General features: G+C 71.0%; 58 protein-coding genes (2 of these 58 running past the window's edge). 30 read left to right on the forward strand and 28 right to left on the reverse strand.

Annotated elements, in window-relative coordinates; genetic code table 11:
* The 6 genes from RGI145_RS02960 to RGI145_RS02980 form a co-directional block, all read right to left on the reverse strand.
* On the reverse strand, positions 1–73 hold the start of the coding sequence (locus RGI145_RS02960) for an FkbM family methyltransferase (RefSeq protein ID WP_075797171.1). Its footprint begins 683 nt before the window's first position; the window shows 73 of its 756 coding nt (coding positions 1–73); its start codon is at positions 71–73; its stop codon lies beyond the left edge, outside the window.
* The gene (locus RGI145_RS02965) at positions 70–963 is read right to left on the reverse strand and encodes a VOC family protein (protein WP_075797172.1); all 894 of its coding nucleotides are present in this window, start codon (positions 961–963) and stop codon (positions 70–72) included. The genes RGI145_RS02960 and RGI145_RS02965 overlap by 4 nt, the downstream gene beginning before the upstream one ends.
* Complete coding sequence (locus tag RGI145_RS02970) at positions 960–1619, reverse strand: glutathione S-transferase (protein WP_075797173.1); 660 nt, start codon at positions 1617–1619, stop codon at positions 960–962. The genes RGI145_RS02965 and RGI145_RS02970 overlap by 4 nt, the downstream gene beginning before the upstream one ends.
* A 13-nt stretch (positions 1620–1632) precedes the next feature.
* Positions 1633–2658 (reverse strand): NAD(P)/FAD-dependent oxidoreductase, encoded by a 1026-nt coding sequence (locus tag RGI145_RS02975; protein WP_075797174.1) that lies wholly within the window; start codon positions 2656–2658, stop codon positions 1633–1635.
* 270 nt (positions 2659–2928) lie between these two features.
* Positions 2929–3090 (reverse strand): hypothetical protein, encoded by a 162-nt coding sequence (locus RGI145_RS24900; protein WP_156878411.1) that lies wholly within the window; start codon positions 3088–3090, stop codon positions 2929–2931.
* Between the two features lie 400 nt (positions 3091–3490).
* Positions 3491–3697 (reverse strand): cold-shock protein, encoded by a 207-nt coding sequence (locus RGI145_RS02980; RefSeq protein WP_019460229.1) that lies wholly within the window; start codon positions 3695–3697, stop codon positions 3491–3493.
* A gap of 386 nt (positions 3698–4083) precedes the next feature.
* Here RGI145_RS02980 and RGI145_RS02985 point away from each other — a divergent pair, with 386 nt between their 5' ends.
* From RGI145_RS02985 to cdd, 11 genes are all read left to right on the forward strand, one after another.
* Positions 4084–4527: a MarR family winged helix-turn-helix transcriptional regulator gene (locus RGI145_RS02985; protein ID WP_075797175.1), complete on the forward strand. Its 444-nt coding sequence runs from the start codon at positions 4084–4086 to the stop codon at positions 4525–4527.
* A 71-nt stretch (positions 4528–4598) separates the two neighbouring features.
* Complete coding sequence (locus RGI145_RS02990) at positions 4599–5024, forward strand: organic hydroperoxide resistance protein (RefSeq protein ID WP_075797176.1); 426 nt, start codon at positions 4599–4601, stop codon at positions 5022–5024.
* Between the two features lie 152 nt (positions 5025–5176).
* A complete protein-coding gene (gene tsaE / locus RGI145_RS02995; protein ID WP_075797177.1) occupies positions 5177–5647 on the forward strand; it encodes a tRNA (adenosine(37)-N6)-threonylcarbamoyltransferase complex ATPase subunit type 1 TsaE in 471 nt (156 codons plus the stop codon).
* Positions 5644–6726, forward strand: a complete 1083-nt coding sequence (locus RGI145_RS03000) for an aminoglycoside phosphotransferase family protein (RefSeq protein ID WP_083670333.1) — start codon at positions 5644–5646, stop codon at positions 6724–6726. The genes tsaE and RGI145_RS03000 overlap by 4 nt, the downstream gene beginning before the upstream one ends.
* A 13-nt stretch (positions 6727–6739) precedes the next feature.
* Entirely contained in the window at positions 6740–7558 is an 819-nt protein-coding gene (locus RGI145_RS03005; protein WP_237183186.1) for a nucleotidyltransferase family protein, read from the forward strand.
* 113 nt (positions 7559–7671) lie between these two features.
* Positions 7672–9660, forward strand: a complete 1989-nt coding sequence (locus tag RGI145_RS03010) for a bifunctional 2',3'-cyclic-nucleotide 2'-phosphodiesterase/3'-nucleotidase (RefSeq protein WP_075797179.1) — start codon at positions 7672–7674, stop codon at positions 9658–9660.
* Positions 9661–9785: 125 nt separating this feature from the next.
* Positions 9786–10796: a BMP family lipoprotein gene (locus RGI145_RS03015; RefSeq protein WP_075797180.1), complete on the forward strand. Its 1011-nt coding sequence runs from the start codon at positions 9786–9788 to the stop codon at positions 10794–10796.
* The gene (locus RGI145_RS03020) at positions 10784–12379 is read left to right on the forward strand and encodes an ABC transporter ATP-binding protein (RefSeq protein ID WP_237183187.1); all 1596 of its coding nucleotides are present in this window, start codon (positions 10784–10786) and stop codon (positions 12377–12379) included. The genes RGI145_RS03015 and RGI145_RS03020 overlap by 13 nt, the downstream gene beginning before the upstream one ends.
* Positions 12376–13467, forward strand: a complete 1092-nt coding sequence (locus tag RGI145_RS03025) for an ABC transporter permease (RefSeq protein ID WP_075797181.1) — start codon at positions 12376–12378, stop codon at positions 13465–13467. The genes RGI145_RS03020 and RGI145_RS03025 overlap by 4 nt, the downstream gene beginning before the upstream one ends.
* Positions 13467–14432: an ABC transporter permease gene (locus RGI145_RS03030; RefSeq protein ID WP_208863916.1), complete on the forward strand. Its 966-nt coding sequence runs from the start codon at positions 13467–13469 to the stop codon at positions 14430–14432. The genes RGI145_RS03025 and RGI145_RS03030 overlap by 1 nt, the downstream gene beginning before the upstream one ends.
* A gap of 2 nt (positions 14433–14434) precedes the next feature.
* Positions 14435–14842, forward strand: a complete 408-nt coding sequence (gene cdd / locus RGI145_RS03035; RefSeq protein WP_075797182.1) for a cytidine deaminase — start codon at positions 14435–14437, stop codon at positions 14840–14842.
* Here cdd and RGI145_RS03040 read toward each other — a convergent pair.
* Positions 14832–15476, reverse strand: a complete 645-nt coding sequence (locus RGI145_RS03040; RefSeq protein ID WP_075797183.1) for a nucleotidyltransferase family protein — start codon at positions 15474–15476, stop codon at positions 14832–14834. The two genes, cdd and RGI145_RS03040, sit on opposite strands and share 11 nt — an antisense overlap.
* 147 nt (positions 15477–15623) lie before the next feature.
* Here RGI145_RS03040 and RGI145_RS03045 point away from each other — a divergent pair, with 147 nt between their 5' ends.
* Positions 15624–17102, forward strand: a complete 1479-nt coding sequence (locus RGI145_RS03045; protein WP_075797184.1) for a M81 family metallopeptidase — start codon at positions 15624–15626, stop codon at positions 17100–17102.
* Positions 17103–17171: 69 nt separating this feature from the next.
* On the opposite strand, the gene RGI145_RS03050 is transcribed toward RGI145_RS03045, so the two are convergent.
* Positions 17172–18401 (reverse strand): polyhydroxyalkanoate depolymerase, encoded by a 1230-nt coding sequence (locus RGI145_RS03050; protein WP_075797185.1) that lies wholly within the window; start codon positions 18399–18401, stop codon positions 17172–17174.
* 302 nt (positions 18402–18703) lie between these two features.
* Between RGI145_RS03050 and RGI145_RS03055 the strand changes: the two genes are divergently transcribed.
* Complete coding sequence (locus RGI145_RS03055) at positions 18704–19351, forward strand: glutathione S-transferase (protein WP_237183188.1); 648 nt, start codon at positions 18704–18706, stop codon at positions 19349–19351.
* A gap of 27 nt (positions 19352–19378) precedes the next feature.
* Here RGI145_RS03055 and RGI145_RS03060 read toward each other — a convergent pair whose 3' ends face one another.
* Complete coding sequence (locus RGI145_RS03060; protein ID WP_156878412.1) at positions 19379–19966, reverse strand: hypothetical protein; 588 nt, start codon at positions 19964–19966, stop codon at positions 19379–19381.
* A gap of 177 nt (positions 19967–20143) precedes the next feature.
* Here RGI145_RS03060 and RGI145_RS03065 point away from each other — a divergent pair, with 177 nt between their 5' ends.
* Positions 20144–20695, forward strand: a complete 552-nt coding sequence (locus tag RGI145_RS03065; RefSeq protein WP_075797188.1) for a nucleoside 2-deoxyribosyltransferase — start codon at positions 20144–20146, stop codon at positions 20693–20695.
* 85 nt (positions 20696–20780) lie between these two features.
* Here the strand turns inward: RGI145_RS03065 and RGI145_RS03070 are convergent, their stop codons facing one another.
* The gene (locus RGI145_RS03070; RefSeq protein ID WP_075797189.1) at positions 20781–21059 is read right to left on the reverse strand and encodes a DUF3072 domain-containing protein; all 279 of its coding nucleotides are present in this window, start codon (positions 21057–21059) and stop codon (positions 20781–20783) included.
* A gap of 100 nt (positions 21060–21159) precedes the next feature.
* On the opposite strand from RGI145_RS03070, the gene RGI145_RS03075 reads away from it, so the two are divergent.
* Entirely contained in the window at positions 21160–22011 is an 852-nt protein-coding gene (locus RGI145_RS03075; protein ID WP_075797190.1) for a uroporphyrinogen-III synthase, read from the forward strand.
* A gap of 46 nt (positions 22012–22057) precedes the next feature.
* On the opposite strand, the gene RGI145_RS03080 is transcribed toward RGI145_RS03075, so the two are convergent.
* Positions 22058–23119 (reverse strand): SDR family oxidoreductase, encoded by a 1062-nt coding sequence (locus tag RGI145_RS03080; RefSeq protein ID WP_075797191.1) that lies wholly within the window; start codon positions 23117–23119, stop codon positions 22058–22060.
* A 104-nt stretch (positions 23120–23223) separates the two neighbouring features.
* On the opposite strand from RGI145_RS03080, the gene RGI145_RS03085 reads away from it, so the two are divergent.
* The 3 genes from RGI145_RS03085 (at position 23224) to RGI145_RS03095 (ending at position 25547) form a co-directional block, all read left to right on the forward strand.
* A complete protein-coding gene (locus tag RGI145_RS03085) occupies positions 23224–23604 on the forward strand; it encodes a winged helix-turn-helix transcriptional regulator (protein ID WP_075797192.1) in 381 nt (126 codons plus the stop codon).
* Between the two features lie 58 nt (positions 23605–23662).
* Positions 23663–25225 carry a D-aminopeptidase gene (locus RGI145_RS03090; protein ID WP_075799786.1) on the forward strand — a complete coding sequence of 521 codons (1563 nt, stop codon included), beginning with the start codon at positions 23663–23665 and terminating at the stop codon, positions 25223–25225.
* Between the two features lie 109 nt (positions 25226–25334).
* On the forward strand, positions 25335–25547 hold the full coding sequence (locus RGI145_RS03095) for a hypothetical protein (RefSeq protein WP_027282600.1): 213 nt from the start codon (positions 25335–25337) through the stop codon (positions 25545–25547).
* Positions 25548–25588: 41 nt separating this feature from the next.
* On the opposite strand, the gene RGI145_RS03100 is transcribed toward RGI145_RS03095, so the two are convergent.
* Entirely contained in the window at positions 25589–26140 is a 552-nt protein-coding gene (locus RGI145_RS03100) for a 3'-5' exonuclease (RefSeq protein WP_075797193.1), read from the reverse strand.
* 301 nt (positions 26141–26441) lie between these two features.
* On the opposite strand from RGI145_RS03100, the gene RGI145_RS03105 reads away from it, so the two are divergent.
* On the forward strand, positions 26442–28304 hold the full coding sequence (locus tag RGI145_RS03105; RefSeq protein WP_075797194.1) for a glycoside hydrolase family 15 protein: 1863 nt from the start codon (positions 26442–26444) through the stop codon (positions 28302–28304).
* Positions 28305–28374: 70 nt separating this feature from the next.
* Here the strand turns inward: RGI145_RS03105 and RGI145_RS03110 are convergent, their stop codons facing one another.
* On the reverse strand, positions 28375–29865 hold the full coding sequence (locus tag RGI145_RS03110) for a phospholipase D family protein (RefSeq protein WP_075797195.1): 1491 nt from the start codon (positions 29863–29865) through the stop codon (positions 28375–28377).
* Positions 29866–29873: 8 nt separating this feature from the next.
* Positions 29874–30737, reverse strand: coding sequence for an endonuclease/exonuclease/phosphatase family protein (locus RGI145_RS03115; protein ID WP_075797196.1), 864 nt, complete (start codon positions 30735–30737; stop codon positions 29874–29876).
* Positions 30738–31148: 411 nt separating this feature from the next.
* On the opposite strand from RGI145_RS03115, the gene RGI145_RS03120 reads away from it, so the two are divergent.
* Positions 31149–33758, forward strand: coding sequence for a cation:proton antiporter (locus RGI145_RS03120; RefSeq protein ID WP_075797197.1), 2610 nt, complete (start codon positions 31149–31151; stop codon positions 33756–33758).
* 31 nt (positions 33759–33789) lie between these two features.
* Here the strand turns inward: RGI145_RS03120 and RGI145_RS03125 are convergent, their stop codons facing one another.
* From RGI145_RS03125 to RGI145_RS03150, 6 genes are all read right to left on the reverse strand, one after another.
* Positions 33790–34464: an endonuclease/exonuclease/phosphatase family protein gene (locus tag RGI145_RS03125; RefSeq protein ID WP_075797198.1), complete on the reverse strand. Its 675-nt coding sequence runs from the start codon at positions 34462–34464 to the stop codon at positions 33790–33792.
* Between the two features lie 59 nt (positions 34465–34523).
* Complete coding sequence (locus RGI145_RS03130) at positions 34524–36665, reverse strand: VTT domain-containing protein (protein ID WP_075797199.1); 2142 nt, start codon at positions 36663–36665, stop codon at positions 34524–34526.
* 240 nt (positions 36666–36905) lie between these two features.
* Positions 36906–37361, reverse strand: a complete 456-nt coding sequence (locus RGI145_RS03135) for a hypothetical protein (RefSeq protein ID WP_075797200.1) — start codon at positions 37359–37361, stop codon at positions 36906–36908.
* Between the two features lie 185 nt (positions 37362–37546).
* A complete protein-coding gene (locus RGI145_RS03140; RefSeq protein ID WP_075797201.1) occupies positions 37547–39184 on the reverse strand; it encodes an NAD(P)/FAD-dependent oxidoreductase in 1638 nt (545 codons plus the stop codon).
* Positions 39185–39339: 155 nt separating this feature from the next.
* Positions 39340–40542 (reverse strand): 5-aminolevulinate synthase, encoded by a 1203-nt coding sequence (hemA, locus tag RGI145_RS03145; protein WP_075797202.1) that lies wholly within the window; start codon positions 40540–40542, stop codon positions 39340–39342.
* Between the two features lie 39 nt (positions 40543–40581).
* On the reverse strand, positions 40582–41238 hold the full coding sequence (locus tag RGI145_RS03150; protein ID WP_075799787.1) for a tyrosine-protein phosphatase: 657 nt from the start codon (positions 41236–41238) through the stop codon (positions 40582–40584).
* A gap of 174 nt (positions 41239–41412) precedes the next feature.
* Here RGI145_RS03150 and RGI145_RS03155 point away from each other — a divergent pair, with 174 nt between their 5' ends.
* The 3 genes from RGI145_RS03155 to RGI145_RS03165 all read left to right on the forward strand — a co-directional run bounded on the left by RGI145_RS03155 (position 41413) and on the right by RGI145_RS03165 (position 42492).
* Entirely contained in the window at positions 41413–41604 is a 192-nt protein-coding gene (locus RGI145_RS03155; protein WP_075797203.1) for a hypothetical protein, read from the forward strand.
* A 2-nt stretch (positions 41605–41606) separates the two neighbouring features.
* Positions 41607–41810, forward strand: a complete 204-nt coding sequence (locus RGI145_RS03160; protein ID WP_075797204.1) for a hypothetical protein — start codon at positions 41607–41609, stop codon at positions 41808–41810.
* Positions 41811–41937: 127 nt separating this feature from the next.
* Positions 41938–42492 (forward strand): NADPH-dependent FMN reductase, encoded by a 555-nt coding sequence (locus RGI145_RS03165; protein ID WP_075797205.1) that lies wholly within the window; start codon positions 41938–41940, stop codon positions 42490–42492.
* A gap of 30 nt (positions 42493–42522) precedes the next feature.
* On the opposite strand, the gene hemF is transcribed toward RGI145_RS03165, so the two are convergent.
* Positions 42523–43482, reverse strand: a complete 960-nt coding sequence (hemF, locus tag RGI145_RS03170) for an oxygen-dependent coproporphyrinogen oxidase (RefSeq protein ID WP_237183189.1) — start codon at positions 43480–43482, stop codon at positions 42523–42525.
* Positions 43483–43776: 294 nt separating this feature from the next.
* Between hemF and petA the strand changes: the two genes are divergently transcribed.
* The 5 genes from petA to RGI145_RS03195 all read left to right on the forward strand — a co-directional run bounded on the left by petA (position 43777) and on the right by RGI145_RS03195 (position 47947).
* Entirely contained in the window at positions 43777–44403 is a 627-nt protein-coding gene (gene petA / locus RGI145_RS03175) for a ubiquinol-cytochrome c reductase iron-sulfur subunit (RefSeq protein ID WP_237183190.1), read from the forward strand.
* A 59-nt stretch (positions 44404–44462) separates the two neighbouring features.
* The gene (locus tag RGI145_RS03180; RefSeq protein ID WP_075797206.1) at positions 44463–45740 is read left to right on the forward strand and encodes a cytochrome b; all 1278 of its coding nucleotides are present in this window, start codon (positions 44463–44465) and stop codon (positions 45738–45740) included.
* Positions 45740–46528 (forward strand): cytochrome c1, encoded by a 789-nt coding sequence (locus tag RGI145_RS03185; protein ID WP_075797207.1) that lies wholly within the window; start codon positions 45740–45742, stop codon positions 46526–46528. The genes RGI145_RS03180 and RGI145_RS03185 overlap by 1 nt, the downstream gene beginning before the upstream one ends.
* Before the next feature lie 109 nt (positions 46529–46637).
* Positions 46638–47528: an S-methyl-5'-thioadenosine phosphorylase gene (locus RGI145_RS03190; protein ID WP_075797208.1), complete on the forward strand. Its 891-nt coding sequence runs from the start codon at positions 46638–46640 to the stop codon at positions 47526–47528.
* Entirely contained in the window at positions 47525–47947 is a 423-nt protein-coding gene (locus RGI145_RS03195; RefSeq protein ID WP_083670335.1) for a GNAT family N-acetyltransferase, read from the forward strand. Before RGI145_RS03190 ends, RGI145_RS03195 begins: the two co-directional genes overlap by 4 nt.
* Positions 47948–48006: 59 nt before the next feature.
* On the opposite strand, the gene RGI145_RS24905 is transcribed toward RGI145_RS03195, so the two are convergent.
* Together RGI145_RS24905 and RGI145_RS03200 are read right to left on the reverse strand one after the other, a co-directional pair.
* The gene (locus tag RGI145_RS24905; protein ID WP_156878413.1) at positions 48007–48168 is read right to left on the reverse strand and encodes a hypothetical protein; all 162 of its coding nucleotides are present in this window, start codon (positions 48166–48168) and stop codon (positions 48007–48009) included.
* Positions 48165–48830, reverse strand: coding sequence for a dienelactone hydrolase family protein (locus tag RGI145_RS03200; protein WP_075797209.1), 666 nt, complete (start codon positions 48828–48830; stop codon positions 48165–48167). The genes RGI145_RS24905 and RGI145_RS03200 overlap by 4 nt, the downstream gene beginning before the upstream one ends.
* 166 nt (positions 48831–48996) lie before the next feature.
* On the opposite strand from RGI145_RS03200, the gene RGI145_RS03205 reads away from it, so the two are divergent.
* Positions 48997–49176 carry a DUF4169 family protein gene (locus RGI145_RS03205; RefSeq protein ID WP_237183191.1) on the forward strand — a complete coding sequence of 60 codons (180 nt, stop codon included), beginning with the start codon at positions 48997–48999 and terminating at the stop codon, positions 49174–49176.
* Positions 49177–49267: 91 nt separating this feature from the next.
* On the opposite strand, the gene RGI145_RS03210 is transcribed toward RGI145_RS03205, so the two are convergent.
* The 5 genes from RGI145_RS03210 to RGI145_RS03230 all read right to left on the reverse strand — a co-directional run bounded on the left by RGI145_RS03210 (position 49268) and on the right by RGI145_RS03230 (position 52632).
* Positions 49268–49711 (reverse strand): phasin family protein, encoded by a 444-nt coding sequence (locus RGI145_RS03210; RefSeq protein ID WP_027282579.1) that lies wholly within the window; start codon positions 49709–49711, stop codon positions 49268–49270.
* Between the two features lie 57 nt (positions 49712–49768).
* Positions 49769–50464, reverse strand: coding sequence for a TetR family transcriptional regulator (locus RGI145_RS03215; RefSeq protein ID WP_075797211.1), 696 nt, complete (start codon positions 50462–50464; stop codon positions 49769–49771).
* A 93-nt stretch (positions 50465–50557) separates the two neighbouring features.
* Positions 50558–51361: a pyrroline-5-carboxylate reductase gene (proC, locus tag RGI145_RS03220; protein ID WP_075797212.1), complete on the reverse strand. Its 804-nt coding sequence runs from the start codon at positions 51359–51361 to the stop codon at positions 50558–50560.
* A 19-nt stretch (positions 51362–51380) separates the two neighbouring features.
* Complete coding sequence (locus tag RGI145_RS03225; protein WP_027282576.1) at positions 51381–51887, reverse strand: type III secretion system chaperone family protein; 507 nt, start codon at positions 51885–51887, stop codon at positions 51381–51383.
* Positions 51888–52086: 199 nt separating this feature from the next.
* A complete protein-coding gene (locus RGI145_RS03230; protein WP_075797213.1) occupies positions 52087–52632 on the reverse strand; it encodes an accessory factor UbiK family protein in 546 nt (181 codons plus the stop codon).
* Positions 52633–52797: 165 nt separating this feature from the next.
* Here RGI145_RS03230 and rfaD point away from each other — a divergent pair, with 165 nt between their 5' ends.
* Positions 52798–53638: the 5' portion of an ADP-glyceromanno-heptose 6-epimerase gene (gene rfaD, locus RGI145_RS03235; protein WP_075797214.1), read on the forward strand. It continues 152 nt past the right edge of the window; only the first 841 of its 993 coding nucleotides appear in the window; its start codon is at positions 52798–52800; its stop codon lies beyond the right edge, outside the window.

Raw genomic sequence — 53638 nt, forward strand, 5'->3', positions numbered from 1 at the left:
CGTCCAGCGCCGCCGCCCGCCCCGGGGCGTAGTAGATCCGCAGCGAGCGGCCGATCGCGGCGGCCTGGATCATCCGCGCTGGCCCGCGGCGCGGAAAGCCACGGCGACGCCGCCGGCGCCCTCCGGCGGGACGGTGAGGCCGAGCGGGGTTTCCGTGGCGAGGCCGGCCAGCAGGCGCCGGGCGGCGGCGTTGCCGTCGCCGGTCAGCACGGTGATGGCGGCGTGGAAGGGCAGGGAGGGCGGTTCCACGCCGGGGAGCAGCGCCTCCAGCGCCGCCGCCGGCAGGATGCGGACCCGCGTCTCGGCCAGGGGCAGGACGTAGCCGCCCGCCGGGTCCGGCTCCAGCGGCATCCCGGCGAGGCGCGACAGGCGCGCGGCGCTCTCGGCGGGCCGTTCCGCGACCAGGATGCTCTCGGCCAGGGCCACGGCGTTGTTGGGATGGTCGAGCCAGCGCTCCTGCCAGAGAAGCTCCGGCGTCAGGTGCTCGATGAGCTGGACGCGGCCCTCCGGCGCATCCGGCAGCGGCACGCGGGCGAAGCGGGCGCGGGGCCCCTCCGGATCGTCCACCGGGCGTTCCAGCATCGCCACGTCGTGGATGTCGAGCCCGGCACGGCGCAGGCGCGGCAGGTTGGCACCGGCATCCTCGGTGGCGAGCGCCAGGATGTGCATCCCTGTGTAGCGGTCGAGGAAGCGGCCCAGCCCGTTATCCGGCAGGGCCGGGTCGAGGATCGCCAGGAGCTCCAGATAGCCCCGGCGCAGCATGGCGCAGCGGTTGCCGGTGGCCAGCGGCTCCGCCGGACCGCCGGGGATGCGCGGGGCGGATTGCCGGGCGATGGGGGTCAGGGCGAAGCCCAGCCGCTCCCACTGCGCCCAGAGGGTGGGGCCATCGCGGGTGCAGACACCGATATGATCGAGATCCGAGGCGGTGCCGTTGCCTTCCGCTCCGGCGGCGGGGACGTTCAAGCGAGGGTCTCGTATTTCGGTAGCAGCCATTCCCGCGGCTCGGCGGCGGCCTCGGCATACCAGCGCTCCATCAACGGATGGCGGCGCACCGCCTCCAGATAGGCGAGGGAGCGGGGGGAGAGTTCCGGCTGGTAGGTCAGGAAGCGGGCCACCACCGGGGCGTACATCGCATCCGCCGCGCCGAACTCCGCGCCGAACAGGAAGGGGCCGCCTTGTTCGATGAGGCAGTCCGCCCAGACCGCCTCGATGCGGGCGATGTCGGCCAGGCTTTCCGGGTTGCGTCCGAGCCCGGCATAGTCGTCGCGGCCCAGGTTCATCGGCATGGCGATACGCATGGCGCGGAAGCCGGCATGCATCTCCGCCGCCACGGATCGGGCCTGGGCCCGCGTCACGCGATCGGCGGGCCAGAGCCGGGGTTCCAGCTCGGCGCAGTATTCCAGGATGGCGAGGCTTTCCCAGATGCGGGCGCCGCGATGCTCCAGATAGGGGACGAGGCCGGCCGGGGTGACCTGCTTGATGGCCTCCGTGCCCCCGCCCCCGGCGAGGGGGATCAGCACCTCCTCCACCTCCAGCCCGGCGAGATGCACGCCGAGCCAGCCGCGCAGGCTCCAGGAGGAATAGCGCTTGGTGCCGATGACGAGGCGGCCTTCGGACATAGGACTGGCTCCCTTATTCCGCCGGGACGGCGGCGACGCCCTTGCTGGTGGAGTACTCGAAATGCAGCGCTTCGCCGGGGAAGACGCGGCCATGCGCGGCATGGGCGGCCACGGCGGCCTCGGCGAAGCCCTGCAGGATCAGCTTGAGCTTGCCGGGATAGGTGGCGATGTCGCCGATGGCATGGACGCCGGGGATGTTCGTTTCCATCGTCGCCGGGGTCACCGCGACATGGGTCTTCTCCAGCCCCAGGCCCCATTCGGCGATGGGACCGAGCTCCATGGCCAGGCCGAAGAAGGCCAGCAGGTGGTCGGCCTCCACGTCGCGCTCCTCCCCCTTCAGGGTGGCAAGGGTGACATGGGTGAGCGTCCGCCCGTCGCCCTTCAGCCCGTGGAGCTGGTAGGGGATGGCCATCTCGATCTCGCCCCGCGCGGCGGCGTCCTCCATCTGGGAAACGCTTTCCGGCGCGGCGCGGAACTTGGGGCGGCGGTGGACGAAGGTCACCTTGGCGGCCACCTGCTTCAGCGACAGGGCCCAGTCCACGGCGGAATCGCCGCCGCCGGCGATCACCACGCGCTTGCCGCGGAAATCCTCGCGCCGGGCAACGAAGTAGCGGACGGCGCCGCCTGCCTCATAGCCCTCCAGCCCGGCCAAGGGCGGGCGGTTGGGGCCGAAGGCGCCGGCCCCGGCGGCCAGGATCACCGCCTTGGCCACCACCGTGTCGCCGGCGCTGGTGCCGAGCACGAGGTTCTCGCCGTCCCGAACCAGGCTCTCCACCCGGCGGCCGAGGAGATAGGTGGGGGTGAAGGGGCGCGCCTGTTCCTCCAGCCGGTCGATCAGCTCGCCGGCCGGGATGCGTGGAAAGGCTGGGATGTCGAAGATCGGCTTCTCGGGGTAGAGCGCCGTGCACTGGCCGCCGATGGCATCCAGCGTATCGATCACCGTGCAGCGCATCTTCAGCATGCCGCATTCGAACACGGCGAACAGGCCGGCAGGCCCTGCCCCGATGACGGCGACGTCGGTCTCGATGCGCGCGGCCATCCCTGTCTCCCCATTCCCGGTGATACGGGCCAGTCATACGGGCCAGTCCGGGGCTGGGTGATACAGGCAAGCGCGCCGCGATCAAAGCCACCTGCCGGCGGGCGGCGGAAATTAGCGCCTGCCTGGGAGGGGCGGGCAGGGTGGTGTGTGGGATGGGAAGGCCGGGCTGGGCGCAAAGCCCGCCGGGCGGGCCCGGATCGCGGAAAAACCCCGGTCAGGGGAAGATCCGGCGGGAGCAGATCCGGGACAAGAGGGGAAACCCGTTGAGGGTCAGCCCATGATCTCGCGCACGATGCGGCGGATTTCCTCGCTGCTCAGGCCGGAGGTCTCCGGACGCGGCGGCAGGGCAGGGACGGAAGCCAGGGCCGCCGGGAAGGGCAGGCTGGCGGTGACGGCCAGATGGCCGGCATGGGTATGGGACGTCGTGTTCATGGTATTCCTTTTGCCGCGGCCTCCGGGATCGGAGCCGTTCGGGGCGGTTTTCGAAGTCTAGCGTGGAGAATGGCCCGAAGTCGGTGACTTCATGATGAAGATCGCCATCCGTCGTCGCGGGCGAAGCCGGCGGGAAAGGGGAGGCGATCGATCAGGCGGCCTTCGCCTGGAAGAGTGTCACCGGAACGATGTCGGCGGTGGGGACGTCGCCAGGACGATGGCCGCGTGACAGTCGTCACATGCGGCGATCGCGGCGGGCTCGCTCACGGCAGATTGCCGTTCCGGTTTTGCGGAGGGAGGCCGTGGCCCCCTCTGCTGTCGCGGCCACCATCCCCGCGGCCGGCATGGCCGGCGGATGCGGGGAGTGGCCGGCGGGACCTTGCGGTCCCGTCACGCCTGTTCAGGCGCGCTTCAGGTTGCCGGCCGAGACCTTGCCCTGATTGCCGCGCTGCATCTCGAACTCGAGCTTGTCGCCCTCGTTCAGGTTGCCGATTCCAGAGCGCTCAACGTCGGAGATGTGGACAAACACATCCTTGGAGCCATCATCCGGCTGGATGAAGCCATAGCCCTTGGTTGCGTTGAACCACTTAACAGTGCCGGTTGCCATGGTGTTTTCCGATCCTTGGCAGAAATCCCCGCCGCGCAGACATGCACGGCGGACCAAGCCTTTGGAAAGGATGCAGACACCAGGCTCGGCGCTCCGTCACGAGCTCGGAGAGCAGGCCGAACCAAACACTTGATGGGTCATAGGGTGGGGAAGTGCATCCCGGAAAACAAGAGGCGAATGAGGAGGTAAGGGCGACCGGGGAGTGATCCAGGGGCTGATTCAGTGCGCGAACAAGGGGTTGAGGACCATTAATCACGATTTCGTGAGTTTGATGAGGCTGCCGGATCGAAAGCGAACAGTAGATCGCGGCTCACGATTCATTGATCAAAATTTCATTGTGAGCAATTTGATCGTGCTCTAAATAATGCCAGCGATGGAGGTGCGGCATGTCGGACGGAACGCAGGACACCACCCTGCTGGATGACCAGCTCTGCTTCGCCCTCTATTCGGCGATGAACGCTTTGGGCCGCGCCTATGCCCCGCTGCTGGAGCCGCTCGGGCTCACCTACCCGCAGTATCTGGCCATGCTGGTGCTCTGGGAAAGGGACGACCTGATGGTGAAGGAGCTGGGGCAGCGGCTGTTCCTGGACTCCGGCACCCTCACGCCGCTGCTGAAGCGGCTGGAGGTGGCCGGGCTGGTGCGGCGGATGCGCGATCCGTCAGACGAGCGCCTGGTCCGCATCCGCCTGACCGAGGCGGGCCGGTCCCTGCGAGAGAAGGCGCAGGAGATCCCTGATCGCCTGGCCTGCGCGATGGACCGTTCCCCTGCCGAGATCGGGGGGCTGCGCGACAACCTGATCCGCCTGCGCGATGCCTTGCGGGCGGCCTGACCATCACCCTTGGCACACGGTTCCATGACCGCCCGCCCCGAGAAGGACGGCGCGGCGACGAGGAGAAGATCATGAGCGTCGACGTCAAGTACCGCACCACCGCCTCCGCCACCGGGGGCCGCGACGGCCGCGCCGCCACCGAGGACGGCTCGCTGGACGTGAAGCTGGCCACGCCCAAGGAACTGGGCGGGGCCGGCGGCGAGGGCAACAATCCGGAGCAGCTTTTCGCGGCGGGCTATTCCGCCTGCTTCCTGGGCGCCATGAAGGCGGTCAGCGGCAAGGTGGGCGTGCGCGTGCCCAACGATGCCAAGGTGACCGCCACGGTCGGCATCGGCCCGCGTTCCGAGGGCGGCTTCGGCATCACCGCCGACCTGCAGATCTCCCTGCCGGGCGTCGAGCGCGCCAAGGCGGAGGAACTGGTCCAGGCCGCGCACCAGATCTGCCCCTATTCCAACGCCACGCGCAACAACGTGGATGTCGGGCTGACGGTGGTCTGAACCATCCGGCGCGGGGAAGGGCCTGCGCGGGGAAGGGGTGGTGCATCGCGGCATCGCTTCCCCGCCATCGATGCCCGGCCAGGGCGATCCCGCCGTGAAACCGGCCCTGGCCGCTTGTCCCCCCGCGATGCGCCGGGGCATGGTGCGCGCCCATGGCGCCCGCTTCCCTCGACATCCTGTTGCCCGACCTCGCCGCCACCGAGGCGCTCGCGGCGCGGCTGGCCCGGCTGGCGCTGCCCGGCGATGCCATCCTGCTGGACGGGCCGCTGGGGGCGGGGAAATCCGCCCTGGCGCGGGCCTTCCTGCGAGCGGCCTCCGGCGATCCCGGCCTGGAAGTGCCTTCGCCCACCTTCACCCTGGTGCAGGGCTATGAGATGCCGCCCGCCGCGCCCTTCCGCATGGCCCACCACTTCGACCTTTACCGCCTCGGTGGGGCGGAGGAGGTGGAGGAACTGGGCTGGGAGGAGGCGCGCGACGGGGTGGTCCTGGTGGAATGGCCCGGGCGGCTGGCGGACCTGGCCCCGGAGGATGCGCTGCGCATCAGCCTGACGCCGCTGGAGGGCGAGGCGCGGCAAGCCGCGCTGCGGGGCTGGCCCGGACGAATCGAGAGGCTTTCCCCATGACCATGGATGCCGTGGGCGCCACTGCCCCGAACGCCGAAACCCCGGACACCGCAGCCTCGGACACCGATACGGCGACCGCCGCTGCCCCGGCCATCGAGGCCGTGACCGCCGATGCCTTCCTGGCCGCCCACGGCTTCGCCGGCGCGGCGCGCGAGCCTCTGCCCGGCGATGCCGGGCGGCGGCGCTACACCCGCCTGCGCGGCGGGCCGGCGCCTGCCCTGCTGATGGACTGCTCCGCCGAGCCGGAGGTGGACCTGCACCCCTTCCTCCGGATGCAGGGGCCGCTGGCCGCAGCCGGGCTGTCCGTGCCACGCATCCTGGCGCGCGACGACGGTGCCGGGCTGCTGCTGGTGGAGGAGCTGGGCGAGCGCACCCATGCCGACCTGCTGGATGCCGGCGCCGCTCCGGCGCCGCTTTATGCCGCGGCGGGCGAGGCGCTCGCCGCGCTGCACGCGGTGCCGCCCCTGCCGGACCTGCCGGCCTGGGACGGCGCGGCGATGGCCCGGGCGGCGGCCGGCACCTTCCTGGACTGGTGGTGGCCGGCAGCGCTGGGCGAGGCGCCCTCTGCGGCGCAGCGCGAGGCCTTCGCCCGGGCCGTGCACGACACGATCGCGCCCTTCGGCGGCACGCGCGGCCTCGTGCACCGCGACTACTTCCCGGCGAACCTGACCCTGGTGCCGGGGCGGGAGGGCGTGCGCGCCGTGGGCATCCTGGATTTCCAGGACGCCGCGCTGGGCCATCCGGCCTATGACCTGCTGAGCCTGGTGGAGGATGCCCGGCGCGACGTGGCGCCGGAGGCCCGGGTGGCCGCCATCGCCGCTTATCGCCGGGTGCGGGACATGCCGGATCTGGAGGCCGCCATGGCCGCCCATGGCGCGGTGCGGCACCTGCGGGTCGCCTCGCTCTGGGTGCGGCTGGCGCGCCGCGACGGCAAGCCGCGTTACCTCGTCCATGGGCCGCGCTGCTGGCGCCTGCTGGCGGCGTCGCTGGCGCATCCGGCGGCCCGGCCGCTCGCTTCCTTCCTGGATGCGCATGTGCCATTGGCGAGCCGGATGAACCCGCCCCCGAAGGGCTCGTGAAGGAATTGGCCGCGTGAGCGAACCGACCGACGCCTCCGCAACCCCTCTGGCCCCCCAGCCGCCACCCCAGCCACCCCCCCTGCCGGACCTTGCCCTGCCCGCGCCGGGCGTCAGCCCGGGCACGGGAATGGTGCTGGCCGCCGGCCTCGGCACGCGCATGCGCCCGCTGACGGAGACCACGCCGAAGCCGCTGCTGCGGCTGCAGGGGCGGAGCCTGCTGGACCATATCCTCGACCAGCTCGATGCCGCCGGGATCGGCCGCGTGGTGGTGAACGCGCATCACCTGGCTTCGCAGGTCGAGGCCGCCTGCGCCGCCCGGCGGAAGCCCGCCTGCGAGGCGATCGTGGAGCCGGAGCTGCTGGAGACCGGCGGTGGCATCCGCAACGCCCTGCCGAGGCTGGGGCCCGATCCCTTCGTGGCGGTGAACGGCGATTCCTTCTGGCTGAACGGGCCGGTACCGGCGTTGCGGCGGCTCTTCGCGGCCTTCGATCCGGAGGCCATGGACGTGCTGCTGCTGGTGGCCCGAGCCGCCGCGGTGGAGGGCGATGTCGGGCGCGGCGATTTCGCGCTGGACCCGCTGGGCCGCATCCGCCGGCCGAAGGAGCGGGAGGTGGTGCCCTATACCTATGCCGGGGTGCAGGTGCTGCACCCGCGCCTCTTCGACGGTGCGCCGGAAGGGGCGTGGTCGATGAACCGGCTCTACGACAAGGCCATCGCGGCGGGGCGCGCCTTCGCCCTGGTGCATGACGGGGTGTGGTTCCACCTTTCCACCCCCGCGGACCTGGATCAGGCGGAGCACCGCCTCGAACGCGGGCTGGTGCGCTTCTTCTGAGGGCACGCCTTCCGTCCGGGGCGATGGCCCGGTCAATGTGACCGGGAACGGGGATTGATCGCCGCGCGGGGGCGGTAGAAGACTATCGCCGCCGCACGGACCCCAAGGTGCCCATGAGCCTGCCTCCCTTCTCCCGCCGTTCCCTGCTGCTGGCGGGCGCCGCCACGGCGATCGTCCCAGCGGCACTGGCTCCCCGGGTCCTGGCCCAGACCAGCCCCGGCACCACCGGCACGGTGACGGAGCCGACGCGGATCCGGCTGCGGCTGCTGGAAACCACCGACCTGCATGTGAACGTCTATCCCTACGACTACTACCGGGACCGGGCGGACGACACGGTGGGGCTGGCCAAGACGGCGACGCTGATCGCAGCGGCGCGGGCCGAGGCGAAGAACAGCCTGCTCTTCGACAATGGCGACGTGATCCAGGGCAGCCCGATGGGCGACTACATGGCCTATAGCCATGGGTTGAAGCCGGGGCAGGTGCACCCGATCATCGCCGCGATGAACAGGCTGGACTATGTCTGCGGCACGCTGGGCAACCACGAGTTCAACTACGGGCTGGACTATCTGGGCACCTCGCTGGCGGGGCAGAACTTCCCCAGCGTCTGCGCCAACGTGTTCAAGGCCGACGGTTCGCCGCTCGTCGCCCCCACCCGCGTCTTCGAGCGCGAGATGGTGGACGAGAAGGGGGGCAGGCGCCTGCTCAGGATCGGCGTGATCGGCTTCGTGCCGCCTCAGATCACGCAATGGGACAAGGCCAACCTCGACGGCAAGGCCACCACCCTCGACATCGTGGACGCGGCGGTGCGCTACGTGCCGGAGCTGCGGCGGCAATGCGACCTGCTGGTGGCGCTCTGCCATTCCGGCATCGCGGGCGGGGAGCACCAGAAGGGCGACGAGAACGCCGCGCTGCACCTGGCGAAGGTGCCGGGCATCGACGTGATCTTCACCGGGCACCAGCACCTCGTCTTCCCGGGCAAGGACTTCGCCAACATCGACGGCGTGGATGCCGCGCGCGGCACGCTGCATGGCGTGCCGGCGGTGATGGCGGGCTTCTGGGGCAGCCATCTGGGCGTGATCGACCTCGATCTCGAAGGGCGGAACGGCGTCTGGAAGATGGCGGACTTCAAGGTCGAGGCGCGGCCGATCTACGAGCGCAAGCCCGACCGCAGCATCGTGGCGCTGGCCACGACAGCGCCGGCGGTGCTGGAGGCGGCGAAGCCCGAGCACGAGGCGACGCTCGCCTATGTGCGCCAGCCTGTGGGCGAGACGAAGGCGCCGATCAACAGCTACTGGGCGCTGGTGGCCGACGATCCTTCGGTGCAGATCGTGAGCAACGCGCAGACCTGGTACATCAGGAGCATCGCCACCGGCTCGGGGCTGGACAAGCTGCCGTTGCTCTCGGCGGCGGCGCCGTTCAAGGCGGGCGGGCGCTCGGGGCCGGACTACTACACCGACGTGAAGCCGGGGCCGCTCGCCATCAAGGACATGGCCGACATCTACCTCTATCCGAACACCGTGCGCGTGGTGAAGGTCACCGGCGCGCAGGTGCGGGAATGGCTGGAGCGGTCGGCGGGCATCTTCAACCGGATCGACCCGTCCTCCACCGCCGAGCAGGACCTGATCAACGGGAAGTTCCCGTCCTACAACTTCGACATCATCGACGGGGTGACCTACCGCATCGATGTGACGCAGGAATCCCGCTACGACAACGACGGCAAGCTGGTGGCGCCCGATGCGCACCGCATCGTGGACCTGCGCTTCGAGGGCCGGCCGGTGGACGAGACGGCCGAGTTCCTGGTCGCCACCAACAACTACCGCGCCGGAGGCGGCGGCAACTTCCCCGGTGCGGACGGCAAGACCATCGTGCTCGACGCGCCGGACCTGAACCGCGACGTCATCGTGCGCTACATCGTCGAACAGAAGAGCGTGGACCCGAAGGCCGACGGCAACTGGTCCATCGTGCCGCTGCCGGCGAATGCCGTGGTCTCCTACGTCACCTCCCCGGCGGCGGCCAAGGTCGCCCTGCCGGCGGGGCTGAAGGCGGAGCCGCTGGGCGATGCGCCGGGCGGCTTCGCGAAGTTCCGGGTCTCCTTCGGCTGAGCGCCCGAGGCCCGACCATGGCGGCCGGGAGGCCGCCTTCCCGGGGCCGGGCATCGCCCGGCTCCCGCGCCCCGATTGCCTGCACTTTTCCCGTGAACCAGCTCGAACGAGCGAGGACCCTGCCCATGCGACGCTTGCTGCTGAGCGCGCTCTGCGCCCTTCCCGTAATGGCCGCGCTTCCCCTCGCTGCGCCCGCCTCGGCCGAGGAGATCAAGCCCGCCGTCGTCTTCGATATGGGCGGCAAGTTCGACAAGAGCTTCAACGAGGCCGTCCACAACGGCGCCCAGACCTTCACCAAGGCGACCGGCATCGAGGTGCGGGAGTTCGAGCCGCAGAACGACACGCAGCGGGAACAGGCGCTGCGCAACCTGGCGCGGCGCGGCCAGACCCCGATCGTGGCGGTCGGCTTCAACCAGGCCAGCGCGCTCAAGGTGGTGGCGGCGGAATTCCCGAAGCTGCATTTCATCATCCTCGACACGGTGGTCGAGGCGCCGAACGTGCAGTCCGTGGTGTTCCGCGAGGAGCAGGGCTCCTACCTCGCCGGCATGCTGGCGGCGCTGCGTTCCGGCACCGGCAAGATCGGCTTCGTCGGCGGCATGGACATCCCGCTGATCCGCAAGTTCGCCTGCGGCTACGTGCAGGGCGCGAAGGCGGCGAAGCCGGGGATCGAGGTGCTGCAGAACATGACCGGCTCCACCCCCACCGCCTGGAACGATCCGGTGCGCGGGGCGGAGCTGACGCGCTCGCAGATCGAGCGCGGCGCCGACGTGATCTTCCAGGCCGCCGGCGCCACGGGGATCGGCGTGCTGCAGGCCGCGTCCGATGCAGGCAAGTACGGCATCGGCGTGGATTCCAACCAGAACCACCTGCATCCGGGCCATGTGCTGACCAGCATGGTCAAGCGTCTCGACGTCGCGGTGCAGAAGGCTTTCCAGGACGCGCGCGAGGGCAGGTTCGCCGCCGGCACGCATGTGCTGGGGCTGGAGGATGACGGTGTGTCCCTGGCCTTCGACGAGAACAACGCGAAGATCGTGACCGACGAGATGCGCGCGAAGGTGGACCAGGCGCGGCAGGACATCATCGCGGGCAAGGTCAAGGTGCATGACTACATGACCAGCAATTCGTGCCCGAACTGAGCGCGCCTTCGCCCGAAGCGCCGCCCGCCATCGAGCTGGTGGCGATCAGCAAGCGCTTCGGGACGGTGCAGGCGAACCGGGCGGTGGACCTCACCATCCGCCGCGGCGAGATCCACGGCATCATCGGCGAGAACGGGGCCGGGAAATCGACGCTGATGTCGATCCTGAACGGCTTCTACACGGCCGATTCCGGCCGCATCCTGGTCGGCGGGCGCGAGGTGCGGATCGCCACCAGCGCCGATGCCATCGCGCTGGGCATCGAGATGGTGCACCAGCACTTCATGCTGGTGGAGAGCTTCACCGTGCTGGAGAACGTCATGCTGGGCGCCGAGGGCGGCGCCCTGCTGGCGAAGGGGCGGACGCGGGCGCGGGCAGAGCTCGGGCGGCTCGCCGCGGAATACGGGCTCTCGGTCGATCCGGACGCGCTGGTCGGCGATCTGCCGGTGGGCGCGCAGCAGCGGGTGGAGATCCTCAAGGCGCTGTACCGGGGCGCCGAGGTGCTGATCCTCGACGAGCCGACCGGCGTGCTGACGCCGCAGGAGGCGGACGACCTGTTCCGCGTGCTCCACGCCCTGCGTGCGCAGGGCAAGACGGTGCTGCTGATCACGCACAAGCTGCGCGAGATCATGGCGGTCACCGACCGCGTCTCGGTGATGCGGGCGGGCGAGATGGTGGCGCACCGCGTCACGGCGCAGACCTCGGCGGAGGAGCTGGGCGAGCTGATGATCGGCCGCCGCCTGCGGCGCGACCATGCCAAGCCGCCGGCACGGCCGGGGCCGGTGCTGCTGGAGGTCGAGGATCTCCGCCTGCGCGACGCCGCCGGGGTGGAGCGGCTGTCCAGCGTGAGCTTCGCGCTGCGCGGCGGCGAGATCCTCGGCGTCGCGGGGGTGGCGGGCAACGGGCAGAGCGAGTTGCTGGAGGTGCTGGCCGGGATGCGGGCGCCGGGCTCGGGGCGCATCCGGCTGCGGGGGGAGGAGATCTTCCCGGGCGGGGCGGGGCGTGCGATGCCCGGCCCAGCGGAGATGCGGCGCCGGCGCGTGGCGCATGTGCCGGAGGACCGCCTGCGCACCGGGCTGGTGCGCGGCTTCCCGGCCATGGATTCCGCGATCCTGGGCTATGAGCACGACCCCGCCTGGCGGCGCGCGGGGCTGATGGACCCGGCGCGGATCGAGGCGCATGCGGAGCGGCTGATGCGCGAGCATGACGTGCGGCCGGTGGCGCCGCGCCTGCGCTCGGCGCTCTTTTCCGGCGGCAACCAGCAGAAGCTGATCATGGGGCGCGAGATCGAGCGCGACCCGGACCTGCTGCTGGTCGGGCAGCCGACGCGCGGCGTGGATATCGGCGGCATCGACGCGATCCACACGCGGCTGCTCGCGGCGCGGGCGGCGGGCAAGGCGGTGCTGGTGGTGTCGGTGGAGCTGGACGAGATCATGCGCCTGTCCGACCGCATCCTGGTGATGTGCGGCGGCCGGGTGATGGGCGAGCTGCCGGCGGAGGAAGCCGACGAGGCGCGGCTCGGCCTGATGATGGCGGGCGCCGGGATGGAGGGCCGGGAGGCCGGTTCGCGGGAGGTCCGGGCATGAGCGGAAGCAATGCGGCGGAGCTGCCGCGCTGGGCGGATCTGGTGCTGCTGCCGCTGGTGAACCTGTTCCTGGCGCTGCTGGTGACGGCGGGGGTGATCCTGGCCGTGGGCCAGCCGCCGCTGGAGGCGCTGAAGGCGCTGGTGCTGGGCAGCCTCGGCTCCTTCGACGCGCTGGGCTACACGCTCTACTACACGACCGACATGATCTTCGCCGGCCTCGCCGTGGCGCTCGCCTTCCAGTGCGGGCTGTTCAACATCGGGGGCGAGGGGCAGGCCTATATCGCCGGGCTCGGCGTGGCGCTGGTGGCGCTGAATCTGGAATTCCTTCCCGCGCCGCTGCTGATCCCGCTCGCCATCCTGGCGGGGGCCGCCTTCGGCGGGGCCTGGGGCGCCGTGCCGGGCTGGCTGCAGGCGCATCGCGGCAGCCACATCGTCATCACCACCATCATGTTCAATTTCCTGGCGGCCTCGCTGATGGTCTACCTGATCGTCAACGTGCTGATCGCGCCGGGCTCCATGGCGCCGGAAACGCGGGAATTCACCGGGGCGGCGCATCTGCCGGGGCTCGGCTTCCTCGGCTTCTCGCCCGACGTGCCGGTGAACCTCGCCCTGCCGCTGGCGCTGCTCTGCGCCGTCGCGGTCTGGCTGCTGGTCTGGCGTACGCCCTGGGGCTATGGCGTGCGGGTCTCGGGGGTGAGCCCGGCCGTGGCCGCCTATGCCGGCATCGACGCGAGGCGGCAGATCGTGCTGGTCATGGCGCTGTCCGGCGCGCTGGCTTCGGGCGTGGCGGTGAACGAGCTGCTGGGGGCGCAGCACAAGCTGCTGATCGGCTTCACCGGCGGCTATGGCTTCACCGGCATCGCCGTGGCGCTGATGGGGCGCAACCATCCCTTCGGTACGGTGTTGGCGGCGCTGCTCTTCGGCGCGCTGACCCAGGGCGGGGCGGAGCTGGCCTTCGAGATGCCGGACGTGCCGGCGCAGATGGTGATCATGATCCAGGGGCTGGTCATCCTCTTCACCGGGGCGCTGGGCAACCTGTTCCGTCCGGCGCTGGCGCGGCTGCTGGCGCCCCGGCGGGTGGCCGCCTGATGGAGGACCTCGTCCTTTCCATCCTGGCGGCGACGCTGCGCACCGCGGCGCCGCTGATCCTGGCGGCTCTGGCGGGGCTCTTCACCGAACGCTCGGGCATCGTGGATGTCGGGCTGGAGGGCAAGATGCTGGTCGGCGCCTTCGCCTCCGCCGCCACCGCGGCGGTGACGGGCGATGTGATGCTCGGCCTGCTGGCGGCCATGGCGGCGGCGCTGGCGCTGGGGCTGGTGCATGGCTGGGCCTGCATCACCCTGCGCGGCAACCAGGTCGTCTCCGGCATGGCGATCAACATCTTGGCCTCGGGGCTGACGGCGGTGCTGGCGCTCGCCTGGTTCCGCCAGGGCGGGCAGACGCCGCCCCTGCCGGCCTCCGGGCGCTTCCTGGGCATCGCCCTGCCGGGGGCGGCGGCGCTGGCGGAGGTGCCGGTGCTGGGGCGCTTCTATGCCGTGGTGGTCAGCGGCCAGACCCTGCCGGTCTATCTGGCGCTGCTGCTGGTGCCGCTGTCCGCCTGGGTGCTGGGGCGGACGCGCTTCGGACTGCGTTTGCGCGCGGCGGGGGAGAACCCGGCGGCGGTGGACACGGCGGGGATCTCGGTGTCCGGGCTGCGTTATGCCGGCGTCGTCATCGCGGCGCTGCTCTGCGGCATCGCGGGCGCGACGATCGCCACCGCGCAGGGGGCGGGCTTCGTGCGCGACATGGTGGCGGGGCGGGGCTTCATCGCGCTGGCGGCGATGATCCTGGGCAAGTGGCGGCCCTGGCCGATCCTGCTCACCTGCCTGGGCTTCGGCGTGCTGGACGCGGTGGCGATCCGCATGCAGGGCGTGCCCGTGCCGCTGATCGGGGATTTCCCCGTGCAGGCGGTGCAGGCGCTGCCCTATCTGCTGACGGTGATCCTGCTGGCCGGCTTCGTCGGGCGCTCCGTCCCGCCCAGGGCCAGCGGCATCCCCTATGTGAAGGAACGCTGAGCATGTCCGGGCCCGACGAGCTGGTATCGGCCGCGCTGAGGGCGCGGGAGCGGGCCTATGCGCCCTATTCCCGCTTCCAGGTCGGCGCCGCGCTGCGGACGGAGGACGGTGCCGTCTTCGCCGGCTGCAATGTGGAGAATGCCGCCTTTCCCGAGGGCACCTGCGCCGAGGCCGGGGCGATCGCCGCCATGGTGATGGGTGGCGGCGGCCGGCGCATCGCGGAGGTGGTGGTGGCCGCCGAGGCGAAGGAGCCCTGCACCCCCTGCGGCGGCTGCCGGCAGAAGCTGCGGGAATTCGGCACCGCGGCGACCACGGTGCGGATGGTGGATGCGGCGGGGGAGACCGTGCTGCTGCGCCGCCTGGGCGAGCTGCTGCCGGACAGTTTCGGGCCGGGGAGCTTTATGGACTGAGCCCGCATCCCACTCCGTCTGTTGCGACCGTCAGCCAGGGCCAGCGGGCGCGGTAGGATTCCGCCTTGCGCCGGAACAGGTCGGAACGGTCCCCGCTCAGCGGGTTCATGCGCAGGATTCCGGCCTCCAGGTCGCCGAAGCCGTCTGGGGCGTGGATCGCGCCGCTGGCCGCCTCGATGCCGATGCAGGTGCAGGAGACGAGGTAGCGGCCGATCCCGTCGCGGGCCGAGGTCAGCCTGGGATAGGGCGAGCCGAAGCGCCGCTCGTACCAGAGATGCACACGGGCCTGGTTCTTCACCTCGATCACCGCGCCCGTCTCCTCGGTCAGGTCGCGCGTGGCCTCGGCGACGCGCCGGATCACGGCATCCTCGGCCTCCCAGGACAGGTCCCGGTCATCGAAGTAGAAGACGTCGTAATCCTCGACGCCACGGCCGGCGGGCTGGCCGGAGCGGTGGTTCCACACCGCCTGGAACAGGCAGCCCGCCGTCAGGAAGCCCTGTGGCAGCCCCAGCGCCGGCAGGCGCTCCAGCAGGGCGGCATTGACCGGGTTGGCCGAGACTTGCGCCAGGAAGGATCCGGCGGACGTGCCCGTGGAGGGGGCGGCGGAAGATCCCGGGCGATACCGGTCCGGCATGAGGTGAATCTCTCCCTGGGGCGGGACTGGCGGCCGATCTGGCGGAAAAGGGTCGCGACAGCCAGGAACGACATCCCTGCACCATGGTATATCCGGCCGACGCCCTGGGATCATGGCGCGCCGTGTCTCTCCGCACGAGGATTCGCCATGCGCATTTTCTCCGCCTGTCTGGCCCTGGAGACCAATACCTTCTCGCCGATGCCGACGAGCTATCAGAGCTTCCTGGATCAGCAGGCCTGGCGGCCCGGCGAGCATCTGGCCGAGCCGACCATGCAGACGGCCGCCTTCTGGGTGACCCGCCGTCGCGCGGCGACCGATGGGTACGAATTCATCCCTGGCTCCTGCTTCTGGGCCATGCCGGGCGGGATGGCCAGCCGCGGCGCCTATGAGCGGATGCGTGACGAGATACTGGGGCAGCTCCGTGCGGCGCTGCCCGTCGATGCGGTGATGCTCGGCCTGCACGGCGCGATGGTGGCGCAGGGCTATGACGACTGCGAAGCCGATCTGCTGGAACATGTCCGCCGCATGGTCGGGCCGGAGGCGGTGATCGGCGTCGAGCTCGACCCGCATTGCCACCTCACCGTCCGGCGCTGCGAACTCGCGGACATCATCGTCCTGTACAAGGAATACCCGCACACCGATTTCGTCGAGCGCGGCGAGGAACTGCTCGACCTGGTCCTGGCGACCCTGCGCGGGCGGATCCGCCCGGTGATGTCGCTCTGGGACTGCCGGCTGATCGCCTCCTTCCCCACCACCGCGCAGCCGATGCGCGGGCTGGTCGATCGCGCGATGGCGCTGGAAGGCCAGGCGGGCGTGCTCTCCATCTCGCTGGGCCATGGCTTCCCGTCGGGCGACGTGCCGGAGAGCGGCGCGCGGGTGCTGGTCGTCACGGACGATGCCAAGCCTGTGGGCGACCGTCTGGCCCGCGAGTTCGGCGAGGCCATGGCCGCGATCCATGCCCATCCCGCGAAGCACTTCCTGGAGCCGGCGGAGGCCCTCGCCGAAGGGCTGCGGCTTGCCGCGACGGCGGGAGCGCCCGTGACCATCGCCGATACCTCGGACAATGCCGGCGGCGGCGCTCCGTCGGACAACACCACATTCCTGCGCCTGCTGACCGAGGGTGGCATCGCCGGCGCCTCGGTCGGGCCGATCTGGGATCCGGTCGCGGTCCGCATGGCCTTCGACGCCGGGCCCGGTGCGAGGATGCGCCTGCGGATCGGGGGCAAGGCCTGCTGGGCCTCGGGGCAGCCGCTGGATGCGGAGGTGGAGATCCTGTCCTGCGTGCCCGAGGCGTATCAGAGCTTCGCCGGCGGGCCGGTCGATCTCGGGGATGCCGCCGGAATCCGCACCACGGAGGGGGTCGGCGCCGTGCTGGTGTCCCGGCGGCGCCAGGCCATGGGCCATGACCTTTTCTCGAACATGGGGATCGACCCGGCCGGCGAGAGGCTGCTGGTGGTGAAGTCCAACCAGCATTTCCATGCGTCCTTCGCGCCGATCTCGGCCGCGGTTCTCTATGCGACCGGCGACGGGCTCCTGGCCACGGATTACCGCCGCTATCCCTGGTCCAGGGTGGCGCGTCCGATCCGGCCGCTGGACACGGAGGCGGAGGGGCGGCTGCTCCTGTGAGCGTCGCGCCTCCTTCCGGCCCGCACCACCATCGCGCCACTCTCGCCGGAGCGCGGGTGGCGCCCGGCGTCAGCTCGTCGTCTGGATCATCTCCCGCACCACCGGATAGATCTCGTTCGCCCAGCGGCGGCCGTTGAAGACGCCGTAATGGCCGACGCCGGTCTGCAGGTGGTGGCGCTTCATCGTGACGGGGATGCCGCTGCACAGGTCCAGCGCCGCCATGGTCTGGCCGATGCCGCAGATGTCGTCGTTCTCGCCCTCCACGGTCAGCAGCGCGGTGCGGCGGATCGCATCCGGCCGCACCCGCTCGCCGCGCCAGTGCATGGTGCCGCGCGGCAACTCGTTCTCCTGGAAGGCGGAGCGGACGGTCTGGAGGTAGAATTCGGCGGTGAGGTCCATCACCGCGAAATACTCCCCGTAGAAGCGCTTGTGCGCTTCCGAGGCGGCCAGGGCGCCGGCGGCGATGTTCTCGTACTGCGTGGCGAAGGCGCGGCCATGCCGGTGCAGGTTCATCGACATGAAGGCGCTGAGCTGGGTCACGCCGGGATAGACGCGGCGCCCATGCCCGGCGAAGCGCCAGGGCACGGTGTCGATCAGCTCCCGCTCGAACCACTCGATGGGCTTCGACTGTGCGAGGCGGTTCACCTCGGTCGGGTTCAGCCGCGTGTCGATCGGCCCGGCCATCAGCGTCATGGAGCGCGGCTGGTGCCGGTTGCGGGTCTGCGCCATGACCGAGACGGCGGCCAGCACCGGCACCGCCGGCTGGCAGACGGCGAGGACATGGGTGGGCGCACGTTCCTCGCCGCCCATCTCCTCCAGGAAGCGGATGATGTGCCCGATGCAGTCGTCGAGGTCGAAGCGACCAGCCTCGGCCGGCACGTCGCGGGCATTGGCCCAGTCGGTGATATAGACGTCGTGGTCCTGCAGCAGCACCTGCACCGTGCCGCGCAGCAGGGTGGCGAAATGCCCCGACATCGGCGCCACCACCAGCACGCGCGGCTGCGGCAGGTCGCTGTCCTTGCGGAAGTGCAGGAGGCGGCCGAAGGGGGTGGCGAAGACCTCCTCCTCCCCGATTTCGGCCAGGGCATTGCCCATGCGGACGGGGGCGAGGTTGAAGGCCGGCCGCTTGTGGGTGACGCGGAGCTCGGACAGGACCTCCAGCGCCGCCGAGGCCCGGCGGAGCAGGGCGGCCCCCGGCTGCAACGGATGCAGCGGCCGCAGCAGCGGCGCCAGCCCGTGGGCGAAACCCTGCCAGGGAGCCAGAAGGTCGGTCCCGGATTGGTAAAGCGCGTAGTTCATGGGTCCGATCGGTCTCCGCGCAGGACCATGGGCCGGATCGGGACGTGTCGTGCCCGTCGGCCGGGTTTGCTGCGACGCAACATATAGCGTGCCACGGCGAAGGCCCAAGGCGAAATGCATCCGGCCCGGCCAGGGGAGCCGGCCATGCCGGCCCCGGACCGGCGATGCGGGTGCCGGCGGGCCGGCGGGTGGGCAGGACCGCCCGATGCCGGAAGCGCGCGATTCCCTGGCGGGACCGAAGCGCCTAAGCTGCCTCCTGTCGGATTCAGGGCCGGAGGCCAGGTGCCATGGCGGATGCCAGATTGCTGATCAGCAGTCGCAACTATTCCTCCTGGTCGCTGCGTGGCTGGCTACTCTGCCGCCTGACGGGGCTGGAGGTCGAGGTTTCCGTTGCGGCGGCGGACGATCCGGCGGCCCGGGCGGAGCTGCTGATGCGCTCCTCCTCCATTCTGCTGCCCTGCCTGATCCATGGGGAGGTCACGGTCTGGGACACGCTGGCCATCGCCGAATACCTGAACGAGACCTTCCCCAAAGCCGGCCTCCTGCCCGATGACCGGGCGGCGCGGGCGCGCAGCCGCTCGATCTCGGGGGAGATGCATTCCGGCTTCTCGGCGCTGCGTTCCTCGCTGCCGATGAACCTGCGGACACATGTGCCGGATTTCACGCTCTGGTCGGGGCCGAAGGCCGATATCGAGCGCATCCTGACGATCTGGAACGAGTGCCTGGGCAAATGGGGTGGGCCGTGGCTCTTCGGCGACAGGCCCGGCATCGCCGATGCCATGTACGCGCCGGTGGTGACGCGCTTCCTGACCTATGGCGTCCGCCTGGATGGCGCCGCGGCCCGCTATGCCGACACCATCATGTCCTGGCCCGACATGGCCGAATGGGTCGAGGCGGCGAAGGTCGAGCCGGAGCATGTCACGGAGCTGGACTTGGAGGCCGAGTTCTGAACCCGGCTCCAGCGAGAGAAAACGGGTTCAGGCCCCGGCGGCATCCATCCTGGCCAGCAGGGCCCGCACCCGGTCCGGCGGCAGAGAGGCCTCGACCGGCCGGGACCCGTTGAGCCGGAAGCGCAGCGGCTGGTTCGCCGCCGCCGCCGCGCGCAGCTCCATCTCCGGAAAGAAGCTCGCCACGGTTTCCGTGTAGAGGCAGTCCCGCCCCGAAGGCCCCTGGCCGCAGCGCAGCGTGTGGTCGATCTCCCGGATCGGGGCGGGGACGTGGTTGGCCATGCTGATGCTCACGAAGCGCTGCCGGCCCGGCCCGGCATAGGTCACCTCGATCGTGGCGCGGAAGATCCTCTCCCGCGCATCCTGCCGCGCCCGCCCGGCGCCCAGCGCGGTCAGGACGCGGGGCAGGGGCGGGCCGTCCGGGTATTCCTCGATCCTCGGGGTGACGCTGTAGACCAGGAAGGGCTGGTCCGGCTCGTCCTTGACCTGGACCGAGACCGGCTCCTGCGGCGGCAGGGGCTGGCCCGCCACGATCGGGGGCTGCGGCGTGGCACAGGCGGCCAGCAGCAGGGCGAGGCCCAGCGGCAAGAGGAACGGAGAAAGGTGGTCACGGGCCATCCGGTCTCAATGGCACCGGCGCGGGGCCCGCGGCAAGGCAGAGCGCGACCGGCGGACCACGGCAGGGCCGGCCGCCTTTCCGGCGAAGGGGGGCCGGGGCCGGCGGCGCCCCGATCCCCTGGACGCCGGGCCGCGCCCGCGCGACAGAGGGGCGGGACAGCCGAGGGAGACAGCGGGATGAGGGCCTATCTGGCCGGGCCGGACGTGTTCCTGCCGAAGGCGCGCGAGCATGCGCGCCGCAAGACCGGGATCTGCGCCCGCTATGGCATCACCGGGCGCCCGCCGCTGAACGAGGATGCGGAGGGGCTGGCGGCGGAGACCACCTGGCTCGGCATCTATCGCAAGGATGTGGCGATGATGGAGGAATGCGACATCGTGATCGCGAACCTCACGCCTTTCCGCGGTCCCTCCGCCGATTCGGGCACGCTGGTGGAGATCGGCTGGTTCCTCGGGCGTGGCAAGCCGATCTTCGGCTATTCCAACAGCGCCAGCCTCTTCGAGACGCGCAGCCGGGCGCAGGTGGCGGCGGTGCCGGACCCGCTGGAGGGCATCACCATCGAAGGATTCGGGGCGCCCGACAACCTGATGATCCCCGGCGCGGTGCTGGATGGCGGCGGGCTGCCCATGGTGCTGCCGCCGGATGGGCGGGACCGGGCCTTCGACGCGCTGGATGTGTTCGAACTCTGCGTGGCCCAGGCGGCGGTGAAGCTGGGCCTGCGGGGAGAATAGGCCCCAAGGGGCGCGCGGAGAGGCGGGGTTCACGGGTGGACCCTCGCCTCGCGCCGACAGGGCGGCGTCGCGCTCCTGTCCTGGCCTAATGGTCGCGGCCGCGACCGGTCTTGGCCTGCAGCGCGTCGATCCGCTTGGAGGCCTCCGCCTTGCTGAGCGACGGGTCGAACTCCTCGCCGGCCTCCTCGCTCAGCGTCTTCAGATAGCTGGCCTGGGCGCCGGTCATCGCCTCGTCGCCGGTGGTCCAGTTGTCCGGGTCCTTCACCGTGTTGGAGCCGGGATCGGGATCGGTCTTGGGATTCTCCGTCACGTCCTGGGTCGCCTTCTGGGCGGATTCGGCGTGCTGGCCGTGCTTCTGGGCCATGGATCTGGCATCCTCGTGTTGATCGTTCTCCAAACGTTCGCATCCGGCCGGGGTTTCGCGGTGCCTTCCCCGGCCGGAGCGGAAGACCAGGGAAGAGCCCATGAGCAGCTCCGTGGATGCCGAGACAGGGAATCAGGGCGCGGCCGGGCCGCTGGCCGGCCGCCGTGTCGTGGTGCCGGAAACGCGCGAGCTGGAAACCATGGCCCGGATGCTGGAGCGCCAGGGGGCCACGGTGCTGCGCTGCCCGCTGGTCGCCATCCTCGACCTGGAGGACCCGGCGCCCGCCGAGGCCTGGCTGCGGCGCTTCATCGACACGCCGCCGGACGACCTGATCCTGCTGACCGGGGAGGGGCTGTCGCGCCTGATGGGCGTGGCGGAACGGGCCGGGCTGGCGGAGGGCTTCCGCGCCGCGCTGTCCGGGGCGCGCCGCATCGTGCGCGGGCCCAAGCCGACGGCCCGGCTGCGGAGCCTGGGCCTGGGGCCCGACATCTCCGCGGCCACGCCGACCACGGCCGGGGTGATCGCCGCGCTGGAACCCCTGCCGCTGGAAGGGCGGCGCGTGGCGGTGCAGCTCTATCCCGACAATCCCAACGAGGCGCTGCTGGGCTTCCTGCGCGATCGCGGCGCCCGGCCCGATCCGGTGGTGCCCTATGCCTATGCCTCGAAGGAGGATGACGGACGGGTGCTGGCGGTGATCCGCGAGATGGCGGAGGGGGCGGTGGACCTGATCGCCTTCACCTCCTCTCCCCAGGTGCGGCGCCTGCGCGAGGTGGCGAAGGCCAGCGGCGAGGAAGCGCTGCTGGCCGAAGCCCTGGCCCGCACCCGCATCGCCGCCGTGGGACCGCTGGTGGCGCGGGCGGTGGAGGAGGCGGGCGGCCATGTCGCCATGCAGCCGGGCGAGAACTTCCACCTCAAGCCGATGGTGGGCGAGATCGTCGCGGCGATCGGCTGATCCGGCCGCGACGCCTCCGCCCACCGGGGGGGATGCTCCTGTGCCGTCAGGGGATCAGGCAGTCGGCGCGGAGCTGCGCGAAGAGATCGAAGAAGGCCTCGTCCGTCGGCTGATAGGCAGTGAAGCCCAGGCGCCGGCTCTTGCTCATGTCCGTCACCACCTCGATCGGGCGGCCGAGATCGGCATCGGTGTGCCAGGGGGAAGCGAGGCGGCGCAGATCGGCCTCCGCCAGCCCGTGCCGCGCGGCGATGGCGCGCCAGGCCTCGTCGTCGCCCGCCATCTGCCGCTCCAGCGGCTGCGGCGTGCCGTCGAACGGGGCGGGTTCCAGGCCGAACCAATTGGCGATCCGCCCCCACATCCAGCTCCAGCGGAAGATGTCGCCATCGACCACGTTGAAGGCCTCGTCGCGCGCCGCCGGGGTGGTGGCGGCCCAGAGCAGGTGCCGGGCCAGCAGCCGCGCATCCGTCATGTCGGTCAGCCCGTTCCACTGCGCGGCGGAACCGGGGAAGCGGAAGGGGCGCCCCAGCTCCCGGCACAGCGTGGCATAGGCGGCCAGGGTGGTGCCCATGTTCATCGCGTTGCCGACCGCCTTGCCGATCACCGTGTGCGGGCGATGGACGCTCCAGGAGAAGCCGTCGCGCGCGGCGGCGGCGAAGAGCTCGTCCTCCTGCGCGTAGTAGAAGTTCTCCACCTCCAGGCGCGGCTGGTCCTCGCGGAAGGGGGTCTGCGGCAGCACGCCCTTCCCGTAGGTCTCGAAGGGGCCGAGATAGTGCTTCAGCCCCGTGACCAGCGCGACATGCCGCACCCCGCCGCCCGGCCGCAACGCGTCGAGCAGGTTCCGCACCATGGCGGCGTTGACCCGGATATTGGCCGCCTCGCTGTCCTGGCGGAGCCAGGTGGCGATGAACACCGCCTCGGGCCGCAGCTCCGCCAGGGCCGCGGCGGTGCCGGCGGCGTCCTGCAGGTCGGCGCTGACCGGCTGTACGCCCGGCTGCGCCGGAGGGCGGCGGGCGAGGCCATGCACCGTCCATCCTTCCGCCGCCAGATGCGCTGCCGTCGCACCGCCGACGATGCCGCCCGCCCCCACCACCAGTGCCGTCTTCGTCATGGGCCTGCTCTCGCCTCCGCTGTTCGGGGGCGAAACTGGGCAGGGAGAGCGGGATGTTCTAGACGGCACCGGTTGGGGACATAGGCACCAGGAGGTGACCACCGATGCGGCCCGGTACGCCGGAGGAAGCCTGGGGCGAGGACTGCGCGCCGCGACGCGTGCTGGAACTCTTCGCGACCAAGTGGACCAGCATGATCCTGCACACGCTCCATGCCCTCCATGGCGGCGAGGCGCGGACCGGCGTTCTGCAGCGCAGCCTGCCCGGCATCTCCAAGAAGATGCTGACCCAGACGCTGCGCGAGATGGAGGCGAGCGGCCTGGTCTCCCGCCATGTCCAGGGCACCGTGCCGCCGGCGGTGGAATACCGGCTGACGGCGCTGGGGCGGCGCTTCGTGGAGCCGGTCGAGCTGCTCTACGACTGGGGGCGCCGCAATGCCGACGCGCTCGACAGTCTCGCGCCGAGGGCGACCTCGCGGCGCGGCTAGGACGTGCGCCCGGAGGAAGGGATTTGCGCGGCCGGCGGGAGGCGGTTCAATGCCGCGCATGAGCCAGACCGCCAGCCGCCTCGACCGAGTCCTCGACAGCCTGCCCGCCCGCTATCCCGGCCCCGGCGGCGCCGTGGCGGTGCTGCGCGAGGGCCAGGTGGTGGCGAGCCGCTGCTGGGGCTGGGCGGATGCCGGGCGGCGGCTGCCCTTCACCGGGCGGACGCCCTTCCTGGTCTGCTCCATCACCAAGCAGTTCACCTGCGCCCTGCTGCTCGATCTCTTCCCCGATCCCACGGTCCTGGATGACGAAATCCGCCGGCTGATGCCGGATCTGGCGGGCGAGGCGCCCGGCATCCTCGACCTTTGCCACAACCAGTCGGGGCTGCGGGACTACTGGGCGGAGGCGATGCTCTGCGGTGCGCCGGTCGAAGGGCATTTCGGGCCGGAGGAGGCGCGCTGGCTGATCGGGCGGACGCGCACGCTGCATTTCCGGCCCGGCACGCGCTTCTCCTACGTCAACCAGAACTTCCGCCTCCTCTCGGAGATCATCGAGCGCCGCACCGGCCAGGATTTCGCGACGCTGCTGCGCGAACGCATCCTCGACCGCGCGGAGATGCCGGACGCGGCGCTGAACCCGGACACCTCGGCGGTGCGGGACGGCACGATCGGCTATGAGGGCTCGCTGGCGGGCGGCTTCCGTGCGGCGGAGAACCATATCCACTGGACGGGCGATGCCGGCCTCGCCGCCTCGCTGGAGGACATGATCGCCTGGGAGCGCTTCATCGACGCGGCCCGGGACGAGGTGGCGGGGCTCTACAACCGGCTTTCCGCGCCGGTCGCCTTCCGGGACGGCAGTCCCGCCACCTATGGCTTCGGCCTGGGGCGGGGCCGGCTGCTGGGGCGCGAGGTCACCGCCCATGGCGGCGGTCTGCGCGGCTGGCGGAGCTTCCGGGCGCATGCCGCGGCGGAACGCGTTTCCGTCGTGGTGCTGTTCAACCACATGGCCGATCCCCGCGCCGCCGCGGCGGAGCTTTTCGGCGCGCTGCTGGACCTGCCGGCCGATCCGGCGCCGCCGCCCACCGATGCGACCCTGGCCGGCTGCTACCTGGAGCCCGAGACCGGGCTGGCGACGCGGGTGGAGGCGATAGCGGATGGACGCCTGCGGCTGGGCTTCTCGGGCGGGACGGAAATCCTCTCGGCCTGCGCGGAAGGCGGTGCCGCCGGCGGCGCGAGCCGCCTGTTCCGGGATGAGGGGGCCGTCATCCTGGAGCGGGCCGGCGACAATCTCCGGACCAGGCTGGAGCCGCGCGACGGCGAGCCCGGCCCGGGCTTCGAGGGGCGCTTCCGCTGCGAGGAACTGGAAGCGGAGCTGACCGTCGCCGCTTCGGGGGGCGCGCTTTACGGCGCCTTTTCCGGACGGCTGGGGGAGGGGATGATGCAGCCCCTGCTGCCCTTCGCCTCGGACATGTTGCTGCTGCCCTGCCCCCGCGCGCTGGACTTCGCCCCGCCCGGCGACTGGACCCTGCGTGCCCTGCGCGATGCCGGCGGCGGGGTCGAGGAGATCCGCGTCGGCTGCTGGCTGGCGCGCGACCTGCCGTTCCGGCGGATCGCGGCGGCATAGGCCCCGCCGCTTCCCGCGCCGGGGCGGATCGGCGGGCATACAAGGGCGGCGCCCGGGCGTTGTGTTTCCGGAGGAGGGGCATGGCGCCCCCGGACAGCGGAGAGGCCCGATGAGCGATGCGCGGAAGCCAGGAGACAGCGGCGCCGAGGACCCCACCAAGGCCAAGGGGCCCAGCCACACGCCCGAAGGGGCGCCGACCGACAAGGCCCACGAGGAGGCCGGCGACGGGACGCTGGCCGGCTCCACCCCGGCCGGGCTGACGCTGGAACAGCTGCGGGAACAGGCCCGCAGCGACAAGACAGATGACGGCGGCACCGGCTGAAGGCCGGCATCCTATCCTTGCGCCGTCGCGGCGGCCCTGTGCTACTCCACGACGGCCTGCGCCGCCTGGCGTACGGCCTCGAAGAGACGGTGGGCCCGGCGTGCATCGGCCAGGGCGCGGTGCTCCGGCGGGCCGAGCGCCTCGTCCGCCTGCCGCGCCTCGCCCACGATCCGCCGGACCTGTTCGGCGCGCTTCTCCTCCGCGAGGCCGGCCTCGCGGAGGATGCGGTCGGCCTCGGCCATCTCGGCGGCATCGGTGTCGCCCAGCCGCAGCGCATGGCGCGGCAGGCCGCCCGCCCGGAGCAGGCGGCTGAGCCACTGCCCGTCCCAGGACGGGGCGCTGGCCAGGATCTCCTGCCCCGACAGGACCTCCATCATGCGCGCTGCGACCGTCTCGGGCGTCTCCCCTTCCGCCTCCAGCCGCGCACGCGGGAGATGATGGATCGCCTCGGCCTCGGCCGACCAGACCGTCCAGTCCGGGGCCGGGCGGATCAGGTGCGCTTCCTCCGTGCCGTCTTCCAGCACCCAGCCGACCTCGACCGGAAAGCCGCCCTTCTCCAGGGAGGATGCCTCGAAATCCAGGAATGCCTTCATGCCGCCTCCTTCCGTGCCGGCCTTCCGGAGCGGGTGGAAGGCATCCCTTTAACGGCCGCGAGGGTGGCGGGGTGCAGCCGTGCCGCCATCCGCCACCGTCTTGTCGGCGATGGCGGTAGCCCGGCAGGCGGGATAGGCCGCCGCCCAGGCCGTAAAGGGGCATCAACAGCGCGCGAGACCGGGCAGCGGCCGGTGCGGGGTTCCGTTGAGTTGGGGTGGCCCCGGCCCTCCTGGGCGGGGTGCGCCTGCCGGGCCGGGAACGGTCCGGGCAGAACCATGCCGCGAGGAACGGTCCGCCCCCTTGAGCCCCACACTTCCGCCCCAGACTCCCGATGGAACCCGTCCCTACCAGCCGATCGAGCACTATGCGCTGATCGGCAACTGCCACGGCGCCGCGCTGGTGGCGCGGGATGGCGCGATCGACTGGTGCTGCCTGGAACGCTTCGACGCACCGCCGGTCTTCTCACGGCTGCTGGACCGGAGGCGCGGTGGCTTCTTCGAGCTCTGCCCGGAGGAGGAGTTCGAGGTCAGCCGGTCCTATCTGCCGCAGACCAACATCCTGGAGACCACCTTCGCCACGGCGTCCGGCATGGCCCGGCTGATCGACCTGATGCTGCCGCCCCAGGGAGAGGGGGAAGGGCCGCCGGGGCCGGAGCTGGTGCGCATCCTGAGCGGCGTGTCCGGCCGTCTGCGCTTCCGCCTCTGCTTCCGGCCGCTGCCCGGCTTCGCCACGGCGTTTCCGCCCCTGCGGGTGGAAGGGCACCGGGCCATGGCCGAGGGATGCCCCAGCCTGCTGTCCGACGAGCCGCTCGTGCTGGAGGATGGGGGCGCGGTGGCCCGCTTCACCCTGGCCGGCGGCGGCCATGCCGCCTTCCGTCTGTTCCGGGCCGGCGCCGCGACGGGGGAGGACCGGGTGGATGTCTATGACCGGCTGGAACAGGCGCGGCAGGGATGGATCTCCTGGTCCGGCACCCGCAGCTACCACGGTCCGCTGCAGGACGACCTCGTGCGCAGCGCGCTGGTGCTGAAGGCGCTGACCTACGAACCCAGCGGCGCCCTGGTGGCCGCGCCCACCACATCCCTGCCGGAGGAGATCGGCGGCATCCGCAACTGGGACTACCGCTTCTGCTGGCTGCGCGATTCCTGCCTCGCCTTCTATGCGCTGAAGAAGTTCGGGCATGTGGAGGAATCCGAGCGCTTTTTCGGCTTCGTCCGGAAGCTCTCCATGCGCGACGATGGCGGGCTGCGGCCGCTCTACGCCATCGACGGCCGCGGCGAGGGGCTGGAGGAGCACGAGATCGCGCATTTCGAGGGCTGGTGCGGCAGCGCGCCGGTGCGCGCGGGAAACGGCGCCGCGGACCAGCACCAGGCCGACGTCTACGGACAGCTCCTGGATCTCGTCCATCTGCGGACACGGCTGGGCGGGGAACTGGACGAGGAGGCCTGTGGGCAGATCGCCCGTGTGGCGGACTACGTGACCGGGGTCTGGCGCGAGCCCGACAACGGCCTCTGGGAACCGCGCCTGCCGCCGACGCGCTACCTGCACGCGGTGCTGATGAACTGGGTGGCGCTGGACCGCGCCATCCACCTGCTCGGCGAGAGGGAGGAATGGCGCGCGGCGCGGGATGCCATCGTGGCGGAGGTGAACGGGCCCGGCGTGCATCCGCATGGCGGCTACCTGACCCAGAGCTTCGGCAGCGATGCCGTGGACGCGTCGGTGCTGCTGGCGCCGATGCTGGGCTTTCCCGTGGACGAGGCGGTGTTCAACCGCACCGTGGACGAGATCATCCGGCAGCTCGGCCATGGCGCCCTGGTCTACCGCTACAGGACGGAGGACGGGCTGCCCGGGCATGAGGGCACCTTCCTGCTCTGCGCCTTCTGGCTGGTCGATGCCCTGGCCTGGCTGGGGCGGGAGGAGGAGGCGCGGCAGCGTTTCGACGCGCTGCGCGCCCTCGCCAACGATGTCGGCCTGTTTCCCGAGGAGATCGCCGAGGATGGCACCTTCCTCGGCAATTTCCCGCAGGCCTTCAGCCATCTCGGCTTCCTGCACAGCGCCATGGTGCTGGACCTGCTGCGCCATGGCGGGCGCGACGCCGTGCGCGGCACCTATGCCGACCGGACCCTGCGGGAAACGCCGAGCCGCCGGGTGGTCCGGCTGCGATAGCCCCCGGGGGCCGCGTCCCATGCCGTTGCGCGGAAGGGTGCTTCCGGCGCGCGGCCTTCGCGACCCAGGATCAGAGCTGGCTTTCCACCGGCAGCCAGCGCACGAGCTGGGCCAGGAGACGGCGGCGCCAGCTCGCATCCGGCTCCTTGTGCTGGACGCGGCGGCGGCCATCCGGCCTCTCGTCGATCCAGACCATCAGGCCGCGCCGCAGGCCGAGATGGTAGCTGCGCTGGGGCGAGGACAGGCGGCGGAACTCCCGCCGCAGCCGCTCCGCCAGATCGGCGTTGCGGACGAAAGCGCCCATCTCCGTGTTCAGGTTGGCCGAGCGCGGATCGAGGTTGAAGGAACCGACGAAGAGCTGCTCGCGGTCCAGCACGAAGGCCTTGGTGTGCAGGCTGGCGCCCTTGGAGCCCAGCACGCCGGCATCCTCCCGCCCGCTGCGCTTCAGCTCGTAGATCTCCAGACCCTCCTTGAGCAGCCTGCGGCGATAGCGGGAATAGCCGCCATGCACCGCCACGACATCGGTGGCGGCCAGGGAATTGGTGATCACCCGGACCCGGACGCCCCGCCGCAGCATGCCCGTCAGCGCCTCGGCCCCGGCCTCGCCCGGCACGAAATAGGGGGAGATCAGCAGCGCCTCGCGCTCCGTGCCGCGCAGCGCCGCATCGATGGCGGTGACCAGGCGGCCCGGCACCTCCTCGCCGGTCGCCTTGTCGGGCGGGTCGGCGGCGACCTCGACATCCTGGGTTGGTAGCAGGCTGGCATAGCCATGCAGGATGTCGCGCTCCAGCGAGGCGCGGACGCGTTCGAGATAGGGCTGCGCCTCGGCGGAACGGGCATCCGCGTCGAGGCGGCGCCGCAGCGCGTCCAGGCTTTCCGGCGTGTCGCAGCACTGGCCGCGGCGGGCCAGGCGGTGGTTCCAGTAGCGCTCGAACTGCGCCAGCGCCTGCTGGGAAGCGCCGCCGGCCACGGCGATGTCCAGGTCGCGGAAGTTGAAGCTGCCCGAGGCATCGAAGTACTCGTCGCCGATGTTGCGGCCGCCCAGGATCGCCAGCCGCCCGTCGGCGATCCAGGACTTGTTGTGCATGCGGTGGTTGAGCTGCCCGCGGCTGAGCAGCAGTTCCAGGCCGAAGCCGAACTTGCCCAGGAAGCGCCAGCGATGGGCGTTGAAGATCCGCACCTCGATGCCCGGATGATCCGCCCCCAGCCGGCAGAGCAGCGGGGCGGCGGACTGGTCGTCCAGCACGCAGCTGTCGTCCAGCAGCAGGCGGACGCTCACGCCCCGGTCGGCGGCGTGCAGGATCTCCCGTGCCAGGAGGCGGCCGGTGATGCCGTCGTGCCAGGCATAGTATTGCAGGTCCAGGCTGCGGGTGGCGGCGCGGGCACTGGCGGCGCGCAGGCCGAAGGCTTCCAGCCCGTTGGCCACCAGCGTCGTGCCGGTGTCGGCGCCGATCCGACGCAGCGCCTCGTCCACCGCCTGGTCCAGCGTCGGCCGTGCCGCGCGCCAGCGCGGCAGGAGGCGCCTGTGCGGCCGCCGGAGGAGGGTCTTGGCGGTTTCCATGGCCAGGGTCAGCCCACGCCGGCGAGCCGGGGCGCGGCGTCCTCGGCGGCACCATCCAGCAGGTCGAGGCGCAGCAGGGCCTTCAGCGGCAGATGGTCGGAGGCGACGCGGGAAAGGGGGGTGTCATGCGCCTCCACCGAATGCACCAAGCCGTTCGGCCAGCCCAGGATGCGGTCCAGCGAGAGCACTGGCATCCGGGTCGGGAAGCTGGCCGGCCCCTCGTTCATGGGGCCGAAGAAAGGTTCCAGCGATCGCAGCGCCGAGCGCCGGCCGGGCCGCCATTCGTTCAGGTCTCCCATCATGAGGGTGGGCATGGGCGCCCCCTCCGTGATGTTGCGCAGGATGGCAGCGCCCTGGCGCATGCGGCAGTTGCGGAGGAGGCCGAAATGGGCAGCCACCACGCGCAGCCGGCCCACCGGCAGGTCCAGCTCCGCGATCACCGCGCCGCGCGGCTCCGCCCCTGGCAGGGCAAGGCGGTGCAGGCGCAGCGGCGTGCCCTCCCGCAGCAGGATGGCGTTGCCGTGCCAGCCATGCCCGTCCGGCAGGTCGGAGACCTGCAGCAGGTGCAGCCCGCTTTCCTGCCGCAGCGTGGCGGCATCCAGCAGCCCGTAGCGGCGGCCGAAGCGGCGGTCCGCCTCCTGGATCGCCACGAGGTCGGCATCCATCTCCCCGATCACCGCCGCGATGCGCTGCGGATCGAAGCGGCCGTCCCGGCCCACGCATTTGTGCACGTTGTAGGACGCGACGCGGAGGGTCAGCCCGTCCGGCGCCTCCCCTGGATGGGGATGGTGCACTGCCCGGGCGCCCCGCCGGGCATCGCGGATGCGGCGCAGGAGACGGCGGGCCGCGTGGCTGTCCGAGGGGAGCTTCATGACCGTGGGGACAGGGAAAGGGTGGGGGCCGGGGAGGGAGGGCGCGGTCCTGCGGGCGCAGGGCAGGGGGCCAGGTCCGGCCGGTGCCACGAGGCTGAGAGCATGGCTTTTACATGTGCCACCCGGCCCCCGCCCGCAAGCCGGAAGGTCGCCTCATGCCGCTGCGGGCGCGTGACAATAGCGTGCCAGGGAGGTTTCAAGGGAGGTGCCGGGGGCACGGCCCGGCCGGCTGTCGCCGTAGGATGCCGCGCCGCAACAGAATGCTCCGCTCGGCAAAGGCCCTGACACATTCCTGAGACCCGACAATGCCATGACCCGTTTTCCACTGGGGAGGTGGGCCCGACGGCCCGCGCCATGCCGATGCCGCATTCCGTCACATTTCCTCACCGCATCAGGTAGAAGCTGCCCGTGATGCTGATCGACCTTCCCCATATCCTCCTGGCCATTGCCGCGCTCCTGGTGGTGGTGAGCGCCGTTCAGCCCCTGGCGAAGCGGTTGATGCTTTCCGACACGGTGCTGCTGGCGGTGGTGGGAACCGTGCTGGGCGGCGGGGCCGCCTATCTGATGGAACAGCGGGTGAACAAGGCGATCGACGACGTCGCCGGCACGCTGATCAACTTCCCGGTGAACGCGGAGGTCTTCCTCTTCATCTTCCTGCCGCTGCTGGTTTTCCACGGCGCCCTGTCCATCGATGTGCGGCGCCTGGCGCGCGACGCGGCGCCGGTGCTGGTGCTGGCGGTGGTGGCGGTGCTGGTGACCACGGCGGCGATCGGCTTCGCGCTGGCCCCCATCGCGGGCGTGCCGCTGGCCTCCTGCCTGCTGCTGGGCGCCATCGTGGCCACCACCGACCCCTCGGCGGTGGTGGGCGTCTTCCGCGACATCGGCGCCGACAGCCGGCTGACCCGGCTGGTGGAGGGCGAGAGCCTGCTGAACGACGCGGCGGCCATCTCGATCTTCACCATCCTGCTGGCGCAGATCGTCGGGCACCACGAGCCGGACTGGATCGCCGGGGGCGTGACGCTGGTGGTCTCCTTCGTGGAGGGGCTGGCGGTCGGCTTCCTCTTCGCGCGGGCCATGCTCTTCGTCATGCCGGTGCTGGGCGGCAACCGGGCGGCCGAGGTGACGATGACGCTCGCACTGCCCTATTTCGCCTATATCCTCTGCGACGAGGTGCTGGGCGCCTCCGGCGTGGTGGCGGCGGCGGCGGCGGGGCTGACGGTCAGCGCCATCGGCCCCTCCACCTTCCGGCCGCAGAGCTGGTCCTACATCACCGATGTCTGGGGGCAGCTCGCCTTCTGGGCCAGCTCGCTGGTCTTCGTGCTGGCCTCCATGCTGGTGCCCAGGCTGCTGCTGGGCCTGACGCAATGGGACCTGGTGCTGATCGGCGTGGTGGTGCTGGCCGCGACCGTGGCCCGGGCCGTGGTGCTGTTCGGCCTGCTGCCGGTCCTGCGCTGGCTCGGCATCTCGCAGCGCATCCCCATGCGCTTCAAGGTCACCATCCTCTGGGGTGGCCTGCGCGGCGCCATCACCCTGGCCCTGGCCCTGTCGGTGACCGAGCATGTCGGCGTGCCGGCGGCGACGCAGCGCTTCATCACCATCCTGGCCACCGGCTACGTGCTCTTCACCCTTTTGGTGAACGGCACCACGCTGCGCTTCCTGGTGCGGGCGCTGAAGCTCGACCAGCTCTCGCCCACCGACCAGGCGCTGCGCAACCAGGTGGTGGCCATCGGGCTCGGCGAGGTGCGCGACCGGCTGCGCGACACGGCGCGCGACTTCGGCTTTTCCCCCCAGGCCTGCGCCCATGTGCTCGACATGTACGAGCGCCGGGTGAAGGTCGAGACCGCCGCCAACACCTTCGACACGGCGATCGGCGACCGCGACCGGGTGACGCTGGGCCTGATCACCTATGCCTCGCAGGAGCGCGCCATCCTGCTGGAGATCTTCAAGGACCAGGGCCTGTCCCGCCGGGTCATGGAGAACCTGCTCTGGACCGCGGAGAGCATGATCGACGGTGCCCGCTCCGAGGGCCGGCTCGGCTATATCCAGGCCGCGCGGCGGCGGCTGCGGCCGACGCTGCGCTTCCGGGCGGCGCAGTGGCTGCACCGGAACTTCCGCATCGACACGCCGCTGATGCACTGCATGGCCGAGCGTTTCGAGACCCTGCTGCTCACGCATCTGGTCTCCGTCGCCATGTCGCGCTTCATGCGCCGCCGCATGGAGCCGGTGCTGGGCACCCGCGTGACCGAGGTGGTGGGCGACATCGTCGGACGGCGGGAGGACCTGCTGGCCGATGCGATGGACACGCTGCGCCTGCAGTATCCCGGCTATGCCGAGGCGCTGGAAAGCCGGATGCTGCGCCAGATCGGGCTGCGGCAGGAGGCGGACGAGTATGTCAGCCTGCGCAACGAATCCCTGATCGGCGAGGAGCTCTACGAGGAGCTGATCCGTTCGCTGGAGGAGGCGCGGCGCCATATCGGCCGGCCGCTGAAGTTCAACCTGCAATCCGGGCTCGACACGCGGATCAAGGATTTCCCCGTCTTCATCGGGTTGCAGGAAGCGGTGCTGCACGACGTCGCCATCAGCATGACGGTGCGTTTCACCGTGCCGGGCGAGCGCATCTACCGCCCGGGGCAGAAGGCACACGCGGTCTATTTCATCAGCTCCGGCGAAGTCGAGTTCCTGCAGGACGGCCAGGAGGTCCGGCTGGGCCCGAACGAGTTCTTCGGCGAGCACGAGCTGATCCATGGCGGCCGCCGCAAGGCCCGCGCGCGGGCCAGCAGCTTCTGCCACCTGCTGGAGCTGAGCGCCGCCGACTTCCAGCGCCTGATCCTGGACGCGCCGCAACTGGTGGGCCGCTTCGAGCGACTGGCCAGCGACCGCCTGCCCTCCCGGGATGTGGAGGCGGAGGTGGAGCAGAACGAGGAGGGGGACGAGGCGGAGATGCGTTACGTGACCGCCACGCCCGAGCCGCCCTTCCGCATCGCCGACGAGACGCGGGACCGGGTCTCCGAGGAGCGCTGAGGGGCCGTCCCACTCTCTGGAGCCGGCGGGACTATCCTCCCGGCCACTCGATCTCCGCCAGGACAGGCAGGTGGTCGGAGGCTTCCCGGGCGGCGGGGTCGGTCCAGCTCCGGCGCAGGAGTTGGCGCGGGCGGCCGTAGATCCGGTCCAGCGCGAGCAGCGGGCGCCGCACCGGGAAGGTCCTCTCCCGCGTGCGGACCGGAAGGATGCCGAGGAAGGCGCGATCCACGGCGCCGCGCCAGCTCCATTCGTTGAAGTCGCCCATGGCCAGAGCGGGGCCTTCCACCTGTCGCGCCAGACCGGCCAGGACCCGCGCCTGATGCCGCCTCTCGCGCCCCTGCAGCCCGAAATGCGCCGAGAAGACATGCAGCGGGCCACCGGCGAGATCCAGCACCGCCGAGATCACCGCGCGCGGCTCGCGCCCCGGCAGGGAGGCATCGTGCACGGCGGCCTCGCGCAGGGGCAGGCGGCTGATCAGCATGTGGCCGTAGCTGCCCCCGGCCTCGCGCAACGTGGCGGCCTCCACCGCCTGTCCGCCCAGGGCCTCGCGCAGCAGGCGGAAGGGTTCCTCGCCATCGTGACGGTTGCGGCCCTCCACCTCCTGCAAGGCGACCAGGTCGGGCGCGTGGCGCCGCACCAGGGCGATGACGCGGCCGAGGTCGTAGCGTCCGGCGGGGCAGATGCCGGCATGGATGTTCCAGCTCATGACCCGCAGGCCGCCCGGCGGTACGGGTGATGGCGGCGGGGCCTTGCGGTGCGGCAAGCTCAGCCCTCGTGCCGCAGGCGCCGGACGAGGCGCTGGAGGCCCCAGGTGACGCCCGCCCAGACAACCATCAGGCCGAGCAGCAGCGCCACGTTCTCCACCGTCGGGTGTTCCAGGATGCGGGTCATCCGGTCGCCCAGCGCCGACATCAGCACCACGCCCGGCAGCAGGCCCAGGAAGGTGCCGGCCATGTAGTCGAAGAATCGGATGCGCATCGCCCCGGCGACGAGGTTGACCAGGGTGAACGGCGCCACCGGCAGCAGGCGGATGGCGGTGACCGCCATGATGCCGTTGCGCGCCACGCTCTGGCTGACGCGGTTGATGCGCGGCCCCAGGAAGCGCCGCAGCAGGTCCGGCCCCATGCGCCGGCCCAGGCCGTACATGGCCGCGGCGCTGAGCATGGCGCCGCCGGTGGCGTAGCCCAGCCCCGGCCAGGTGCCGAAGGCGGCGGCGGTGGCGATGATCAGCACGTTGACCGGGAAGGCCAGCAGGCCCAGCAGCAGGAAGAGGCCGATGGCGGCGAGGGGCCCCCAGCCGCCGCCTTCGTCCAGCATGGCGCGGATGGCGGAAGGGGAGACCAGCTCCGCCAGCGGCGTGTAGCGCCAGAGCAGGCCGATGGCCGCGAGCGGCAGCAGGACGAGCAGCGCCTTGAGCAGCAGCGGCCAGGGCCGGCCGCCGGGATTGCCGGGGGCGAAGTCGGCGAAGAACTCCTCCGCCCCGATCGGGCGGTGCGGGTCGGCGGCCGCTTCCAGCGAGGGCACGCGCTCGTGCCGCTTCAACTCGCCATCCTCGATGGGACGCAGGGAATGCTCCCCACCATTCAGGGCATCCACGGTGGCGAACAGCGCGCCACGATCATCCAGGGCGGCCGTCACCGTGTCCTCCGTGGCGCCCAGATGCTCGCCCAGCAGGCGCCCCAGGGCGCGCCGCACGGCTCCGCGCCCGGCCTCGTCCCCGGCGTCCAGGATCAGGTCGCATTCCGTGTCCGTGCCCATGGAGCGGTTGCAGAGGTTGGAGGAACCGACGCGCAGCAGCCGGTCGTCGATGACCATGACCTTGGCATGCACCATGACTTCGTGTGCGGTCCTCGCCCCCTGCACATGCGGGAAGACCAGCCGGACGCGCCCCTCCATGCCGGCGCGGCGGATGGCGCGCATGAAGCGGATGCGCCCGGCCAGCATGGTGCGGTGCTCCAGCCAGGTGTGGTGCGTCTTCGGGCAGACCAGCAGGATCTGGAGATCCGGCCGCTGCTTCAGGCGGCGGATGAAGGCGCGGGCGATGGTGCCGCAGGTGAGGAACTGGTTCTCCGCGTAGATCCAGCGTTCCGCCGTGGCGATGGTGTCGAGGTAGAGCTGCCGGATCTCGCGGATGGCGGGCTGGCGGTGCCCGTCGCGATCCTCCATGGCGGGCTCGGTGCGGGCGATGCCCAGGGCGATGTCGCGGAAATCCGGCGCCACGCCTTCCGGCCAGGGATCGTGCCGGGCGGGTGGGGCGGGCGGCAGCTCTTCGCAGGCACCGCGCGCCCAGCGGCGGCGCACCAGCTCCGCCAGGGCGGCGGCGGCGGGGCCGTCCACCAGCATCTGCACGTCGTGGAAGGGGGGATAGGGCACGCCGCCGGGATCGACGCGCAACGGGTTGTCCGGGTCGTGCTCCGCCGTGTCCCAGCGGCGGATGGTCAGGTCCAGCCCGCCGGCGAAGGCGATGGCGCCGTCCACCACCACGATTTTCTGGTGATGGGAGGCGCCGAAGGGAACGGTGTCATCCAGGCAGAGCTCGACATTCGGCGGCGTGTTCCAGCGCAGCGCCAGCACCGGCAGCAGTTCGCGCTCCATGGCGTAGAGGACGGAATAGTCCCAGAGGAGCAGATGGACCCTGAGGTCGGGATTGCGCTCGGCCAGGGCGCTCAGGAAGGGGCCGAGCGTTTCCGGAAGCCCGTCCTCCACCCGGCCGGAGGGGCCCACCAGCGGCGTGCGGCTGTCGATGTCCCAGCCGACGATCTGGATGCTGTGCCGTGCGTTGCGGAGCGCCCGGCGCAACGCGTCGTAGTACGGTGCGGCATCCGGCAGCAGCGTGGCCCGTTCCGCGCGCGCCAGCCGCCAGAGATTGCGGCCGGGCTGAAGGAGCGCCACGCGTTCCGACAGCATCGCCGGCCGCCATCGCCTGATCGCCCTGATGTCACCCACCCGCAAGCCACCTGCCATATCCGAACCGAGGCCCTAACGCGGCGAGGGCGGGTCCGTTTTGCATTGCGGGAGCCCTGCGCCGCGGGCCCGCGCGTGCCGGACCCACCCGTTACAAGTTATGGTTGGGGAAACCGGCGATCAATCCGTTGCCGGATGGCCGCTCGCGCCACGGCGGGGCTCGGTGGACCGGAGGCCGGAGCCTCAGTCCGCCCGGTACTGGGCCGGGTCGGAGATGCCCATCTCGTGGCCCTTGCGGTCGAAGGCTTCCTCATAGACCACCGCCAGCCGGGTCTTCACCTCGCCATCGGCGTAGTGCTGGCCGCTCGGCTCGCTGGCGCGCGGCGCCTCGGCGCCCAGGGAGACCAGATAGAGGCCCTGGGCCCGCAGACCCTCGGCATGCATGGCTTCCACGTTCAGCCGCGTCTCCGCCTCGCCCAGCTTCTCCCGCAGCCCCGCTAGTTCCTCCCGCAGCGCGGTGATCTCGCGCGCTTGGGCCGCCATGCGGGTCTTCCCGGAGGCCAGTTCGTCCTTCTGGCTGCTGGCCTGCATCCGCAGCCGGACCACTTCGTCCGCCAGCCGCAGGCTCATGCTCTCCAGCTCGTCGATCGTCGCCGCCGGGGCATGGGCGAGGGCGACGAGGGGGGGCGGGATGGGCATGCGGTCCTCCTGGCTTTTCCTGGGGGCTTTTCCCGGGGCTTGTCCCGGGCGCTTCTTCCCGGGTCCGGCCGGTTAGGCGGGCCAGGCGGCAGGATTATGGCCGCTTCCCGCCGGAGGATCGAGAAAGGTGCGATTTCCGCGCCCTGGCCGCCGCTTCCGGCTGTCCGGGGCGGGTGGCGGGCGTTTCAGGCGGCGGCCCGCGTCTCCGCCTCGCCCACCAGGCTGCGCCCCACCGCCTCGGCGATGCGGATTCCGTCCACCCCGGCGGACAGGATGCCCCCGGCATAGCCCGCGCCCTCGCCGGCCGGGAACAGGCCGCGGGTGTTCAGGCTCTGCAGGTCCTCGCCGCGCCGGATGCGGAGCGGGGAGGAGGTGCGCGTCTCCACCCCGGTCATCACCGCATCCTCCATGGCGAAGCCCGGGATCTGGCGGGCAAAGGCGGGCAGGGCCTCGCGGATCGCCGCCACCGCGAAATCCGGCAGGCAGAGCGAGAGGTCGGTGGGCGTCACGCCGGGTCTGTAGGACGGGACGACGGCGCCGAGTTCCGTGGAGGGGCGCCCGGCCAGGAAATCGCCCACGCGCTGGGCCGGGGCGGCATAGGTGCCGCCGCCCGCCTGGAAGGCCAGGGATTCCCAGTGGCGCTGGAACTCGATGCCGGCCAGCGGCCCGCCCGGATAGTCCTCGGGGTTGATGCTGACCACGATGCCGGAATTGGCGTTCCGCTCGGCCCGCGAATACTGGCTCATCCCGTTGGTCACGACACGGCCGGGTTCCGAGGTCGCGGCCACCACCGTGCCGCCGGGGCACATGCAGAAGGAATAGACCGCCCGCCCGTTGGCGGCGTGGTGAACCAGCTTGTAGTCCGCCGCCCCCAGGGTCCTGTGCCCGGCGAAGGGGCCGAAGCGGGCCCGGTCGATCAGCGACTGCGGATGCTCGATCCGCACGCCGAGGGAGAAGGGCTTGGGCTCCATGTAGACGCCGCGCTCGTGCAGCATGGCGAAGCTGTCGCGGGCGCTGTGGCCCAGGGCCAGCACCACATGGTCGGCGCGGATGCGCTCGCCGTCCTGGAGCGCCACGCCGCGGACCCGGCGCGTGCCGTCGGCTGCGGTCTCGATCTCCAGATCCTCGACCCGCGCGCCGAAGCGGTACTCGCCGCCCAGGGATTCCACCGTCTCACGGATGCTCTCGACCATGGTGACGAGGCGGAAGGTGCCGATATGCGGCTTTGAGACGAACAGGATCTCCTCCGGCGCCCCCGCCTTCACGAACTCCTCCAGGACCTTCCGGCCGAGATTCTGCGGGTCCTTGATGCCGGAATAGAGCTTGCCGTCGGAGAAGGTGCCCGCCCCGCCCTCGCCGAACTGCACGTTGCTTTCCGGCGTCAGAGCCGATTTGCGCCAGAGCGCCCAGGTGTCCTTGGTGCGCTCCCGCACCACCTTGCCGCGCTCCAGGATGATGGGGCGGAAGCCCATCTGCGCCAGGATCAGCCCGGCCATCAGCCCGCAGGGGCCGGCGCCGATCACCACCGGGCGGTTGGCGAAGCCCTCCGGCGCCCGCGCCACGAAGCGGTAGCGCGTGTCCGGCGCCGGGGCGACATGGTGGTCCCGGGCGAAGCGGCGCAGCACGGCGGCCTCGTTCCGCAACTCCACGTCCAGCGTATAGACCAGCAGGATCTGCGACTTCTTGCGCGCGTCATAGCCGCGCCGGGCCACGGTGAAGCCTAGCAGGTCCCCCTCCGGCACGCCGAGGCGGCGCAGCAGCGCGGCACGCAGGGCGGGCTCGGGATGGTCCAGGGGCAGGCGGAGCTCGGTCAGGCGCAGCATGTCGGCGGCAGGATGCGGGTCATCCGGGGACAGATAGGTCGCGCCACCGCGCGCACCAAGCCGGAGAAACGTCGCCCGCGCCATGCGCCCGATGCGCGGCGGGCGGGAAGGGGGGCGTCCGCCCCCGCTCATCCCGTGTCCCCAGGTGGCTGTCCTCAGGCGGCCGAGGCGGCCCGGAGCTGCCGCAGCACCTTGGCCACCGCCTGCGCGGCCTGCTCGATCTCGGCATCGCCATGCAGGGGGGTGGGGGTGAAGCGCAACCGCTCCGTGCCGCGGGGAACGGTCGGGTAGTTGATCGGCGTCACGTAGAGGCCGTGCTCCTCCAACAGGAGGCGGCTGACCTCGCGGCACAGGGCGGCGTCGCCGACCCGCACCGGCACGATATGGCTCATCGAGGGCATGGGCTCGACCCCGGCCGCGCGGAAGGCCGATTTCAGCCGGGCCGCCCGTTCCTGGTGCCGCTCCCGCAGCGCCGTGGCACCCTTCACATGGCGCACCGAGGCCAGGGCGGCGGCGGCGATGCAGGGCGGCATGGAGGTGGTGAAGATGAAGCCCGAGGCGGAGGAGCGCAGCCAGTCGATCACCGCCGCGTCGCCCGCCACATAGCCGCCATGGCAGCCGAAGGCCTTGCCCAGCGTGCCCTGGACGATGTCGATGCCGTCCAGCACCCCGTCCCGCTCCGCCACGCCCGCGCCATGCTCGCCATACATGCCGACGGCATGCACCTCGTCGAGATAGGTGAGCGCCCCGTGCCGGCGGGCGACGGCGATGATGTCCGCCAGCGGGCCGATATCCGCGTCCATGGAATAGACGGATTCGAAGGCCACCAGCTTGTTCACGCCCGGCTCGGCGCGGGCGAGCAGCTCGTCCAGATGGGCCACGTCGTTGTGGCGCCAGATCGCCTTCCGGGCGTTCCTCATGCCCGCGATCATGGAGGCATGGTTCTTCTCGTCCGAGAAGACCTGCCAGTTGCCGCCCATGCTGGCCAGGATGGTGCCCAGCGCGGCCTGGTTGGCGACATAGCCGGAGGTGAAGACCAGCGCCGCCTCCTTCCGGTGCAGCGTGGCCAGCTCGGCCTCCAGCGCCACGTGATAGGGCGTGTTGCCGGAAATGTTGCGGGTGCCGCCGGAGCCGACGCCGTGCTCCTCCACCGCCCGCTTGGCGGCTTCCGCCAGGATGTCCGAGCCACCGAGGCCGAGGTAGTCGTTGGAGGACCAGACCAGCACCTCCCGCCCATCCGGCAGGGTGTAGCGGGGGAAGCCCTGGCGCGACTTGCTGAGGTCGGCAAAGGTCCGGTAGCGCCCCTCGGCCTTCATCTGGGCGAGTTCGCGGCGGCAATGATCGTGAAAGGCGTGCATGGCGTCTCCGCGACAGGCGGGAGGGTATAAGGGAGCGACCTACTCCCGCCGCAACAGCCCGTCCACGATGCGGTCGGCCCAGGGGCGGGAGGTGTAGGACCGGCGAAGCGCGGCCTCGTCGTAATCCTCGCGCAACCAGTCGAGGAAGGGCTTGGGCGCGGCTTTCGCATAGAGCCGGAAGAAGGCGTCGAGAATCCCGGTCTTGCTGGCGGAGATATGCCCCCAGCGCAGGGAGAGCTGCGCCATCGCCTCCTCGGGCGAACGTCCCTGCAGCAGCAGCCAGAGCCCCGCCGCGAGGCCGGTGCGGTCGGCGCCGGACTTGCAGTGGATCAGCACCGGTTCCTCGATCCGCCCGAAAAGTTCCGCCAGGCGCAGGATGCGCTCCTTGTGCGGGGCGCCCCGGCTCTCGAAGGGAGCATCGTAATGCGCCAGGCCCAGGTGTTGCGCGGCCTCCCGCGACAGGGCGTCGGAGCCGCATTCCACCCGCTGCCCCCGGAGGTTGACCACGGAGCGCAGGCCGAAGCGCCGCATGGCCCGGGCGAGCTGCCAGGGCTGTGGATGGTTGGAGCGGTACAGGCGGCCCGGCTCGACCACGCCCCAGTTCCGCCAGCCGATGCGCAGGATGGAGTGGTCGTGCAGGAGGCTGTCCGCCCAGGCGGCGCGCCGCCCAGCGGGGGTGGAGGGATCTTTCGGCACGCCGTGGGTATGGCGTCGCGCCCGGGCCAGGACAAGCGGCAGGGGCAGGGTGGAAACGCGGGGCTGCAACCCCGCGCCGGGGCGGGCCGGCGGCTGGGCAACGGAGCCCTGCCCGGGCGCGTTAGGGGGACGGGGCCAGAAAAGAGCCAGAAAAGGGAAAGCAAGGAAGACGCCATGAGCAATGCCCATCTCCCCCCGGTGCCGCCGGAGAACCGCAGCCCGCATGGCGGCAGCAATGCCGGAAAGGGCGAGATCTCCTCGAAGGAGGCCAAGGCCAACGCCACGCAGCGCGACCCGGCGCAGCAGGGCCGCCAGGGCAACACGCATCAGAACACGACCCACCAGGGCTATCAGCAGGACCGGTGAGCATGTCCACCAGCAGGAAGACCGAGGAAGCCGACCGTTCCGGCGGTGGTCCCGGCAGCAGCCACCAGGGTGGCAGCCATGGCCATGCCACGCGCCATGCGGAGGAGCCCCGGCCCGGCGAGGCCACCAGTACGTCGCGGAGCCAGGTCTCCGGCGGCGGTGGCGAGGCGGACCGCCACCACAGTTCCGATCCGCGCCGCAAATAGCGGCGATAGGGGGCGGTGATGGTGACGGTGCGACGCACCATTCCCGCGACCGCCGGAGGGGCCTAAGTCAGGAGGATCGGGCCGGGGCGCCTCGCCCCGGTCCATACCCTTTTGACCAGGAAGCCCGATGAGCGATCCCCTCACGATCCTGGCCCTGTCCGGCAGCCTCCGGAAGGGCTCCTACAACACGGCACTGCTGCATGCGGCCGCGGAACTGGCGCCTTCTGGCACCACCGTGAGGATCTTCGACCTGTCCGAGATCCCGCTGTATAACGACGACGTCCGGACCCAGGGCTACCCGGCCCCGGCCGAGGCCCTGCGAAAGGCTGTCGCGGAGGCGGATGCGCTGCTCATCTCCACGCCGGAATACAACCGTTCCTTTTCCGGGATCATTAAGAACACGCTGGACTGGGTTTCGCGGCCGCCCGCACCGCCGGCCGCCGGCAAGGCGGCCTCGGTGATCGGCGCCGGGCCCGGAGCCCTGGGCACGGCGCTCGCCAACTACCAACTCCGGCAGGTGCTCTCGGTCATGGGCTGCCACGTCGTGCCCGGCGCCGAGGTGCTGGTCGGTGGCGCCGGCAGCAAGTTCGACGCGGAGGGGCGCCTGACCGACGAGGGCACCCGGAAGTTCCTGGGCGAGCATCTGGCGAAGCTGGCCGACCTGGCGCGCCGCCTGAAATAAGGCAGCCCGGGCCTCTTCAGGAGCAGGGGATCAGGGCCAGCGGACCTCGGGCGGCAGGGACATCAGGATCGCCTCGGTGTTGCCGCCCGTCTTCAGCCCGAACAGGGTGCCGCGATCGTGGATCAGGTTGAACTCCACGTAGCGGCCGCGCCGGACGAGCTGGTTCTCCCGCTCCTCCGGCGTCCAGGCCTCATGCATCCGCCGGCGCACGATGGCCGGATAGGCGGCGAGGAAGGCCTCGCCCACGTCGCGGGTGAAGGCGAAGTGATCCGGCAGCCGGTCCGCCGTGTCATCCCGCCCCAGCCAGTCGTAGAAGATCCCGCCCAGCCCGCGCGGCTCGTTGCGGTGCGGCAGGAAGAAGTACTCGTCGCACCAGGCCTTGAAGCGCGGGTAGTAGGCCGGGTCGTGCCGGTCGCAGGCGGCGCGGAAGGCCGCGTGGAAGCCCGCCGCGTCCTCCTGCGCCTCGGGCGCCTCCGGCACCATGGGCGTCAGGTCGCCGCCGCCACCGAACCAGCCCCGCGTCGTGGTGATGAAGCGCGTGTTCATGTGTGCCGCCGGCACGCGGGGGGAACGCATATGCGCCACCAGCGACACGCCGGTGGCCAAGAAGCGCGGGTCCTCCTCGGCACCGGGAATCGAGCGGCGGAATTCCGGCGAGAACTCGCCCCAGACGGTGGAGACGTTCACCCCCACCTTCTCGAACACCCGCCCTCGCATCACCGACATCACGCCGCCGCCGCCATCCGCGCGCTGCCAGGCGCGGCGCTCGAAGCAGCCGGGCGGCATGTCGGCATGCGGGCCGGCGGAGAGTTCCGTCTCGATGGCCTCGAAGGCGGCGCAGAGCCGGTCGCGCAGCGATTCGAACCAGGCGCGGGCGGGGGCGGCGAGGGGATGGCGCGACAGGGCGGCATCCGTCTCCCCGGTCCGGGCCTCGCCACGGGCCTCGGCGGCGCCATCCGGGCGGAGGCCGTCGGGCGGGATCTGTGTCATTTCGGCACCCCGATTGTGTCGGGCGTGGCAGGTGGCGTTGCCACCCGTCGCGCCACCGACTTATATGGTCGCAACAAGGGGGTGGAAACGGTGGCCTGTTGGGCCCCTTTCGCGTCCCCCCAATGTCTGAGGCCGGGTGCGCCCCCTGGGCGAGCCTGACAAGAGGACGAACGGCTGTCTGGTTTCCATGCCTTCCGGGGTGGGCGTGTCCAGAATGGGCATGCCCTCAGAATCGGGTGTCGCGGAACGGGCTGGCCGGGGCACAAGATCTGGCGACGTGGGACGACAAGACGCATGGCCGAGCAGATGGCGACCGCGGGTGTATCGGGGTCGATTCCCGGGCTGACGGGATCGGGCAAGACCCAGAGCGAACGTCCTGGCCTGTCGCCGCAAGGGGACCATTCCGGGGGGCGGCGCGACTTCCTCAAGCTGGTCACCGGCTCCTTCGCCCTGGTGGGCGCGGGCGCGATCGCCTGGCCCTTCATCAATTCCATGAACCCGGCGGCGGACACGCTGGCCCTGTCCACCACGGATGTGGATCTGGGGCCGGTGGCGGTGGGCCAGGCCATCACCGTGGTCTGGCGCGGCAAGCCGGTCTTCATCCGCCACCGCACGCCGGAGGAGGTGAAGGCCGCGGTGGACACGCCGATGTCGGCGCTGAAGGACCCGGCGACGGACCAGAGCCGGACCAAGCCGGGCAAGGAGCCCTGGCTGGTCGTGGTCGGCATCTGCACGCATCTCGGCTGCGTGCCGCTGGGGCAGAAGCCGACGGATGAGCGGGGGGCCTATGGCGGCTGGTTCTGCCCCTGTCACGGCAGCGTCTACGACACCGCAGGGCGGATCCGGCAGGGGCCGGCGCCGGCGAATCTGGTGGTGCCGCCCTATGCCTTCACCAACGACACCCGGATTCGCATTGGCTGAGGGGCTGTACGCCGGGACGAACCCGGCGACACCGCCTGTCCAGGATTGAGGAGGATCCCATGGCCGCCCCTGGCCTGATCGAGAGCGACGTCAAGAATCCGGTGCTGCGCTGGATCGACCAGCGCATGCCCATCTTCACGATGATGGAGAAGGAATACGGCTCCTTCCCCACGCCGCGGAACTTCAACTACCTCTGGAACTTCGGCGCCATGGCCATGGTGACGCTGGTGATCATGATCGCCAGCGGCATCTTCCTGGCGATGAACTACACGCCCAACGCCAACCTGGCCTTCGACAGCGTCGAGCGCATCATGCGCGACGTGAACTATGGCTGGCTGCTGCGCTACGCCCATGCCAACGGCGCCTCGATGTTCTTCATCGTGGTCTATGTCCACATCTACCGCGGCCTCTACTACGGCTCCTACAAGACGCCGCGCGAGCTGCTCTGGATCCTGGGCGTGGTGCTGTTCCTGCTGATGATGGCCACGGCCTTCATGGGCTACGTGCTGCCCTGGGGTCAGATGTCCTTCTGGGGTGCCACCGTCATCACCAACCTGTTCTCCGCCTTCCCGCTGGTGGGCGAGCACATCGTGACCTGGCTCTGGGGCGGCTTCTCCGTGGACAATCCCACGCTGAACCGCTTCTTCGCCCTGCACTACCTGCTGCCCTTCGTGATCGTGGGCGTGGTCTTCCTGCACATCGCGGCGCTGCACATCTCGGGCTCCAACAACCCGCTGGGCATCCAGCCCAAGGGGCCGCAGGACACGATCCCCTTCCACCCCTACTACACGGCCAAGGACAGCGTCGGGCTGGTCGTCTATTTCATCGTCTTCGCCGTGCTGGTCTTCTTCGCGCCGAACTACCTGGGCCATCCGGACAACTACATCCCGGCCAATCCGCTGGTGACGCCGGCGCATATCGTCCCGGAATGGTACTTCCTGCCCTTCTACGCCATCCTGCGCGCGGTCCCGAGCAAGCTCGGCGGCGTGCTGATGATGTTCAGCGCCATCGCGGTGCTCTTCATCCTGCCCTGGCTGGACGCTTCGCCGGTCCGCTCCATGCGCTTCCGACCGCTGGCCCGGCCCTTCTTCTTCGTCTGGGTGGTGAGTTTCTTCGTGCTGCTCTGGGTCGGCGGCAAGCCGCCGGAGGAGCCCTACGTGACCGTCGGCCGCGTCGCGGCGGCCTACTACTTCCTCTACTTCCTGGTGATCCTGCCACTGCTGTCGCGGCTGGAGAAACCCCTGCCGCTGCCCGAGAGCATCAGCCAGCCTGTGCTGCGGCGGGGCGGCGGCCCCTTGCCGGCCGGCGCCGCGGGCAAGCCGATGGAGAAGGCGTGATGATCCGTCGCCTCAAGCCCCTGGCCGGGCGCGTCGTCCTGGCATCCCTGCTGGCCCTGGGGCCGATGCTGGCTCCCCCGGCGGCCCGGGCCGCCGAAGGCGAGATCGAGCTCCCCAAGGCCGGCTTCTCCTTCAGCAGCCCGATCGGAACCTTCGACCGGGCCTCGTTGCAGCGGGGGGCGCAGATCTACATGCAGGTCTGTGCCAACTGCCACTCGCTGCACCAGCTCTACTACCGGAACCTGACCCAGATCGGCCTGCCGGAATCCATGGTGCAGGCCGCCGCCGCCTCGGTGGAGGTGCCCGGCGCGCCGGACGACAACGGCCAGGTGAACCCCCGGCCCGGCCGCCCGAGCGACCGCTTCCGCGCGCCCTTCCCGAACGAGAACGCCGCGCGCGTCGCCAACAACGGTGCCCTGCCGCCGGATCTCTCGGTGATCGCCAAGGCGCGGGAGGGCGGGGCGGACTACCTCCATGCCCTGCTGGTCGGCTATGCCGACCCGCCGGAAGGCGTGAACGTGCCGACCGGGATGCACTACAACAGGTACTTCCCCGGCCACATGATCGCCATGCCCAAGCCGCTGAACGAGGGGCAGATCGAGTTCGCGGACGGCACCAAGGCGACCGAGGACCAGATGTCGCGCGACGTCGCCACCTTCCTGGCCTGGGCCGCCGAGCCCAACCTGGAAACCCGCCGCGCCATGGGCATCAAGATCCTGATCTTCCTGGTCGTCCTGGGCGGCCTCGCCTATGCGGTGAAGCGCAGGGTCTGGGCCGACCTGCACTGAGGGCCATACCCGCCATGCCGGGAAACGGGCATGGTGGGGTCCGCCCGTGTTCCGGGAATCCCTCGCGGCCGCCTTGCGCGGCCGTTGCCCGTTTTCGAGAGGACGCAGCATGTCCGACCTGATCGAACCCGTGATCGGCGTGATCGGAGGCTCCGGCCTCTACGACATCGACGGGCTGGTGGAGCGCGAATGGCGCCGGGTGGAGAGCCCCTGGGGCGAGCCCTCCGACGAACTGCTCTTCGGCCGGCTCGACGGCGTGCGCTGCGTCTTCCTGCCGCGTCACGGCCGCGGCCACCGCGTGCCGCCGAGCGAGCTGAACTACCGCGCCAATATCGACGTGCTGAAGCGTGCGGGCGTGACGGAGATCCTGTCCGTTTCCGCCGTGGGCAGCCTGAACGGCGACCTGCCGCCCGGGCATTTCGTGATCGTGGACCAGTTCATCGACCGCTCCTTCGCCCGCAAGAAGACCTTCTTCGAGACCGGCTGCGTCGCGCATGTGTCGATGGCCCATCCCGTTTGCACCCGTCTCGGCGACGCGATGGAGGCGGCGGCGCGCGAGATCGGCATCCCGCACAAGCGCGGCGGCACCTATCTCGTGATGGAGGGTCCGCAATTCTCCACCAAGGCAGAGAGCGAGCTTTACCGCGCCTGGGGCTGCGACGTGATCGGCATGACCAACATGCCGGAGGCCAAGCTCGCCCGCGAGGCGGAGCTCTGCTACGCCACCGTCGCCATGGTGACGGATTTCGACTGCTGGCACCCGGACCATGACCACGTCACCGTCGATGCGGTGATCAAGATCATGCACAGCAATGCCGACAAGGCGCGGGCCCTGGTGAAGCAGGTGATCCCCTCGCTGGGTGCGCCGCGCGGCGCCTGCCCCTATGGCTGCGACCGGGCGCTGGAGATGGCGCTCGTCACCCCGCCGGAGAAGCGAGATCCGGCCCTGATGGCGAAGCTGGACGCCGTGGCCGGACGCGTGCTGGGCAAGGTCGCGTGATCGCGGTGCGGCCCGCGGCGCCGGGGGATGTCCCGGTGCTGGTCGCGCTGATGCGCCAGCTCAGCGGGCACGAGATCGCCCCGGCGATGATCGCCGGGCTGATCGCGCCGGAAAGCGGCCAGGCCGTGCTGGTGGCCGAGGAAGCGGGGCAGGTGCTGGGCGCCCTGGCCATGAACCAGTCCCCCATGCTGCACCGTCCGGCGCCGGACGCGCGGATCACCAGCCTTGTGGTGGATGAGGCCGCGCGGGGGCGCGGGGTTGGCCGCAGGCTGGTCGATGCGGCGCTGGAAACCGCCCGGGGCTGGGGCTGCGCGCGGCTGGAGCTCACGACGCGGAAGGGGCGCAACGACGCCCACGCCTTCTATCGCGCACTGGGCTTCGAGGACTCCTCGATCCGCTTCCATCAGGTCCTGGACTGAATTCCCGGCGCATCGCGCCGGGCCTTGACGATGAGGGGGGCGGCAAGGCCGCCCTTCCATCACTCGTCCGTGGGATGCCGCCGCCAGACGAGCGGCAGCGTCGCCAGGAACAGCACGCCCACCATCAGGAGCGGCGCGTCGCCGAAGCCCTGCGGGGAGGCCATCGGGATCCAGACCAGCAGTCCCAGCAGGATGAAGCAGAGGATGAAGCGCCCGATCATGCGTGCATGGCCTTGTCGAGGAAGATCCGGGTGCGCTCCGCCGCCACCGAGGCATTGGGCGCACTGAAGGAGGCGCGTTCCTCGCAGGCGAAGCCATGGCCCGCGCCGGGATAGACATGGACCTCGATCCCGGGCTGCGCGGCCCGGATGGCCTCCACATCGGTGAGCGGGATGCCGTGATCCTCGGCCCCGAAATGTAGCTGCACCGGGCAGTTCGGCACCGCCTCGCGGCTCGTCGCGATGCCGCCGCCGTAATAGCCCACCGCCGCCGAGAAGCCGGTCATGCGCGTCGCGCCCCACCAGGCGATGGTGCCACCCCAGCAATAGCCGACGATCCCGCGCCGGGCTCCCGCCGGCAGGGCATCGGCAGCGACCTGGATATCGGCCAGGACGCCTTCCTCCGGGATCTGCGCGCGCAGCGCCAGGCCGCGCTGGACGTCCTCCTTGGCGTAGCCGAGTTCCACGCCACGCTCGGCACGGTCGAACAGCGCTGGGCAGACCACCGCATAGCCCAGCGCCCCGAAATGGTCGCTGACATGGCGCATATGGCCGTTGACCCCGAAGATCTCCTGCACGACCACCAGCCCACGGGCGGCATCCTTCGGGCCGGTGCGGTAGGCGGAGAAGCGGTGCCCATCCCTGGCGGTCAGTTCGATCTGCATGTTGTGCGGTCCTGTCGCTCGGCCGGATGCCCGTACCACGCCGGGTGGCGCCATTCACTGCCAGTTTTGCGTGCTTTCGGGTCGCCTGTCACGGGCCCGACCGTCCCGGATCTGGCCGATTCCACGGCGCGGCCTGATCCTCTATCCTGCCCCGATGGGCGATATCGTGAATCTCCGTCAGGTCCGGAAGGCCAGGGACAAGGTGGAAAAGGAAGCGAGGGCCGCGGAGAACCGCATCCGCCATGGCCGCAGCGGCGCCAGCAAGGCGGCGGACCGGCTGGCCCGGGAAAAGCGGGAGGCGCTGCTGGACGGCGCCCGGCGGGAGGAACCCGGGCGGCCGGAGTGATGCCGCATGGGGCGCGGCAGGACCGCATGACCGGCCCTGTTCCATGCCAGGACCGGTCGCTTTCCCAGCGGAGGGCTGGTCCAGCCTGCTGTCAGCCCTTGCTGGACATGATGGTCTTGACCTCGTCCATCGCCTCGGTGAAGCGGCGGTTGAGCAGGTTCAGCGCCTCACCGTTCGACTTCTGGATCAGGTCGGCCAGTTCGCGGATGTTGGAAACCGCCCGCTCATAGGTGGCCTTCAGGATCTCCGCCTGCCGGGCGGCCTTCTCCTTCGGGTCGCCCTGCTCGGTGACGGAACGCATGGCGTCCGTCATCTCGGCCATGGACTGCTGCATGATCTCCATGTGCCGCTTGGCCACGGCCTGGGCCCCTTCGAGCGCCACGCGGTTCGCGGCGGACAGGGCTTCCAGGTTGCGCCGCTGCGCCGCCGCCAGACCTTCCAGGTCGGGCAGTGCGCCGAAGCGCATCTCGGAGAAGATCTTCATGGATTCGCGGAACGGATCCAGATCGCCCGGCGGAGTGGGGGACTTAGCCATGTTGTGGTTCCTCCTTCGGAAAGGGAGCGCGACAGCCAGGTCCGTCCAGAGATCGCGCTAACCCAGCATAGGGTCCGTGCCGGCCGGTGGCGATGGTGCTGCATCCCGGCCCGGAACGATTCCGGCATGACCGGCCGCGGAAAGATCGCCGTCATCCAGGCGCAGCGTGCGCGCGATCTGCTCCGCGCGGTCCAGCGCCTTGTCCAGCGCCGCCATGGTCGGTCCCAGATCCAGGCTGTTGTCGTCTGTCCAACTGCGGGAGGTCGCTAGCCAGACGCCCACGAGGCCCTGCACGCGCATCAGCCCGCGCGCGCCGGAGGTATCGACCTCCGCTCCTTCCAGCATCCAGGCCATGGAGGCCATCAGCAACGGCGAAAGCGAGAGGGCGAGAAGTGGGTGCCGGCGCAGATCGGCCTGGAGTCGCAGGATGCCCGCCCGGTGCGGCTGCAGCGCATCGAAGCGGCGCATCAGCAGGTCGAAGATCCGGTCGCGCGCCGCGCCGCCCTGGCCGGGGATGGTGGTGGAGAGCACCTGCCGGTCCACGGAGCGGGCATGGGCGGCCATCAGGGCCATCGGCGTGCCGTAGCGCGCCCGTAGCGAATCGAGGCCCACCCCGCTCTCGGCGGCGATGCGGCCGAAGGTCACGCCGTACCAGCCGCGCGTGGCCACGACCTGCCAGAGCGCATCGAGAACCCGTGCCTCGTCGAAGGTGGGGGAGGGGGGCGGGAGGAGGGGATCAACGGGATTCTGCATGGGCCCACAATTCGTCCTGCGCCGCCTGCGCGCCAAGCCCGGGATGCCCCGGCCCGTGCAGTCGTGAAGACCGGCTCCCCAGGTAGCAGGCACTCACGCGGACAGCTCGCGCGAGCGCGCCGTCGCGGCGGCGATGGCGCGGGAAACCAGCGCGGGCCAGGCATCCTCGGCCATCAGCACGGCCAGGGCCCGTTCCGTGGTGCCCTTCGGGCTGGTCACGTTGCGCCGGAGCACAGCGGCATCCTCCTGGCTGCGTGCGAGCAGGGACCCCGAGCCGGAGACCGTGGCGCGGGCCATGCGCCGCGCCAGCCCGGCGGGCAGGCCCTGTTCCAGCGCCGCCTTCTCCAGCAGTTCCGCCAGCAGGAAGACATAGGCCGGCCCGCCGCCCGAGACGGCGGTGACGGCATCGAGCTGCGATTCCTCCTCCACCCAGGCGACCTCGCCCACGGCGCGGAGCAGGGCATCCGCCAGGGATTTCTGTGCCTCCGTCACCCGCGCCCCGGCGAAGGCAACCGTGAAGCCCTGGCCGATCGCGGCCGGGGTATTGGGCATGGCGCGCACCACCGCGGCCTCGCCACCGAGCAGGCGCTCGATCCCGGCCTCCGTCTGGCCGGCCATGATGGACACGAAGACAGTCCCCGCCTTCGCGAAGCGGGCATAGGCAGGCAGGGTCTCGGACGCCATCTGCGGCTTCACCGCCAGCACCACGGCGGCGGGGCGGAATTCCGGTGGCAGGGCGCCGGGTTCCGGCAACAGGCGAAGCCCGGCCGGAACCTCGGAAGCATAGGGGTCCACGGCGAGGGCTTCGGAGATGCCGCGGGCCAGCCAGCCCGTCAGCATCGCCCCCCCCATCTTGCCATAGCCAACCAGCAGGACGGGCGGCAGCGCCTCGCTCATGGAACCTCCTTACGTCACGTCAGGCCTCCCCGAGGCAGTCGAGCATGGCGGCCTGCAGCGCATCCTCGGCGCCACGGCCGCCCCACAGCACGAGCTGGAAGGCCGGAAAGAAACGCTCGCATTCCGTCAGAGCGATGTCCACCATGTCCTCCAGGCTTTCCGCCGAGGCCCCGGGGGCGCCGCGCAGCAGCACCGAGTGCCGGAAGACCGGGGTGCCGTCGTCGCCCTCGATCCCGAAATGGCCGATCCAGAGCTTTTCATTGGCCAGGGCCAGCAGTTCGTAGAGCTTGCCACGGGCTTCGGGCGGCACCTTCATGTCGAAGGCGCAGGTGAAGTGCATGGCGCTGATTTCGGAAGACCACGCGAAATGCAACCCGTAGTCGCACCACTTCCCCGGGGCCTCGGCGGCCATTTCGCCGGAAGAGCGACGGTCGAACGCCCAGTCGTTGGCGACGACGATCTGCTCCATCACGTCGAGGGGATTGGACGCCTTCTCCCGGCGTCCGAGGGCGAGCGGAGCGGTCATGTGGCACCTCCTTCCCGTCCTGGCTGGGCCCTGACCACTGAGTCTAGATCAGACTCGCGGACCCAGCCCCTAGAGCTTGATATTGCGTTGCCATAACCCCGGAACGGCAAGGAATTTCTTCGGCGCCACCACCCACGACCGGGGATGTGTGGCGCCGCCGCCATTCCGCGTGCCGCCGGGGGAATGCCGGAGGGGCGCCTCAGTCGAGCGAGCCGGGTTCGCCGGGCCGGACCTTCGGTGCTTCCGGCTTCGGCTGGGCCTCGGCCTCGCTGGCACCGGCTGGGCCGCCCTGCGCCGGCCAGGCGGGGCCGGTGCCCGTGCCGCCGCTGCCCTTCAGAGTGTCGGCATCGGCCACCGAAGCCCCCACCTTCGCATCCGGGGGAGAAGCCGGGGTGCCCGACGTCATGCCAGCCACCAGCCTCTCCAACAGGGTCACCCGCGCGGCCAGGCCCTCGGCATCCTCCCGCGCCCGGCGCGCCAGCTCCATGACGGCGTCCAGATCCTCCCGACGCACCAGGTCCAGACGCTGCAACATGCTCTCGGCCTGGCTGCGGAACACCGCTTCGGCCTCGTTCCGCAGGCCGGTCAGGGCCGAGAAGGCGCCACCCGCCACGCCCGCGAGGTCGTCGAAGATCTTGCCGCCACGTCCGAAACCGGCGCCACCACCACCGGGACCACCACCGGGACCACCGCTGGGCCCGCCTTTGGGGCCATTGGCTCCGCCGAAGCCGCCGTCCTGATCCATCACCTGTCTCCCTTGCCGGGCCCGGCCCGCGCTGCCATCACGCAGTCCACATATGGGCCCCATATGGGGAAGGACGCCCCCTTCGTCCAATTTCCTTCAACGGGCCGTCCGGCCGGTGCTCCCCAGGGGAGTTCCCCGAAGCGGCCAGAGCGGAAAGGCAGCGCCATGTTCCTCGTCACCGGCGGCGCCGGCTTCATCGGCTCCAACCTCCTGGCCGCGCTCTGCGCCCGCGGGGAGGAGGTCATGGTCTGCGACCGCCTGCGGGATGGCGGGAAGTGGCACAACATCGCCCCTTACCCTATCGCCGGGATCGTGCCGCCGGAGGATCTGGACCGCTGGCTGGACGGCGCCTCCGGACTGGAGGGCATCTTCCACCTGGGCGCCATCAGCGCCACCACGGTGCGCGACGGGGACCTGGTGACCGCCAACAACCTGTCCCTGACCCTGAGGCTCTGGGACTGGTGCGCCGAATACCGGGTGCCGCTGATCTACGCCTCCTCCGCCGCCACCTATGGCGACGGCTCCGCCGGCTTCGACGACGACATGGCGCCGGAGGCCCTGGCGAAGCTGCGGCCGCTCAACCTCTACGGCTGGTCCAAGCATGCCACCGACCGCCGTGTGGTGGACCTGCTGGCGCGCCACCGCCTCGCCCCGCCGCACTGGGCCGGGTTGAAGTTCTTCAACGTCTATGGCCCTCACGAGGCGCACAAGGACCGCATGGCCTCGGTGGTGCTGCACAAGTTCCGCCAGATCGCCGGGGGCGAGGCCGCGACCCTTTTCGCCTCGGACCGGGAGGGCATCCCCGACGGCGGGCAGATGCGCGATTTCGTGCATGTGGACGACTGCGTGGCGGCGATGCTCTGGCTGATGGACCACCCGCATGTCTCCGGCCTGTTCAACTGCGGCTCGGGCAAGGCCCGCAGCTTCCGGGACCTGGTCCTGGCCGTCTATGCCGCGATGGGGCGGGAGCCCGACATCCGCTACGTGCCGATGCCCGGGGACCTGA

This window comes from Roseomonas gilardii (assembly GCF_001941945.1).
Taxonomy (GTDB): Bacteria; Pseudomonadota; Alphaproteobacteria; order Acetobacterales; family Acetobacteraceae; genus Roseomonas.

Excerpts from the sequence above, each read along its gene's own strand:
- RGI145_RS02970 (WP_075797173.1), bottom strand. The coding sequence starts at position 1,619 with ATGTCCGAAGGCCGCCTCGTCATCGGCACCAAGCGCTATTCCTCCTGG.
- RGI145_RS02975 (WP_075797174.1), bottom strand. The coding sequence starts at position 2,658 with ATGGCCGCGCGCATCGAGACCGACGTCGCCGTCATCGGGGCAGGGCCT.
- RGI145_RS24900 (WP_156878411.1), bottom strand. The coding sequence starts at position 3,090 with ATGAACACGACGTCCCATACCCATGCCGGCCATCTGGCCGTCACCGCC.
- RGI145_RS02980 (WP_019460229.1), bottom strand. The coding sequence starts at position 3,697 with ATGGCAACCGGCACTGTTAAGTGGTTCAACGCAACCAAGGGCTATGGC.
- RGI145_RS02985 (WP_075797175.1), top strand. The coding sequence starts at position 4,084 with ATGTCGGACGGAACGCAGGACACCACCCTGCTGGATGACCAGCTCTGC.
- RGI145_RS02990 (WP_075797176.1), top strand. The coding sequence starts at position 4,599 with ATGAGCGTCGACGTCAAGTACCGCACCACCGCCTCCGCCACCGGGGGC.
- tsaE (WP_075797177.1), top strand. The coding sequence starts at position 5,177 with ATGGCGCCCGCTTCCCTCGACATCCTGTTGCCCGACCTCGCCGCCACC.
- RGI145_RS03000 (WP_083670333.1), top strand. The coding sequence starts at position 5,644 with ATGACCATGGATGCCGTGGGCGCCACTGCCCCGAACGCCGAAACCCCG.
- RGI145_RS03010 (WP_075797179.1), top strand. The coding sequence starts at position 7,672 with ATGAGCCTGCCTCCCTTCTCCCGCCGTTCCCTGCTGCTGGCGGGCGCC.
- RGI145_RS03015 (WP_075797180.1), top strand. The coding sequence starts at position 9,786 with ATGCGACGCTTGCTGCTGAGCGCGCTCTGCGCCCTTCCCGTAATGGCC.
- RGI145_RS03025 (WP_075797181.1), top strand. The coding sequence starts at position 12,376 with ATGAGCGGAAGCAATGCGGCGGAGCTGCCGCGCTGGGCGGATCTGGTG.
- RGI145_RS03030 (WP_208863916.1), top strand. The coding sequence starts at position 13,467 with ATGGAGGACCTCGTCCTTTCCATCCTGGCGGCGACGCTGCGCACCGCG.
- cdd (WP_075797182.1), top strand. The coding sequence starts at position 14,435 with ATGTCCGGGCCCGACGAGCTGGTATCGGCCGCGCTGAGGGCGCGGGAG.
- RGI145_RS03040 (WP_075797183.1), bottom strand. The coding sequence starts at position 15,476 with ATGCCGGACCGGTATCGCCCGGGATCTTCCGCCGCCCCCTCCACGGGC.
- RGI145_RS03045 (WP_075797184.1), top strand. The coding sequence starts at position 15,624 with ATGCGCATTTTCTCCGCCTGTCTGGCCCTGGAGACCAATACCTTCTCG.
- RGI145_RS03050 (WP_075797185.1), bottom strand. The coding sequence starts at position 18,401 with ATGAACTACGCGCTTTACCAATCCGGGACCGACCTTCTGGCTCCCTGG.
- RGI145_RS03060 (WP_156878412.1), bottom strand. The coding sequence starts at position 19,966 with ATGGCCCGTGACCACCTTTCTCCGTTCCTCTTGCCGCTGGGCCTCGCC.
- RGI145_RS03065 (WP_075797188.1), top strand. The coding sequence starts at position 20,144 with ATGAGGGCCTATCTGGCCGGGCCGGACGTGTTCCTGCCGAAGGCGCGC.
- RGI145_RS03070 (WP_075797189.1), bottom strand. The coding sequence starts at position 21,059 with ATGGCCCAGAAGCACGGCCAGCACGCCGAATCCGCCCAGAAGGCGACC.
- RGI145_RS03075 (WP_075797190.1), top strand. The coding sequence starts at position 21,160 with ATGAGCAGCTCCGTGGATGCCGAGACAGGGAATCAGGGCGCGGCCGGG.
- RGI145_RS03080 (WP_075797191.1), bottom strand. The coding sequence starts at position 23,119 with ATGACGAAGACGGCACTGGTGGTGGGGGCGGGCGGCATCGTCGGCGGT.
- RGI145_RS03085 (WP_075797192.1), top strand. The coding sequence starts at position 23,224 with ATGCGGCCCGGTACGCCGGAGGAAGCCTGGGGCGAGGACTGCGCGCCG.
- RGI145_RS03090 (WP_075799786.1), top strand. The coding sequence starts at position 23,663 with ATGAGCCAGACCGCCAGCCGCCTCGACCGAGTCCTCGACAGCCTGCCC.
- RGI145_RS03095 (WP_027282600.1), top strand. The coding sequence starts at position 25,335 with ATGAGCGATGCGCGGAAGCCAGGAGACAGCGGCGCCGAGGACCCCACC.
- RGI145_RS03100 (WP_075797193.1), bottom strand. The coding sequence starts at position 26,140 with ATGAAGGCATTCCTGGATTTCGAGGCATCCTCCCTGGAGAAGGGCGGC.
- RGI145_RS03110 (WP_075797195.1), bottom strand. The coding sequence starts at position 29,865 with ATGGAAACCGCCAAGACCCTCCTCCGGCGGCCGCACAGGCGCCTCCTG.
- RGI145_RS03115 (WP_075797196.1), bottom strand. The coding sequence starts at position 30,737 with ATGAAGCTCCCCTCGGACAGCCACGCGGCCCGCCGTCTCCTGCGCCGC.
- RGI145_RS03120 (WP_075797197.1), top strand. The coding sequence starts at position 31,149 with ATGCTGATCGACCTTCCCCATATCCTCCTGGCCATTGCCGCGCTCCTG.
- RGI145_RS03125 (WP_075797198.1), bottom strand. The coding sequence starts at position 34,464 with ATGAGCTGGAACATCCATGCCGGCATCTGCCCCGCCGGACGCTACGAC.
- RGI145_RS03130 (WP_075797199.1), bottom strand. The coding sequence starts at position 36,665 with ATGCTGTCGGAACGCGTGGCGCTCCTTCAGCCCGGCCGCAATCTCTGG.
- RGI145_RS03135 (WP_075797200.1), bottom strand. The coding sequence starts at position 37,361 with ATGCCCATCCCGCCCCCCCTCGTCGCCCTCGCCCATGCCCCGGCGGCG.
- RGI145_RS03140 (WP_075797201.1), bottom strand. The coding sequence starts at position 39,184 with ATGCTGCGCCTGACCGAGCTCCGCCTGCCCCTGGACCATCCCGAGCCC.
- hemA (WP_075797202.1), bottom strand. The coding sequence starts at position 40,542 with ATGCACGCCTTTCACGATCATTGCCGCCGCGAACTCGCCCAGATGAAG.
- RGI145_RS03155 (WP_075797203.1), top strand. The coding sequence starts at position 41,413 with ATGAGCAATGCCCATCTCCCCCCGGTGCCGCCGGAGAACCGCAGCCCG.
- RGI145_RS03160 (WP_075797204.1), top strand. The coding sequence starts at position 41,607 with ATGTCCACCAGCAGGAAGACCGAGGAAGCCGACCGTTCCGGCGGTGGT.
- RGI145_RS03165 (WP_075797205.1), top strand. The coding sequence starts at position 41,938 with ATGAGCGATCCCCTCACGATCCTGGCCCTGTCCGGCAGCCTCCGGAAG.
- hemF (WP_237183189.1), bottom strand. The coding sequence starts at position 43,482 with ATGACACAGATCCCGCCCGACGGCCTCCGCCCGGATGGCGCCGCCGAG.
- petA (WP_237183190.1), top strand. The coding sequence starts at position 43,777 with ATGGCCGAGCAGATGGCGACCGCGGGTGTATCGGGGTCGATTCCCGGG.
- RGI145_RS03180 (WP_075797206.1), top strand. The coding sequence starts at position 44,463 with ATGGCCGCCCCTGGCCTGATCGAGAGCGACGTCAAGAATCCGGTGCTG.
- RGI145_RS03185 (WP_075797207.1), top strand. The coding sequence starts at position 45,740 with ATGATCCGTCGCCTCAAGCCCCTGGCCGGGCGCGTCGTCCTGGCATCC.
- RGI145_RS03190 (WP_075797208.1), top strand. The coding sequence starts at position 46,638 with ATGTCCGACCTGATCGAACCCGTGATCGGCGTGATCGGAGGCTCCGGC.
- RGI145_RS24905 (WP_156878413.1), bottom strand. The coding sequence starts at position 48,168 with ATGATCGGGCGCTTCATCCTCTGCTTCATCCTGCTGGGACTGCTGGTC.
- RGI145_RS03200 (WP_075797209.1), bottom strand. The coding sequence starts at position 48,830 with ATGCAGATCGAACTGACCGCCAGGGATGGGCACCGCTTCTCCGCCTAC.
- RGI145_RS03210 (WP_027282579.1), bottom strand. The coding sequence starts at position 49,711 with ATGGCTAAGTCCCCCACTCCGCCGGGCGATCTGGATCCGTTCCGCGAA.
- RGI145_RS03215 (WP_075797211.1), bottom strand. The coding sequence starts at position 50,464 with ATGCAGAATCCCGTTGATCCCCTCCTCCCGCCCCCCTCCCCCACCTTC.
- proC (WP_075797212.1), bottom strand. The coding sequence starts at position 51,361 with ATGAGCGAGGCGCTGCCGCCCGTCCTGCTGGTTGGCTATGGCAAGATG.
- RGI145_RS03225 (WP_027282576.1), bottom strand. The coding sequence starts at position 51,887 with ATGACCGCTCCGCTCGCCCTCGGACGCCGGGAGAAGGCGTCCAATCCC.
- RGI145_RS03230 (WP_075797213.1), bottom strand. The coding sequence starts at position 52,632 with ATGGATCAGGACGGCGGCTTCGGCGGAGCCAATGGCCCCAAAGGCGGG.